The following is a 57,671-nucleotide window of genomic DNA, read 5'->3' as shown; positions in this document are numbered from 1 at the left end:
GCTCAATAAAGTAAAATCTATATCAACTAAACTTTAAGCGTTAAAGCTGCCGATTTCAAATACTAATTTAGGATTTCTATATATTTTTACAATGCAGAGAAAGTTCTGTAACTAGAGTCTATATAGAGGCTTTTAAATCACACACCAAACCGTGCCTTTGGGTCAAGTAAGTGTGGCGGAAATTTTGAGTACTTACCCCTTCAATACACAGAGACATTTTCTGATAATGGTAATATAACTTAACTAAAGATGCCAAATTTGAGGTTGAGATATTAATTTATCAACTTCAATCGGGAGCAACAACTTTGCTATCGTTATGGTGGTTGATCGACCAACGGTGATCAATAGTTACAGAGGAAAACTCGCAAATTTCTTCTAGTCGCTTTTGCTGCACAGCAGCTTTGCGGAGAGTAATAATTAGCTGATTCACCTGATGCCTTAAATCTGGATTATCATTGACTGCTAACATAGTTTGTCTTTCTAAAAGTTGAAGTATAAGTTCGTAGTGAATAGGTGAAGGTAGAGGAATTTGCTCCATGAAGTTAAATTTTGATTTCATATTTGGGATTTTGTATTAATGAGAGTTTGTCTCTTATTAATGAATTGTTACATAATAAATAACTAGTTGCTTATGGCTTTGATTTGATTAGCAATGAAGATTTGGCAAAGATATTGATGATACTTGATGGCAAAGTGCTGCGTGTCTACGCATAGTGTGCCCAATTGCCCAACTATTGTGTGCAGTTAGTTGCCCTGCGCCCCTTATTAGCGCAGGAGAGGTGTAACTTTTCAGAAATTCCTCGGTAATATACGGGCGATCGCAGCGCCGGGATCTGGTTGTTTTACCAAAGATTCTCCAATGAGTACAGCAGATGCACCTGCTGTAAGCACCAAACTCAAATCTTCTGGGTTGTGTAGTCCTGATTCGCTGACAACAAGGATGTTTTTCTCTTGCAATTGGCTACCTCTTGCAGCCAAAAGTTGGCAAGTGGTTTGCAGGTCAACAGAGAAATCTTCCAAATTGCGATTATTGATTCCTATCAAGGAAACCCCATCTAAGGCTAACACACGGTCAAGTTCTGCCAAACTATGGACTTCAATCAAGGCTGCCATTTTTAGATTGTTAGCAATTTTGAGGAAGTATTTCAAATCTTGATCGCTGAGAATAGCTGCAATCAACAAAATGGCATCTGCACCCTGAACTCGCGCCAAGTATATCTGGTAAGCGTAAACGATAAATTCTTTGCACAGTATGGGCAAATCTACGGCTGCCCGAACCTTTGCTAAGTTATCAAAACTACCTTGAAAGAACTTGACATCCGTTAGCACAGAAAGACAACTAGCACCACCTTGCTGATAAGATTGGGCGATCGCAACTGGGTCAAAATCTTCTCGTAAAACGCCTTTGCTAGGTGAAGCTTTTTTGACTTCGGCAATCAATGCTGGATTAGTCTTACCTTGGCGCAAGGCGGCGACAAAATCACGGGTTGGCGGCGCGGTAAGTACCTGTTTAAGCAATTGCTGCAAAGGAACTTTTTCCCGCATTTGGTCATATTCTACTTCTTTCTGCCAGACAATTTCCTCCAAAATGTGGTTTGGCGCTGCATCAGGTACGACAGCCTGATAACGCAATATAGATACATCAATAGCTGGGTTAGGTGAACGGCGGCGAATTTGCATAATTTGTCATTAGTCATTGGTCAGTGGTCATTTGTCAATGGTCATTTGTCCTTGTTTATTAGCAAAGGACAAATGACAGAGGACAAATGACTAAATGGCTCGTTTATAAGCTTCGTCCAGGACTTCTGAGAGTGTCGGGTGGGCGTGAACTAGATGTGCGAGGCTTTGGACAGATTGACGGTTTGCGATCGCAGCGGATGCTTCGTGAATTAAGTCTGAGGCGTGCAGTCCGAAAATGTGGACTCCTAAGACTTCTCCTGTATCTTTGCGATATATCACCTTGGCAATACCGTCGGCTTCATTTTCTGCCAACGCTTTGGAATTCCCTTTGAAGTAACTCCGACTTGTAGCAATTTCAAACCCTTCGGTTTGTCCCAACTCCTTAGCTGCGGTTTCTGTTAAGCCCACATAGCTGACTTCTGGGTGGGTAAATGCTGCTGCGGGGATGCTGCGATAGTCTACTATTCTTTCCCTCCCAACTATATTTTCTACTGCGATGATGCCTTGAGCAGAAGCCGCGTGTGCTAACATCATCTTCCCATTCGCGTCGCCAATTGCCCACAGATGCGGCACTACTTCACCAGATGACAGAACAGCCATGCGATCGTCAACTGGGATAAAGTTCCGCCGATCAACTTCTACACCCACAGACTCTAAACCTAGATTTTTGGTCGCTGGGATGCGTCCCGTAGCCACCAAGCAAGCATCTACTTCGATGACATCTACATCTTCTTTGGTTTTGAAATCTGCTAATTCAATCACCACAGGTGAACCAGGAGTGACTTTTTTGGCGTATATCCCCACTTTCGTTTCAATATCGCGAGGACTAATCAGCACCCGTTCAGCAAGTTTGGCAATATCGCGGTCAAATCCTGGCATTAACTGATCTAGGGCTTCAATCAAGGTGATTTCACAACCCAAAGCTGAGTAAATATCAGAAAATTCTAAGCCGATGTAACCACTACCAATAATCGCCACCCAATCTGGTAACGACTCTAACTTGACACCTTGATCGCTGGTAAAGACAGTTTTGCCGTCTACTTCAATTCCTGGAGGCACAAAAGGAATTGAACCGGGGGAAAGAATGATGTCTTTGGCTGTGATGGTTTTTTCACCACCGTCTCCGGTAACAGAGACTTTTTGCGCCCCAGCAATTTTTCCCCAACCCCTGATGATATCGACTCCTAGACGTTTGAGGCTGTTGGTTAAGTCGCCTTGAATTTTCGAGACGAGATTACCAGCATGGTTAGCGATCGCTTGGCGATCAAATTCCACGCTTCCAACTTGAATTCCCAACGACTTGAGGTGGTGGGCATCACGTAACTCCCGCACACGTCCAGATGCCGCCAGCAACGCTTTAGAAGGAATACAGCCCCGATTAACACAGGTTCCTCCCATATCAGCAGCTTCAATAATCGCTGTTTTCAGACCGCAACTTACGGCGTGTAAGGCTGCGCCATGTCCGCCTACACCAGCGCCGATAATTACTAAATCGTAATCAAATTCTTGACTCACGTTAGTTTCCCCGTGTGCTTCGCCTATTTATTCTCAACTTGACCGACAATCAGCGCAACCCCTTTAACAGTTATCAGTTATCAAGGAAGGCAGGAGGCAGAGGGCAGAAACTCTTTATATCTGATTTTGAGTCCTGCATTTTGTACCTTACTTATTTGCAAACTGCTGTATCAGTGAACACTAGGAACTGGTAACTGATTTAGATCCCTACCATACGCCCGATAACTATTTACTGATTTAACGTTCGGGTTTTGCTGACTTAGATTATGATTCAATCACTTCTGGCGAAAAGATGGATGTTTTCAGTAATTATAGTCAAATCTAGATACTTATTTTTTTAGACTTTAGAGTGGGGACTGGGGACTGGGGACTGGGGAGTGGGGACTAGGGACTAGGAAATAATATTAAAAATACTATTTTCCAATTCCCAATTCCCAATTCCCAATTCCCAGTACCCAGTACCCAGTACCCAGTACCCAGTACCCAGTACCTAATCCCCAATCCCCAATTCCCAATCCCCAATGCCCAATCCTTTTTCTTTACAGCACGTTAGCTGAACACCTAAGCTGGATTTAGGATTGATCCAAAGGATTTACGCAGGCGATCGCTCGATGTCTATTCCCCAAATTAGTGAATTTACTATCCGCCGTCATGCCAACGCCAAATCTTTCCAGCGGGGCGAGGCATACTATGAGGCTGGTGCTGTCAGTACTGTTATCCAACGTGGTCATCTGCTTCAGGCAGATGTTGCAGGCACTCAAGCTAGACCTTATCATGTCAACCTGAATTTCGATAGCAGTGGGTTAACTTCAGTAAACTGTACCTGTGCTTACAACTTTGACGGGTGGTGCAAACACATTGTAGCGACGATGCTTGTCTGTGCGCGTAACTCAGAAAGTATTGAGCAGCGCCCCACCCTAGAACAATTACTAAATCGCCTGGATTATATCCAAACTCAAAGGCTGTTGCAAGAGTTGGTAGCTGAATACCCACCAATGATTGAGGCGATTGATCGCCATGTCAGTTGGATGATGAATCCTACTGACAAGCTAACAACTATAAAATCCCTGCGCCGCAGTACTATTGATCCGATTCCGTTTCGGCGGCAAGTACGGCAGATTCTCAAGAATACCGTGCGCTACTTTGAGGAGGGGTACGAAGAAGACCCAATTGCTGAGGAATTGCTGAGTGTAGTGCAAACTGCCGTAAATTTTAGCGAACGGGGAGAGGGTGAAAATGCGATCGCTATTTTGGAAGCGATTACCTCTACCTGTGTGGAAAATTGGGATGATGTTGCAGAATACGGTGCTGAAAACGATGAACTTGTGGAGGAATTGAATCATGCTTGGTGTGAAGCAATTCTCAGCACCGAACTCACTCCAGAAGAAAAAGTTGATATTCAAATAAATTTAGAAGCTTGGCAAGATGACTGGAATGTTGATTTTGGTCTAGTTATGGAAGCTTTACGCCAAGGTTGGGATTATCCGCCATTGCTACAAGTTCTTCAAGGTAATATTACTGAAAGGGGAGCTTGGGAAGAAGATGTGCCAGACTACGCTGATGATTTGGCACTAATTCGCCTGAAAATTCTTGAACGTCAGGAACGTTCTCAAGAATACCTGTATTTAGCAGAAGCAGAAGGGCAAACCCAGCAATATCTGACAATGCTAGGGCGTTTGGGTAGGGTGGAAGAAGCAATTGATGCTGCTCAAACCCAGATGATTTCAATGGAAGCAGCTTTTGCCCTAGCGAAAACACTCAGTGTTCAGGGGGCATTACAGCAAGCACTAGATATAGCTCAGAGTGGATTAAATTTACCAGGTAATTCTCAGTACGAATTGGGGATTTGGACAAGTGATTTAGCTCTGGAGTTGGGTAATAGTGAAGCTGCTTTATTAGCAATCAAGGCGGCTTTTCAAGTGAAGCCCTCTTTTGTTGACTACCAAAAGATGGCAGAATTGGCTGGGGAAAACTGGGAAAGTGTCAAAACAGACTTGCTGAGAATTATCCGTACTGATAGTAGTTGGGGAACAGAATCGGCCAAGGTGGATATATTCTTATATGAAGGGCTAATTGATGATGCCATTGCGATCGCTAGTGAACTCAGTTCTTATGATTCAGAGTTGATTCACCGAGTTATGGATGCTGCTATCTCTCACAATCCTAGTTGGGTGATTGCTAATGCTCGTCGCCGTGCCGAAAAGATTATGGATGCAGGTAAAGCCGAATACTACTATTACGCGGTTGAATGGTTGAAAAAAGCACGTAATGCCTACTTAAAATCTGGGAAGAAAGCTGACTGGTTAAGCTATCGGGACAATTTGATGCAAACCCACGCTCGTAAACGTAAATTGATGGGAATGTTTAAGCAGAGGGATATGGAGTAACCTGAGTTTTTTCATACACAAAGCCCTGATTGCTCTAAATACTTAAGGTCTATTTCTCCCGCAGCAATAGATAATTTCAACATATCTGCTTGCTGATGCAGATTGAACATTATCAATACTTTTAAGTCTGCAATAACCAGATAATTTCGCTTTTAAATTGAGATTTACCCAAGATATCAACTTTAGCGACAGAAGATGAAGTAAGATTCACATCTGAGGCAGTCCCAGTATAATCCCATAGTTTCTGACAAAAAATAGTCCAGTGCGATGATTGATAAATATCCTCAGAATCTTATAGTGTCATGCTTACCGCTGAGTATGCTGGTATTTCTCAGCAGCATATCTTCTAGTCCACTGCAAGCTCAGGCTGTTGATACTACACAATTACCAACTAGTAATTTCATCCTGTCACAACAATTCCCACCACCACAGGATGTCCAACCACCCGCACCTTTGCCAACTCCCTCACCTGAACTGCCACAGCCACTTCCCCCACCAGCAGAATTATTTCCGCCCTCTGCCCCAACTCCCACACCTGAAGAACCAATCCCCGGCAACTTTCCTCAAACTATTGTTGTGGAACGGTTTGAAGTTGTTGGTAGTACAGTCTTCAGTCCTGAAGAGTTAGCCAAAGCCACTGCTGAATTTACCAAACGACCGATATCGCTGACTGAAGTTTATCAAGCACGTTCTAAAATTACTGAGTTATACGTCAACAATGGTTACATTACTTCTGGTGCCTATATCCCACCGCAAACAATCCAATCCGGTGTTGTCAAAATTCAGGTGGTCGAAGGTAAATTAGAAGACATCCAGATAACTGGAACTCGACGCTTGAATCAGAATTATGTCCGCAGCCGACTAGCAATAGCGACATCACCGCCTCTAAATCGCCAGCGTCTACTAGAGGCACTGCAACTTTTGCAACTTAATCCTTTGATTCAAAATGTGACTGCGGAACTCTCCGCAGGATCACGGACTGGTGCAAGTCTCTTAGAAGTTAAAGTAACCGAGGCAAAAACCTTTAGTAGCCAAATAGTTCTTGATAATGGGCGATCGCCTAGTGTTGGCAGTTTCCGCCGCCGATTACAATTAAATGAAGCCAACTTATTGGGGCTGGGAGACTCTCTGGGTGTAGCTTACACTAATACCGATGGTAGCAACTCCTTTGATGCCAGCTATACATTACCACTCAATCCCCGCAATGGAACCCTCACATTTAACTATGGCATCACATCCAGTAATGTTATTGAACCTCCTTTCAACGTTTTAGATATCCAATCGGATTCTCGCTATTACGAATTGACATTCCGCCAGCCCATAGTTCAAACTCCTACACAAGAATTCGCCCTTGGGTTGACAGCCTCGCGACGGGAAAGTGAAGCTTCTTATATTGAAGTAGAGCGACTACCTTTCCCCGGTTTAGGTGCTGATGAACAAGGACGTACCAGGGTATCTGCGTTGCGATTTTTTCAAGAATGGACGAGTCGTAATAGCCGTGAAGTCATCGCCCTCCGTTCTCAATTCAGTTTGGGCATAGATGTATTGAATCCCACAATTAATCAAAATCCTCCCGATAGCCGTTTTTTTGCTTGGCAAGGACAAGCGCAGTGGGCACGCCTTTTAGCTCCTGAAACCTTATTTTTACTTCGTTTAAATACGCAACTCGCATCCAGAACACTTTTGCCTTTAGAGCAATTTGGCTTAGGTGGGCAGGATAGCATTCGCGGCTACCGTCAAGATTACTTACTGACGGATAATGGTACTTTTCTTTCTGCTGAAGTTCAAGTACCGATTCTGCGCTTACCTCAAATAGATAGCACCTTACAGGTTGTCCCCTTTGTGGATTTTGGTGTTGGCTGGAATAGTTCTGGTAGAGAGAATCCCGATACTAATACTTTAGCTGCTGTTGGTCTGGGGTTGCGTTGGTCACAGGGCGATCGCTTCACCCTTCGTCTTGACTGGGGAATTCCTTTAGTATCTGTTAACTCAAATGAGAGAACATTACAAGAAAACGGTCTCTATTTTAGTTTACTCTATAATCCTTTTTAAAATTTAGAGGCTTATTCTCCTTCCTTTCTCTACAAAAGTCTGTACCAAGCAACGGGGATTCCCGCCATTAAAGCAACTCGCGTGCGATTCAGACGATGCTTGGTGGGGTGGATGTATTGATAGGTCGACTCCACAAAAAATTAGGCTCATTAAATTCACGGGTGTCGAGAATAATAACTCGCGAGTGTATTGAGTTTTCGCACTACGAACAAAAATAGGTAATTCAGTATCTAGGGACATAGTGTTTTCTCTAAAAGTCCACAAACCATCACCGCAACTGGACTTTCTGTTATAAACCGTTCAAACACCTGCCCCAGGAACATCTCGATTCTCAACCCAGCAGATTTTCACCTCTTTTGAGCAAACTACGAATCAAGCTATTACACAACATCTTGAAAGGTCTAATTCTAAGGGTAATAGACTTGTGAACAAAAAAATTGGGTATTTTTACTGAAGATATCTACGTATTGTCACTGTATTCTTGTCAAAGAAAGAACCGAACTATCACATTATTAAGAAAATATAAAGGTATGGATTAATACGTAGAATTTAGACTAAAACATCCATTAACTTAAGATTCAAGAGATTTAAAGAAAAGATATGTCAGATAAAGTTGCTAAAGAGTTGGCAGATTTTCTGCTGCAAATAGAACAGCGATCACAGTTTCATGCAGGTTATCCATATAATTTAAGTTGTGACTACAGTGCGATCGCAAAATTTTTTAATTTTCTGTTGAATAATGCTGGAGATCCATATATTGAGCCAGATTTTGGTCTTCATTCTCGTAAGTTTGAGCAAGAAGTATTATCTTTTTTTGCTCAACTCTATAAGATTCCAGAAAATCAGTTTTGGGGTTATATTACTGCTGGCGGGACTGAAGGTAATTTATATGGAATGTTTTTAGCAAGAGAAATCTACCCTAATGGGATTCTTTACTCCTCAGAAGACTCTCATTACTCCATACCCAAAGCAGCCAAATTATTTCGCATTCAACATAATGTTGTTAATTCACAAATTAATGGAGAGATGAATTATGAACATTTTGAAAAACTAATTAGTGAGAATCGTAGTTATCCAGCGATCATCAATTTAAATATTGGCACTACTGTCAAAGGTGCGATTGATAACTTAGACAAAGTTATAGAAATTTTAGAACGCAATCAGATTAAAGATTACTACATTCATTGTGATGCCGCTCTTTCAGGATTAATATTACCGTTTCTAAATGGCGCTCCGCAAGTTAACTTTCAAAAACCCATAGATAGTGTAGCCATTTCTGCTAAATTCATTGGTTCTCCCTTACCTTGCGGTGTAGTTTTAACTAAAAAGAAATGGGTAGAAAAAGTTGAAACAGCAATTGAATATATTGGTTCAACAGATACAACAATTCTAGGGTCTAGAAACGGTCATACCCCTCTGATTCTCTGGTATGCAACGAAAACAAGAGGTTATGATGGATTAGCTAGAGAAGCAAAGACCTGTATTGATAATGCCCAATATCTTTTCCAACAACTTCAAATCAGAGAATATCCATGTATGCTCAATAATTTTTCCAATACTGTAGTCTTTCAAAAACCTTCTCAAAGGTTAATTAAAAAATGGCAGTTAGCGATTTTTGAAAATTGGGTACACATTGTAGTCATGCAGAATATCGATAAAAAGAAAATTGATACTTTTGTGAGCGAACTTTTATTAGAAGAAGGGTTAGTTAATAACGCAGAGAATTTCCAGCGACAGTCAGTATTACACTAATATAGATTCTCAAGTAAAATTGATCGCCCAATTTTACAAAGTGTTTCTCTAAGCAGATTTTGATCCCAAGATTTTATCTTTTTAAAAAGTTTTTGGAGCATAAGTTAGCAGCAAGTAGTCTTTCTACTTCTGCACGTTCCATCGGTGGTAAGAAAAAATACCCTTGTCCATAATCACATTGTAAAGCCTTCAATTGTGCCAATTGTTCTACAGTTTCTATCCCTTCTGCTGTTACAGACATATTTAAATTATGGGCTAATGTCACAATCGCTCGAATAATTTCTAAATTTTCTCCTCGACTACCTATACTGGTGACAAAAGAGCGGTCAATCTTAATGGTTTTGATTGGTAGGCGGTGCAGATAACTCAAGGATGAATAGCCAGTACCAAAGTCATCCATGTGCGTCTCGACATTCAGCGCTGTTAGCTGGGAAAGCACAGTGGTAGCTAATTCAAAATTATCCATCAACAAAGTTTCAGTAATCTCCAATTTCAAACAGCATGGCTCCAGTCCAGTTTGCTGCAAAATATGTTTAACCTGTTTAAATACATCGGGTTGCGTGATTTGTTTACCAGAAAAATTGACGCTAATTGTCAAAGATAGTGAAGTAGGAAATTGTTGATGCCATCTGTGCATTTGGTGACAGGCTTCATAAAGCACCCATTCCCCGATGCTAACAATCATTCCCGTTTCCTCAGCCAGGGGAATAAAATCTTGCGGGGAAATAAGTCCTCGTTCTGGATGATACCAACGTATCAGTGCCTCAAATCCAATAACTTTGCCAGTCGTCAGTGAAACAATTGGCTGGTAGTCAAGACGAAAATCTTCTTGCTTGAGCAGCGCATGACGTAAAGCAGTTTCTAACTCCAAGAGCAAAGCTGCACCCTCGTGCATCTTTGGGTCAAAAACCTCATAACGCGCTTTACCAAGTGCTTTGGCGCAATACATTGCTACATCGGCATCGCGTAGAATCTGTGCTGCTTGCTCATAATCTCTTTTACTTAAAGCGATGCCAATACTAACATTAGTAAACACCCGATGCTCGTTTAATTGAAATGGCGAAGCTAGCACCTTTTTAATTCGCTCGGCTACATGTATAGCGGTACTGATATCTTCAATTTCCTCAAGTAATATTGTGAACTCGTCTCCACCAAAACGGGCAACTATATCTCCGACTCGCAGAACTGACTTTAGCCGGTGAGAAATTGCAATCAAAAGTTGATTTCCTTGTAGATGTCCAAGGCTGTCATTAACAACTTTAAAGCGGTCTAGGTCTAAGAAGAGGACAGCAAATAAATAATTATTTTGCTGTTTACTATGTTCTATTGCCTGCTGCACCCGCTCCATAAATAATCTTTGGTTAGGCAATCCAGTTAGTCCGTCATGAAGACTATTGTATAGTAATTGCTCTTGTGCTTCTTGACGCTTGATAATGTCTTGTTGAAGTTGTTGATTAACTCTAATAAGTTCAATGGTGCGCTCTAGCACCAACTGCTCAAGCTGATAACGGTACTGGACTAATTCTTCCTCTGCTAGCTTCCGCTTAGTGATGTCACGGACAATAACAACATACTCTCGTAGCTGGGAATTAAATGGCTGTGAAATAGTCGATTCAACAATTCGTAAACCTTGGTTGATTTTTAAGGTTTGCTCACTTCTAATAGACCATTGCTCCGGCTTGCCGCGATAGCATATTAGGAGTTGATTCAATTTTTGCCCAAGCAACTGCTGAACACTTGTTTGAAATAATTCTTCAGCAGCGGTATTTGTCTGAGAAATTGTACCGTTTTCATCTAAGACTAAAACAGTATCTGGAACGGTATCGAGAGTAGTGATAAATAAGTTTCTTGCTTGTTTGCGTGCCTCATCAATAGCAATAATTTGTGGTAAAGTTGTCCAGCAAGCGATCGCTACCCCTGTAAAAGATAGTGTCACTAACAGAATAGCTAGTAAAGAGTTTTGAGGATTAGTAGAAAGTCTATCTAATAAATCGCGGATAACCCAACTGATTGTGGCAGTAATACAAATTAATGATACTAAAACAATCACCTGTAGTACCACAAAGTCTGAGTTGTTTTTAATAGCTCTAGTGTCGTAACGCTGTGTCCACCATTTAGGGTGTAATGGTGCAAATCTTAAGCGACGTAGGGCTACATCTCCGATCATCAGAATAATGGGTAATAATAATCCTACTAAAAAATCTCTCCAATTCCAAGCTAAACCTCCCACTATGAGAACTACTGCTTCTACTAAGAAAAAACTAAGTGACAACCAAGGCCATAACACGTGTGGTTGTCCCCGACACAGCCATAATCCCAGATGTAGTCCCATAATGGACATGAGATAACAAGTACCTGCTACTGTGACAAGTTGAGATATATTTCCCAAATTGAGACAAAGCAAACTGAGTAAAAAGGTAACTAAAATAGCAGGGCCAAGGACACCTTGACGGGAAACTAATGCAAATATGGGAGAAATCTGTCTGTCTAAGGCAAGCTGGTATAACATTCGAGGAGAGTTGGAAACCGCTGTAGCAGAACTTAGAAGGCAAGATATAGTAATTAGAAGTGTTACTAGAAAGGAGGCGGACTCACCCCAAAAAGGTTTAGAAGCCTCTACCAGATTTAAGAACGCATCATCACCTATTGTTGGATTTGGAGCCGAACACATTAATACCCAAGAACCACCTAGAAATACTGGAGGAATTAACCAAGCTGCTACGGTTAAGAAACTTAAAGTTTTATATGGTTGGCGGCTATCAGCAACAAAAGAAGAAGTGGTTTCACAAGCAAAAATTGAATAGCTACCTAGAAAAAACCACTTTGCCCATTCTTCAAAGCTCAGGCTATGTGTGCTAATTGGGAGAAATTTAAAACTAGAAGTTGAGAAAGCTAACCATAGTACGCCTTGAATACAAAATAATAACAGTAATAAAATTGCTGGGAATACAAAAAATAAATGCAGGAGTGCTAAAGCACGCGTGCCACTGAAAGCCAAAATAAAAGGAATCGCTGTAAATAAAACTTTTAAGAAATTTTCTGGAAATGAAATACCTAATGGTTCAAAATTGACTTTAATGAGGTTGGTGAGAATAATTGCGTATAGTGCTGGTGCTGCTGCCCAGCTAAAAAAATATCCCAATGCTACGTAACGGCCTAAAGCAGGAAAGTTCTCTAATAGCCTTGTGGTATAGTTTGGTGTTCCTCCGGCGACATCTGACCAATGTCTACCTAGACTTTGTACCTGCAAGTTAAGCAAAAAGGAAACGATCGTGCCAAAAAACCAAACTAAGATAGCTTTAGGCCCTAACGCTGCATGAATAATGGGCGCAGTACCAATCCATCCAACATGACCCGTTAACCCAAAGCCCCAGGTTTCGAGATAACTCAGAGTCCGTGGTAGGCGCATTAGCAAGTGCTGATTTTTCTCTGCCCGTGCAGAATCGTTACTAACCATTTTTTCTTAGTGAGATTTACTGACCTTTTCACTCAATAACTGAATCTCACTGCTTATAGCTTCCGTATAACTGCTGAACTTTAGGAAAAAACAACTTAGTTATTACTGAATTTGGGATTTTAAATTTGAGATTTGAGATTGACCCCATGCCTGAAGTTTTTTTCTTGAATAAAGAATTTGAGATTTGAGATTTTTCCCATGTAGCTTGCTTTTCACGAAGCCAGTATAAATTCTCTTTATTCATACCTTGATTAAAATCGAAAGGTTCAGATTTCCGACCTATTTAATAAGTCGGAAATCGTGTTGTTCATGAATGATTAAGTAGGGCTATAGTTTTTGCAACAACTCCTGAGTTAACTGAAAGAAAGCTTTTGAACCTGCTGATTGGGGAGCATTTAAAACGGCGGGCATAAAACTATCAACAGCCTTAGCAACATTGACATCAACTGGAATTTGTACTTTACAAATTTTTTCTACACCAAAATCTTCAACAACACGGTGCATAACTTGTTTATAGTATCTGCCAGTGAGAAGATTAGCGCTGGACATACTAAATACAATTCCCAACATTTTTATATCTATCTTGGTTTCATGTCCGTGACTGTCTTTTAATTGGGCAATCCGTCTTTCTAGCAGTTGAATACCTACTACAGATAATGGTTCTGGTTTAGCAGGAAGTATGTAGAAATCGCTAGCAGCTAAAGCGCTACGAGTCAATAGATTATAGCCCGGTGCACAATCGAGAAGAATAAAATCATATTCTTGACGGACTGGTTTTAAGATGTTGTTAATCAAGACCCTTTCAAACCGATTCCAAATCGTTTCAAAGTCCTGTTCACCCAAAGCAGTTGCTTGTTTATGGAGCATTTCTGAAACAACAAATTCATCATACAAATCGATATCTCCCGGTAATAAATCTAGTCCTGGAAGATTACAAACCTGGGATTGAACGATATCTTGAATTGTGAGTTTTGCTTGTGGATCTGGATTGATAACTTGGTCTATCAGATACCTAAATGTCTTGCTTTGTTTACGACGCTTGGCAAAATCTAAAGGCGACATCAAGCTGAGTGTGGCGCTAATTTGGCTGTCTAAATCAAGGACAAGCACCCGTTTGCCATGATTTTTAGCTAAACAAGTAGCTAAATTGACGGTGAGAGTGGTTTTACCAACGCCACCTTTCATATTTGCAGTAGCAATTACATATCCCATTGATTGAGTCCTCTATTGACGCATTCCCATCTATTGGTCTGTCGCGGATTGTCCGTAGTTTGCGCTTTAGCGCAAACTATGAACCTATCAAATAAAACTTGACAGACTACTAGGTAGCGTACACCCCTCTTGATATCTTAAATCTTCCATTAAATTTAATATTTTCGGAAATTCAAAAGAGTGATTTCAGGGATATTTACTCGATTGAGGCAGCAACATGTAGTTGGATCTTTAGCTGAAATCGGTCTACCAGGCTCCTGTGCCCCATAATGCAAATGTTTGGCTTAATGGTGTAATAGCGATCGCTCTCATCAAAGCAATTATAGAGGTATTGACAAATACAGTAGCCCTAAATCAATTGTGAGAAAATAATCAGGTTGTGAATATCACTAAGTATTGGGTGCAAAATGTGGATGCATTCGCTAACTGAATTAAACGAAGCCGCTCGATAATTTCGTGAAATCAAAGGCGCATTTACACACAAACTTATAAGGTAATTAAAATGACTTACGATTCAGAAGATGTAGAACAAATCCTTCAAAAAGCACTCACTCGTAAACAGGAAGGTGAATTTTCACGAGAACAGCTTTTAGAAATGGCATCTGAGTTAGGTATTTCTTCTGATATTTTGGAAACGACTGAACAAAAGTGGTTGGCTCAACAAGAAGAGGAACGTTCACGACATACATTTAATACTTTCCGACGCAGAGCCTTTTGGACACACTTTGTTTCCTTCTTAGCAGTGAATTTATTCCTCATTCTTTTGAATTTAATTACTAGTCCTAGTTATTTTTGGGCTATTTTCCCAGCATTAGGATGGGGTTTAGGACTATTTTTTCATTGCTGGAGTGTTTATCAGAGTAAATCAGAGGATTACGAGATAGCCTTTCAGAAATGGCGGGCACAGATTTAACTTCTCCCTACTTTGAAAAATAGAAACACTAAGAGGTGAAGCAGGCAGGGGGAAAGAGAATCAGGGTAAGCAGGGGAATTTATACATTTTTTTGTGAAGCTGCATATAATTCACCCCCTGGCTATCGCCGTTCCCCCGATGCCTTGGCTACGGTGTACACACTAGTAGAAAAAATATCAATTTCTCATTGTTCTCTCGTTTATCTCGCTCCTATGCAGAGCAATAGGAATGCCTGATTAGGGGCTGCTGCCTCTAGTCAGATATTGAGTCAGAGACTCAATGAATGCATTCCCAGTCGGAGACTGGGAACGAGGAAATGCTTATCAAGCTAGGTTTTTAGGACTTGTGTGTACATCGTAGCCAATACATACGGGGAGGGTTAGGGTGGGGTAAAACCTTGGTTAATCAGCTATTTCAGACTTGTGTGTACACAGCAGGTCTCTTCTACTAAGGACGAAACTGTACCCGCCGTTCGCCGTAACGTAATAGCCTTTCTATCGTTACAAGCCGATTTTCCCAAGCTTTGACTTGATAGGAATTCGACTTAAGTTCTTGGCTCATCAATACCCGAAATTGAGACTGGAAGCGAGTTAGAGAGGCTCTAGCTACTAATAACTTACTAGGAGAAGGGGAAGCGGCAAGCTGATTTAAAGCACTGCGTAAAACTTCTGCCTGGTTGTTAAAATCTGATATTTTCTGAGCCGGCCTTTGTACTTGGTCATTTTGGAAAATAAATTTCCATTCTCGTTGCAGCGCGGTGTAACGGATGGAAGCAGTTTGAAAAGGTTGGCGGTGAGGAATCGGTTCACTTTTTGTGGATTGAACCCTACCTTGGGTACTACTAAAAACTTTTTGTAGATCGTTGTTAAAATTCTCTGCGGCAAAAAGTGCATAACCACTAACTGGCAAATCCCTTACCAATTGGAGTTGATCGAATGCCCCGATTGTTGGCAAAGAAAGTAAGCGAATTCCCGGCACTAACAAGGTAGCTCCCAATTGTTTAGATGCAATCCAGGGTTGGGCCAGTCGTTGGAAGCGAGAAGTATCCAGAGCATAAGTCATGGGAACAATTAAATCTACATCCCCACGCCTTGCCCAAGTTTCCCAGTTTTGTTGAATTTTCTGAATCCGTTCTGCTTCCTGCAAAGGAAATACTGCAACTGACAAAATCAAATTCGGTTGCTTTTGCCTTAACTGTTGTGATGCTTGGGCGACAAAACTATCAACTTGCTCGGTGCGAAATTTCGTCCACTTTTGCCACAAGTCTGCTTGGCTAGGGGAAATATTCACTGGATCTACACCAGTAAGTTGCTGAAATTGCGCTCTTGCAGCTTTGCCATAGCCATAGATTCGACCTGCTGATGGGTCTTGGAAAGGATAGCGAATGTAGTCTAGCTGTAGACCATCCACTTTATATTTAGTGACAATTTCCTCATACAGTTTGAGCAAGTATTGCCGCACTTCGGGGTTGGCTGGATCGAAAAATGGCTTGCTCTGACCAACGGGAATCATGTTGCCAAGGTTATCGTAGTTTGCCCAATCGGGATGAGCCGCCAGTACTGGCCCTGGATAATTAGGATTAATGTTGAGAATTTCATTGTGACGTTGGTTCCCAGCAGCAAAAGTCCAAACCCAAGCGTGTAATTCCATGTCTCGCTCATGGGCTAATTTCACCCCCTCTTCCAATGGGTCCCACCCACGAATTAATGGGTTTTGCTCTTTTGCGACTTTGCTCGGATAAATGGTATAGCCAGCGTTAACAGTTTCAAAGAAGACGGTATTAATCCCAGCTTGGGCGAGGCGATCAAAAATCTGTGCCAGTCCCGCCTTGCTACCAGCACGAACAATTGTGCCCCGATCTAACCAAACTGCGCGAATTTCTGGTTGAGCTAGTTTCCGATCAACAGGAAACTGCTGCCACAAGCTCGTTTTAGCGACTAGCCACTGCTGACGAGCTAGAGCGTAGTTTTTTTGAGCAATCAATTGGGGTAAGTTTTTGGCAATTAGCCGTGCTTGTGCCAAGGCTTGCTCTTTACTCGTGCCTAGCGATCGCAGTTGGGTTGAGGCTAATTGCAACGCCTGCTCTTTGACACTTGAAGACTGCTTTTCCTCAGATATCGTTTCGCCAACATTGGCCGCATCGGCTAACACTGCTAAATGGGCACTTTCCACCCTACCAATGAGATTTTCTAGCTCTTGCTGGAGAGCGATCGCTTGGTTGTTGTCAATCGGCTCATTAGAGTTGGGTGCTACATCCAGACGCACCGCTTCTTCCAATTGATCAATAGCCTCCTGAGAAGTTGGGGTTTTGACCATTGGAATCGTTCTAGGGATGGGAGCGGTGGCAGTTTTAGGAGGAGGGGATGAGGGAGATAAATTGCTCCTCTGCCCCCCTGCCCCTCTGCCCCCCTGCTCTCTCGGTGCAGTCGCTACCGTTGTAGAGCAGTTTTGGGAACCTCCTGCTATTTTTTTCATGCGATTTGATGGTGCTGGCGCTGTCAGATAGTGATTGACAGCAGCTTTTAACCAGGCATTATCTAACTCGGCGGCTGAAGCTGTATCTGTTCCCCAACGCCAGCCCAAAAAGGTGGAACGCTCAGTTGTCACGACTGCGGCCGGATTATCTTTGGAATTCCAAACAGCGGGAGATTGAGTGCCCATATCGTTAGGAATCACAACACCGCCGCGCACTTTGCCAAAGAGTTCAGTTTGATTTGCCCATTCTGGGATCTTGGTTTTTGTGGGTTTAATCTGTTCTGTTTCACTGAGGCTGAATCCCCAATAACCTCCCAAGAGCGATCGCAATAACTGTCGTACTCCTGGCGATGACAGACTACCTACGGGGCCACTGGCAATTAGGCGTCCTCCCTTACTCATCCATTCTTCTAGAGCGATCGCTTGGGTTGGTGTTAATGTCTCAACGTTTGGCAAAAACAATACCCGGCGATCGCCCCAATCTGCCATACTCTTGACATCATTTAGGGGAATTACACAATATTTCACCCCTATTGCCTCTAAGCGATCGCTGATCCCTGTCCATTGATTTGCATTTTCTTGGCCATACACTACGCTTAATACGGGTTCTTCGATTGCTGCCGTTACTGGCAAAATACTCAAAAAATTTAAAATTACAATTTCACAACTTAAAATAAATAATCTTCTAGATTCTTTAATTTTTAAACTTATATCTTTTTGGTTTTCTTGATGCCTCACCAGTCACTCCTCATTTTATTATTAATTAATTGAGTTATTAGTCAGAATTCATTAGTACATAATCTAGGACTCTGGCTTGATTCCTGGTAAGTTTACTGATACTATAGCCTGAATTCCGTAAACCTACTATTGGTCTGCCTTTTCCCAAATCAAATAGGATTCCTATAGAAGTACTTAGTGAGTTACTTTCATCAATCTAGCCTATCAAAACCAATAAAAAATGCCAAGATTGATACTCAAATTGTCACAGGCGATTCTACATAAATTGTTGGCTCTTGCAGCGTAAATTTAATTCCATTAGTAACTAGCTTTTTAGAAATTTTTTCATTTGCTAATTCCAACAAGCGTTTGCGTAATTGCAAAGAGTTCTCACTGGAACCCAAAATAAAAAATGTCACTCTTGTTCTAGTTATCTGTTTTTCTGCATTGTTGTGGGTTAAAAAAGTAATACTGGTGCTGCCTGGATCGATACCAAATAGCGAATTAGTACTTTCGACAATTACCTGTTGAACCAGAGCTTGTTCTGGGTCTTGCAGCAAGTCTAAAAAATCGAGGTAGAGCAGCACCATAACTTTCTTGCCTCGTGTAATATTTTCAATTTCTAAGTTTGCCAATATTGAATTGGGAATAATAAACAACGTACTTTTAGCAGCAGCACGAATTTTGGTTGAACGGATGCCAATTGACTCAACTCGCCCAAATAAACCTTCAGGAATTTGTTGAGATTTCTGTAAACGAATATATTCTCCAGGGACAAAGGGGCGATCTAAATACAACACAATTGTTCCCAACAACTGCTCTAGGGTTTTTTGAGCCGCAAAAGCTACAGCTAATCCACCAATTCCTAATCCAGTTAATAATCCAACTAAATTAAATTGTTGACTTTGAGCAAATGCCAGAACAGCAATAAATCCGATAATTACATTTGCAAAAGTTTCAAATACTAAAAGTAATTCATCTACTTCTCGGCCAAATTTACGTAATATTTCAATTCCATATACTCGAATAAACTGTCGGAATAAACGAGAACATAGCCAAGCAATACTGACAATAACAGCTAAATCCACGAGGGGAGAAATAAATCTGTAGATAGATTCATATTCCACAATCCACACTAAAGATAATGAAATGAGAATTAAACTACCGGTGATTCTAAATAAGTTTCTAATTGGGTCAATTAAATTGTTATAAATACTGGCTACTTGCTGCGGTGCAAAACGTCGAATAATAATTCGTAAGAATGTAGGAGTATATCGTCCTATCAGTAAAGACAGCAAAATAAAAACTAGAAAGACTCCGAGCCTAGATAGGGCTGATATTGTGCTATCACGTTGAAGAAATTCTAGAATAATCCGTGAAATATTCGTCATTATCTCTAAATTGTAATGGGCGAGTCCACATAGATTGTTGGTTCTTCTATATCAAAAGCAATACCATATTCTTTTAAGTACTGAGTCATGCTTTCAGTTGCCATATTTAACAATTGACGACGTAATTCCATCGAGACATCTCCAGAGCCTAAGATAAAGAAAGTAACTTGTGCTTGAGTTTTGTCTAGGTCTATGGAATTATTGATGCTCTTAAAAGTCACTTCTGTATTCCGCGAATCAATCCCAAAAATACCATTTGTACTGTCTAGAATAACTTGGCGAATTAAGGCTCGATCTTCACTACTGAGCGTTCGGTAGAAGGTCAAATACAGAATAGACATGACTTTCTTTGCACCAGTAAAATTTTCAATATTTACTTGAGTCAGGGAACTGTTGGGAACGATCATCACAGTTCCCTTACCGGATGTTCTAATTCGGGTGGATCTTAATCCTATAGATTCAACTCGTCCAAAAGTCCCATCGGGAAGACCAATATAATCATCAATCACGAAAGGGCGATCAAGATAAAGAACAATGCCACCCAAAACTTGTTCTAGGGTTTTTTGAGCAGCAAAGGCTACTGCTAAACCACCGATTCCTAAACTAGCTAACAAGCCTAAAAGATTAATTTGATGTGTTTGAGCATAGGTAAGAATCGCTAAAAAGATAATGATGAGATTCGCAACCCATTTGAAGAGAATGAGTAGCTCACTGCTGATTTTTTGTCCAGTCTTGAAAGCAGCATTTAATAAATAGAAATCAAAGAACTTTTGAAATAATTTAGAGGCTAACCAACTGACTGCGATCGCCAGAGTTAAACTCACAATAATTTCTAATGAGTTCGTCCACTGATTTCTAGGTAAAAAGGATGTAACAACCTCAAAAATACCAATTACAGCTACCACAATTAATAAGTCTTCATTTGGCTTAATTAACTTTTGGTAAATATCAGTAATTTGGAGAAAACCCAAACGTTTCCAGAGTAAATTTGTCAATGAAATCATGAAACGACCAACTATGAAAATAAAAAGTCCGGCTATCAGCCCTAGTAAGCCAATTTGTATTTCTCTATTTGTGAAAATTTCTGACGAAAAAATATCCATTTCGGAAATTAATGTACAAGTTGCTATCAAAAGCATCCCAAATTGGTAAATCTACTTTCAATCTCTCTACGACACTCTGTCACCAGTTGCTAAGTTCAAACACATTCAGAAAACACGATCAATCATCAGAATTCTTGACCGCCGACCGTTGAAAATCAACAGTAAACAAGCTACACGATTAAATATGCAATCTTTCATGCGTAACAGCTTACAAGCTTGGTAACAAAAATAATGCACTGACTCTTGAAGTTGAAAACTCATCTTTTTCTGACAGAGATTCTATGCAAGCTTTAAGAGTAGGAGTACAGAACTGGACTCCTCTGCACCAGACAAAAAATATTGATGGTGGAGATTTATTCGTGTTTTTCCAAAATTGGGATGCTCCCTTGCTATCTGGCTGAACTCCTAGTATGAGTCTTGTCTAGCTGCCTTTTTCTGAGATATACGCCCTATTCCTTGACAGATTAGGTGACAAAATGATATGTTCATCCATGTCTTAAAGACAAACTTATCATTTAGGTAGTCCAAACTACTAAAATTTTCTTTGGAGTGAATCTTTTAGCAGTTATTCTAATCATTTGAATTCTGAGATAAAGCTATCCAAAAGTAGATGCTGGATAGATATGCTACTGCTATGATGCAGATATTTCGGATAAAGTTAAAATCAGTCATGAGATTTAATTGAACGCAATAGTGAGCAAGAAGCTTACAAACTGAGATTTGTAAACTTTGTATGTTGCATCCAAATGTATGGATGCCAAAAATTTTTAGCCCAAAGACTTGGACTAGGTAAAGTTAATTTGGTCGGTGAATCGATGAAACTTCGTATCTAGGCTATTCCCTAAATATGACTAACCTTAGAAGCTATCTATCTAAAAATTGACCACACAAACACGTGCAGTTTGTGGATTGCCCTCAATTCTATTGGGGCAGGTGGCTAAAAATGGTAAGGATTTAAATTTACCTTGTTTTTGATCAGCTTTTTACCAGAGCTATTTTTATGTTGCTAACCCTAAACCGCTGTACATACCAGCAGCAATGCCCAGTTAGCTAGCCTTAGTTAGCTGATTAGCCTAATTGCCTGCACGCTATCGCTAAAATTTACCTGCTGGTTTTCAGTCTACACCATAAGGGATCAAAAAACTAGGTTAAAAATGCGTTCTCCAAAGCACTAAGCAAGAAGCTCTTGCAGAACGTAGTTAAATTGTCTAGACTAAAGAGTTAACAAAATCCAGTTTAAAGAATACAGGTATTGATTAAATCTTCAACTCCTGCTACTGGTAAGATTTTTGTATCTAATTTGCGGGCTAATTCTTCAATACTCATATCATCTAAAAATACCAATTCACCATGTTTGAGCATTACATTTGGCAGTAAAATTCCTTCTCCCAAATCTTGCCCTTGTAAGTTCAACAGCAAATCATGACCGGTTAGTAAACCTGTAACAGTGATATTTTGTCCCCAATAATCACTGCATAAAGCACGCATATTTACTTCTAAACCTTCAACAGAATTTAAACGTTTCAAGATAGGTTTAAATGCGTTTTCTACTGCGTTACCTACTACCCAAGTTAATTTTCTCTGAGGATAAACTTTTGGCGGTAGTAATTCTGTTGCGGCGGCTGCAAATTGTTTAATAAACAATTGAATAGAACCAACACCATTATCAATTTGGGGATATTCTTCATACTCAGATTCGCTTGGCAATTCCTCACCTGCAATTAAAAACCATTCATCGGCTAACCAAGCAATGCTGGAACCAAATTTTTGGCGAAATTGCTGCGTGAGTATTTTGACTTGAGAAATCACTTCTTTGGCTTTTTCTCTAGTTACGGGTGTGAGTTCGTCTGCTTGGGGACGGAACCGTGTCAACCCGACTGGCACAACTGCTACTGATGCCACCGCAGGCACTTCACCAGTATGAAAGGACGCTAAATCTTTGAGAGTTTGCTCCAGATGTTTACCATCATTAATACCAGGACAAACAACTACTTGAGCATGGATTTGTAGCCGCCTTTTTTTAAACCACTTGAGTTGCTCTAAGATTTGTCCCGCACGCTGATTTTTCAGCAGTCTAATTCTAACTTCAGGTTCAGTGGCATGAACAGAAACATACAACGGAGACAAGCGCATTTGTTCAATCCGCTGCCATTCTCTTTCTGGCAAATTGGTGAGGGTGAGATAAGAGCCGTACAAAAAGCTTAGGCGGTAATCGTCGTCTTTAAAGTATAAGCTGGTGCGCTTACCTGGTGGTTGTTGGTCGATAAAGCAAAATGGACAGCGGTTATTGCATTGAATTAAGCCATCAAATAGGGCTGTTTCAAATTCTAGCCCTAAGTCTTGGTCGTAATCTTTTTCGATTTCCAGACTATGAGTTTTACCAGCAGCGTCTAAAACTTCTAGTTCCAAGATTTCATCTGCACACAAAAACTGATAATCAATTAAATCGCGGGGACGTGTACCATTGATAGCAACGATCGCATCCCCGGCTTCAAAGCCAATCTCTGCGGCTATTGAGTCTGGAAGAACCTTGGTAATTCGGGCAGGATTAATTGTATTCATGGGGCATAGGACATTGGGCAAAACAGTTCCGAGTTCCGAGTTCTGAGTAAAAAAGTGAGATTCCCCACTCAGCACTCTTGAGGGGCATGGGGCATTGGTCATTTAGTTTGGACAAATGACAAATGACAAATGACAAATGACAAATGACTAATAACTATTATCCTTTCCAACCTGCTGCGATCGCAGCTAAAATAGCGCTACCGAATGCTAATCTATACCAAACAAAAATCAACGTGTTTTTGGTTTGTAAGTATTTGATCAAAAATGCAATTGATAGGTAGGAAAAAATAAAGGTTGAAATAATCCCTACAATTAACAGTCCAACAATGTTATCTGGTAACTGTTGGGCTTGAAATAAATTGAATATTTTTAGGCTTTTATACAGGGTAGCAATGGTAAGCGTTGGAAACCCTAACAAAAATGAAAATTTCGCCGCTGTATCGCGTTCTAATCCTAAAAATAAGGCAGTTGTCAAAGTTGAACCAGAACGAGAAACACCCGGAATCAAAGCAAGTGTTTGTCCCAATCCAACTAAAATACCATCCCGAATCTGCAATGAATCGAAACCTCGCTTGCGAGTGCCAATTTTTTCTGCTAACCCTAGAAAAATCGCCATAATAATTGACATAATGGCAATTATTAATGCACTCTCCGGTAGAATATCTTTTAAAATAAAGCCGGTAATTAAAGCAGGTATTGTTCCTACTGCAATACCAACAAGAATTTTCCATTCCTCACGTTGCCAGTCTTTCTCTTTTAATGCTTTGATTCCACCTTTGACAATACTAGAAATCAGTGACCAAAAATACCAAACAATTGCTATAACACTGCCAAATTGAATTGCATCAACAAAATCTTTAGAACCTAGTTCTTTCCAACCAAATACCTTTGTCACAATCAGAAGATGTGCAGTGCTGCTGATGGGCAAAAACTCTGTAATACCTTGAACAATACCCAAAATAAAAGCTTGGATAAACTCCATATGCAATTAATACCTTTTTTCTGTTATAGACATAATTGTTTAGATGATGTTCTTTTATATACTCTCTCTTGCACCTAATCTTGTAGAAAATTCAATTTGACTGAATCAATAACATCATCGAAGACGCTGACTATGTTCTTACACCCACCTCAATAAGTCAACGCAATTTTGGTAATTCATCAAACTTTAATATTTAGCGGACTGATACCAGTTCACTTTTTAACTAGCATTCAGCACTGGCTCAAAGCCCCACTATCGCTAACAGCACTCCTGAAGAGGAGTTATGTATATAGTGCAAATTTAATGGATTCGTCTGGCGCAGGACGTTTTGTTTCGTTTACGCCAGCGTTCCCCGAAATTTCAGTATAATTACAATGCCCCAGGGGGGGATTTTAAAGTGTGATATCTTAAATAAGATAAAGTTTAGTAACAAATATTAAAAACATTGATTAATAATACACTGTCCTCCTACACCGCTTCTACCCCTTCTATTGATACCGAGTTGAATTTAGCTGACACTGGGCAGAATGGCATCAGGCAATTGGAATCTACACTTTCCTTGTCTCCTTCTCTCCCCTTATCTATTTCTGAGCGACAAACTTGGCTAGTGTTTGCGGCGGCAGTGTTTTTAGTATCAGTGCCAGTATTTATAGAAGCGCCAATAGTGCGATCGCTACCAAATCTGAGTTTAGCGCTTACAGCATTTTGGGTGTGGCTAAGTTTTAGCTTAATGTCACGTCCTGCAACCTACGTCTGGGGAGATTTACTCTTAGGATTTAGCGGGAGTTGGTTAGCAGGAGCGATTTACTGGGGCTGGTTACGTTGGGAACCTTTATGGCATCTGCCAGTGGAATCTATAGGTTTACCGTTTGCTTGCTGGTGTCTAATGAAGAATTGGGGCAAGGTGGGTAGCTGGTTTTATTTAGGTTCTTTACTCGGTACAGCTTTAACAGATGTATATTTTTATCTAGTAGATTTGATGCCCTATTGGCGGCAAATTATGAGAGTAGATGCAGATGGCGCACCGCAAATCTTACAAAATGCCCTCATGCAAGTACAAACACCCTGGGGACAAAGTTGGGCAATAATTCTTGCCTTAGTGCTACTAACAGTCGGGATTTTAGCTTTAGGTCGAAATCAAAGACACTGGTATGCCTTTGGTGGCGCAGTTTTAAGCACAATTTTGGTAGACAGCCTATTTTTGTTAGCTGCGATCGCAGCGTGAAGAAGGCTGGAGGTTGTAATCATCGTCTAGCCTTCTCTTACCGAAACTTTTTCCAGCCCAACTAGTCTGTCAAATTCATTTTGACGGACTACTACGGCACATCAAGAATGAGGCTGTAGATAATTAATTGGTTAAGAAATATTACATAACAGTTCATCACCATCAAGCCTTCTTACTAGGGTTTTCGGTATTAGATATCTGACGGTTTTGTGTCTGCTTGGCAGGTAGAATCAGCCACCCCGAAAAGATTTCGTCTAGCGGGGAATGCTACCAGGATCATGGATAGAAGACTATTGCAGCTATGCGGGCACTCTTCCTCGATGAAAATTTTTGGCAAAATTACAGTCAAACCCAGTAACGGTAAATATTGTGGATATTAATACGCTGTATATTAGTTTCTGATGACTGCTGTGTTAATTAAGCTATCAGCTTTTGTCCTTTGTCCTTTATCCTTTGTTCTTAGCGCTCTCACATAGACGCATTAGCGACTTCCCGCAGAGTATGACTAATGACTAACGACTAATGACTAATGACTAATGACCACTGTTAGCTTAAAACTTTTATTGCTGTTTGATGGAAAGAGGTAGAAAATCGTGAAAGGATTGGCGCGTTTATTAACAGTGTTTAGTTTGTTACTTGGTTGCTGGGGATGGTTGGGAACAACTCAGATAGCCCAAGCTGCTAGTTTCAACAGTTTTGCTTTTCCACAAGTCCCAGTTCTGGCAATTGAGCGGCAGAATCGGGCAGATAAGAAGCTAGGAACGGAATTTGGTAAAAAAATTGATTTGAATAATACCAACGTCCGAGCTTTTCAACAGTTTCCAGGACTTTATCCCACCCTGGCTAAGAAAATCATCATAAATGCTCCCTACAAAAATGTAGAGGATGTATTGGATCTTCCAGGATTGAGCGATCGCCAAAAACAAACCCTGCAAGCTAACCTCGATAATTTCACCGTGACAGAACTAGAGCCTGCCTTCAATGAGGGAGACGATCGCTTTAACAACGGTATCTACAGATAACTGTATATGCAGTTAATGTAGCAAATAGCAGCCCACTTCTGATTCTAGGGAGTGGGACATGATAGGAGTTAGGAGTTATGAGTTAAAAATTCAAAACTCCTAACTCCTAACTTCTAAATACTCACTTCCCCCTACCCCATTACCTTGTCTCAGATAGATATTCCTAGCCAATTTGATGTCTTAGTAGTCGGTGCTGGTGCCGCCGGACTATATACAGCGCTGTGTCTACCAGAATCCTTGCGAGTCGGCTTGATTACCAAAGAAACTGTTGCTTTGTCCGCCAGTGATTGGGCACAAGGTGGCATTGCCGCAGCGGTAGCCCCAGAAGATTCTCCGACGCTGCACATTGAAGATACGATCCAGGCGGGTGCGGGTTTATGCGATCGCACCGCTGTAGAATTTCTCGCCCAACATGCCCCTAGCTGTATTCAATCCCTAGTTAACTTGGGGGTAGCTTTTGACCGTCAAGGTCAAGCCTTGGCTTTAACTTTAGAAGCCGCCCATTCTCGCCGCCGTGTACTCCACGCTGCGGACACCACAGGGAGGGAAGTTACCACCACCCTCACCACCCAAGTATTACGTCGCCAGAATATTCAAGTCATTCAGCAAGCTTTGGCTTTGAGTTTGTGGATTGAACCTGAAACTGGTCACTGTCAGGGAATTAGCCTGTTTTATCAAGGTAAAATCACATGGGTAAGAGCTGGTGCTGTGGTACTGGCAACTGGTGGTGGCGGTCAGGTATTTGCCCAAACTACTAACCCGGCTGTGAGTACAGGTGATGGGGTAGCGATCGCATATCGGGCTGGGGCTATCCTCCGCGATTTAGAATTTGTCCAATTTCATCCCACTGCCCTCACTAAACCTGGTGCTGATCGTTTCCTAATTAGTGAAGCGGTACGCGGCGAAGGGGCACATCTCATCGATAATGAAGGGCGGCGTTTTGCCTTTGACTACCACCCTGCGGGTGAACTCGCACCTAGAGATGTGGTCAGTAGAGCAATTTTTAGCCATTTACAACGCACCGCCCTTGATTTGGCGACTGCCCATGTATGGTTGGATATGCGCCCGATCCCCGCCGACAAGATTCGTCACCGCTTTCCCAACATCATCAAAGTTTGTCAGCATTGGGGCGTTGATGTCTTCCATGAACCAATTCCAGTAGCGCCAGCGGCCCATTACTGGATGGGTGGAATTGTCGCGGATCTGATGAATCGCACAAATATCCCTGGTTTGTACGCAGTGGGTGAAACCGCTAGTACGGGGGTGCATGGGGCAAATCGCCTTGCTAGTAATTCTCTGTTGGAATGTATTGTATTTGGGGCACAGATGGGCCAAATTGAGTTGGAAAATATTGAGCTGGCGGCAGAAACACCAGTGCTACCATTACGGAAATTTAGTCCTGATGCCAGCGAGTGGCAGATCCAGCGAGCACAGCTAGAAGCACTCAGAGAGAAGTTACCACGTCTAGTGTGGGAAAGTGCTGGTATTTGTCGGGAACAATCAAAGTTGGAAAGTGCGATCGCTACTATTGAATCTTGGCAGCAAGATTTTGCTACTTTGCCTTTAAGTCAATTCTTGCTTGCTTTACATCCAGCAGAACCAGCTAGTTTTGACCTACCAGATGTTGAGCGGCAATTGGGACTTTGGGCAGAAACCCGCAATTTATTAGATGTAGCTGATTTAATTCTCAAAAGTGCTGCTTTTAGAACCGAAAGCCGAGGCGGGCACTACCGTTCAGATTATCCGCAACCAGACCCAAATTGGCAAGTTCACACACTTGTACAAACACATCATTGGTGGAAATCTCCACTATTGTCTTGATTTAAGTTCGCGGAATGTGGTTTCTAATAAAGGCTTGTAATCTCTTCTATTGTGGTCGCTGCTGCGCGTAGATAGCTTTAAGACAATATACGCTTATGCTCGTTCAAACGCTATACAAATCGCTAAATTTCCAAAAGTAATACCAGTTTGAAAAAAGAATGCCACAAATAGACCATTTGTAGAGACGCGATTCATCGCGTCTTTACCCAAGGATGTGTTCCAATCATTAATTGAATTAGTATAAGAAGACTATATAAACACTATCGACAGAAACCTGAGCCACTCTGATGCCAAGGGCGATGGGGTAGCTCCAACTAAAGGATATGATGCTCAAGACAATAGTTGCCTCATCACACTGGTTCACCAAAATCCAAAATCCGAAATTGCCCTCAGCGAGTGCCGCTACCATGCTGACTGTCGGGGCCACCATAATTTGGTGGAATATACGTGTCTTTTGAATTTTGAGAATTGACTTTGCGGGCGATTAAAGTCTTGTTACTAGTAGCGCCAAAAGTATTAGCACTTGCAGTACTGAATATACCTGTGCAAGCGGCAATTTTCGGTATTAGTATGTAAGCACTTATACAGAAAATTATAAACTTTGTGATTCGGAAGTTAGTTTTCATAGCTGTCAGTAAATTTACTAGTTTTTCATTTCAAACGTGCTTTTATGTTTTTCGTATATTTACTGATGTTTTTGAAAAAAATATTTTAACTTTATTAAATTATTGCTGTTGGTGTACAAGTAATTATGGTATTTGCTTATAGATTAACCTTAATTAGCTGGTATTAAATAGTCTTTATACTTAAGTAGTATTCTTAATAAGCTGTTTTTACATCAGTCTAAAGTTAGATATGTTGATGAATGACTGTGAGCATTTTGCTCAATTCACTATTTATTAATAATATCTTAATTTCCTTAAGTATAAACACTATGTTTGCTAAATGAATGGTTTAGATAAATATTAAATAATACTTATTTTATTGTATAGTTATGATTTTCTTAGAGTAAAGAACTGTAAAGATAAAATAACGTAATACTTATATTGTAAGGATTTTGCAACCCATGAAATTATGAAATGCCGCTATAAACCGAAGCAGTACAAGTAATATTTAATTATGTAAAAAATATTACACTAAAGATTTATTTTTTGATTACCTCTGATGACTAATTCCTTTCTCATCGATGTTCTTGGGTTTAGTCTTCAGGCAAAAAAGCCTTACTGGGTCTATATCTTGCCTAAACAACCATATATCCCATACTTTTTCAAGATAGTGCTTTGGACGTATCTCTAATACACATTCCTAATTGGAAGGTAAAAATTATAACTAAATTGAAAATAAATTGGAGACTTGACTCTTGACTAATTAAGCAAACTCGTAGCGATTTTTACCCAGACGCTTGGCACGGTACATTGCTGCATCTGCCTGTTTCATCAAAGTTTCACTGTCTTGACTGTTGTACGGGTAAACACTAATGCCAATACTGGCAGAGACTCGGATTGTATAGCCGTCCAAGACAATTGGCTTGGTAATACTGCTTAAAATTTTCTCAGCGACTTTAGCAGCTATTTGAACATTAGGAATTGCCCGTAAAATCACAGTAAATTCATCGCCACCCAAACGAGAAACCGTATCACTAGAACGTAAAGAGTTGCTGAGTCTTCCAGCGATAGTCATTAGCAAGCGATCGCCCGTCTCGTGCCCCAGAGTATCATTGACTTGCTTAAAGCCATCTAGATCAATAAACAGCAGTCCCAGCAATAAGTTGTTGTGTTGCGCCCAGTGTAATGACTCGTAAAGTTGTTCAGCAAAAAATTTGCGATTGGATAAACCAGTCAGGGGGTCGTGATACGCTAAATAACGTAAGTGGTCTTCTTTGAGTTTTAGTTCACTGTTAGAACGAAATAGTTCAGCAGCAGTACGCTTCAGCTGCTCCTCCATCAGCTTGCGCTGAGTAATATCTCGGATAACCCCAACTAAAAAGAAATTGCCAGCTGAGTCTTTGTGGAGCGATCGCTTAGTGGCAATTTGATGAGTCTGTCCATCTGCATTTGTAAATTCTTCTTCATGTTCCTGGGGTTGCTGAGTCCGAAAAACCAGATCATCCTGTTGTCGAAACACATCAGCTTCGTGTTTAGAGAAAAAGTCATAGTCTGACTTTTCAATTAATAACTTTTTCGGATAACCGATAAATCGACAATATGCCTCATTTAAAACAATCCACTGGTGTTGTTCATTTTTCACAAAAATTGGATCAGGAATCGTGTTGATGACGTGATGCAAAAATTCCTTAGAACGTTTCCACTCTTCCTGCATGTGGGCAATATGACCGATCATCCAAATAGCTGAACTACCAAAGCAAAACAGTGAGGGAATGAGTGGTATCCACCAACCATGCAAGAAAGCAACGTATGCACTTAGGGTAAATACAAAGCAAGAAACTAGGATACTAAGCAGGCTACTAGTTGCATTTTGCATCCGCCATGTCGTCACGGCTCCCAGATAAGACCAGACAAAAATCCACAAGTATTCCACCCAGTCAGTCCAGACTTTGAGTAATGGTCTTCCATCAACAGCAGCAGAGATTAACTCACTAATAAAATAAGCTTGCAGTTGAATACCAGGTACAGGCTTTGCCGTACCCATTAGGCTGCTGGAGTAAGGAATGAATACAAAATCCTGGAGACTGGGTGCTGTGGAGCCAATAAGTATAATCCGATCTTTGATTAAGTTTTCTTGGACTTTATCTGCCAGTACATCTCTCATCGATACCTGGCGAAAACTACAAAACTCTCCAGATGATCTTTGACATTTGGGTTTGGGAAAATTGGTCAAAATTTGGTAGCCTCTAGCATTAGCTCCCATATAAGCACCATCATTACCCTCAAAACGAGTAAATGCTGCCTTACCCAATTGCAAATACTCAGGATTACTTTTTGCTTTGCTAGGAGTAATATCTTCTGACTCTAAATATAATAAAGCCAGCTTCAGGGCAAAACTTTCGTGTACTTGATTATTGATATGCCAATATAACAAGCTGCGACGTATTTTACCATCAGGGTCATACAGTACGTTGTTAAAACCCACTTGGTCGCGACTCAGCCCCGGTGGAGGTAAAACTCCAATGTTTTTATTTTTATCATTTGCCAGTAATTCAATTCCAACTAAGTTCGGCATTGACTTATAAGCATTACGCAGTTCCTGGTTACCAGGCTCCACTGGCAAATTTCTGTAGATATCTAAGCCAATAGCACGGGGTTTGTGGACATTTAATTTTTGCAACAACAGGGCAATCTTTTCATCTGGAATCGGCCACATACGTACTTCGTCTAAATAGGCCTCATCAATCACTACAATCGTAATACGTTCTTCTGGCGGTTCATTTGGACGTAAGTGAAAAAATTGATCCAAAGCTGCTAACTCCAAAGATTGCAATAATCCGATGGAGCGCAAAAGTAGGACGCAGACTGCAACGCTGGCCGCAGTAATCAATTCTCTGTGTCCTCGACTAAGCGATTGTTTCAGTTCAAAGATTAACTTTACAAAACGCTTGCCTAGCTGCTGATTCATTCCCATTACCTAGTAGGCAGAAATATTCTCTATCTCCTATAGCTATTAACTATCGGACTAACATAGCTCAAAGGGGAGCTAAATAGAGTTTCTAAGAGTTTTTTCAACTCAGCAAGGTTATTCTAAGACATCATAGTATTTGTGATGTAATACCATACATTGAGGCCAATTATCTGACCAAACGGCAACCGGGACTTTTATGGCGATCAGCACAGATTAATAAATGCCGAAAACCTTGTCTGGTTAAGCTTACTCAATTAAAATTGCACATTTGTGATCAATTAGGTATTTTACTGAGAATTATGGTAATTCCCAACAGACACACCTTTGGGTTCGGCGCTGACATGATTACATCCCAAGGTGGCTCCCAAGTGCTGTAAAAAGAAATTAAAGTATACATTATCTTAAAGTAAATATACTTGATTAATTTCCTTTAGCGTCAGGTGTTTGCAAATAAAAGCCGTAGGAAAATTGATAATTGGGTATTAGACAAGACTTATTGAACTATTACCAAAAATAAAAAAGCCAACTGGAAACAGACTTTGCTGTATTCATCCAGTTGACTATTAGATGTAAACTACACCGTACAGCTAGGTTGGTGTAGGCTCCCTAATGGATTGGAAACCGCAGATGAAGTCTCTTCAAGTCAATTATTTAAAATACTTGAAGTTACGAGGCCCTGTGTAGGCAGAAACTTTCGCTAGTTCCTCTAAGTTTTGAACTCCGCTATAGCTTTTACCATTGATAATCCAAGTGGGAAAGCCTTCAATTTTTGCGGCTTGACAAAGTTCTGGTTGAGCTTTGAGTCCATCGGCAGCGCACTCTACCTTGATATCATTGTTGACTATTTCCTCAGCTTCTTTACCAAAAAGCAGCTTTTGTTCATGACAGTGAGGACACCAGTAAGCACTGTATTGCTTCGCACCTACTTTCGCTAGATGGCGTGCTAAGGCTATTTCTGCTTCACCAGAAGTAGTGGTAATTTCCCAACCAAATGCTGGGTTAGGTTTGACATTGGGAGTAAAGGCAATTTTTACAGGTTGTCCAGGAGTTCCAGGTGTAACCTGTGATTGATTCACACCAGCATAGACGCCTAAAGTACCAATCAGTGTCACCATCCCGACAATCAGAGCGGTAAATAAGATTTGTCCAATATCCTCCCAAGTGCGACCGATAATCGTCAGTACCAAAAGACTGAGGGAGAACAAAGCTGAACCAATACAGTAAGGACAAATAGCTTTGATTTGAGATGCCAACACGTACATTAAGTAGCCGCTAAAGACAGACATCGCGATCGCACCCACCAGCAGCAACCACCATGTCCAATTTTCCAATTGTTTGCGGCTATTGTTTTCCCCTGATTTAAATACCAAGGGAGCTAAAGCCAATACCACCATACTGATGTATGCCAAAAATCCAAACAAAGCTAACGGCTGACCAAAAACCGTTGCCCAAGGACTGGAAAGCACATCATTACAGCCCTTAGCACCAGCTTCGGCCACACAAGCGGCACTGCCTCCTGTTAACTTTTCTATGGTGAGATAACCTGTTATCAGGGCACCACATCCAGCGATCGCGGCAATCAATGGACGTGACCATTTATGAATCCAAGGAGTAGAACGACGGCGAATCATAAATATTAGGGAATGGGGAATGGGGAATGGGGAATGGGGGATGGGGAATGGGGAATGGGGAATGGGGAATGGGGAATGGGGAGAGACAAAGGAGGAATGACTTTTTAAATAATTCCCTTTGTTCTTTATGTCCTCCTAGCTCCTAATCCCTAGTCCCCAGTACCCAGTCCCTAGTCCCCATGCCCCAGTTAAGAATGCAACTTCACTTGTTCTGCTGATTTGCTTTCACCTTTGGAGTTCCAATTGCGACGGGCAGCTTCCACAAATTGACCGACGCGAATAGGGTCAATTGGTTGCTCTATACGTCCGTGACGTTTCAGCGAACTGGAAACTATTACGCCATCTGCTGCCTGCATCAATGTATCAATATTTTCCCAATTGGCCCCGCTACCGATGAACACTGGTGTGCCGTTTGCTGCGCCACAAGCTAGTTCCAAATCTTCTAAGTTAGGAGGACTACCAGTAGCCCAACCAGATAAAATCACTGCGTCTGCTAAACCCCTTTCAATGGTGTCTTTCACGGCGACTGTGAGATTTGGAGAACTCAAAGGACGGGCGTGTTTCACCAACACATCGGCCAGGATTTTAACATCAGAACCTAACTCCCGTCGATAACGGAGTAGTTGATGGGCTTCTCCCTCAATTAATCCTTGGTCGGTTGCCATCACCCCTGTGAGGACATTGACGCGGATAAATTGCGCTTGCACACAGCTAGCGATCGCCATTGCACTTTTGCCATCATTTCGCAAAACATTTAAGCCTATAGGCAAAGTCACTAAATTCTGTATCCGCTGCACCACAATGGTCATGGCACTCACAACCACTGGATCGACTTGGTTTTTGGTAAACGGCGCGTCGAAAAAATTCTCGACAATCAGCCCGTCAACCCCTCCACTTGCTAGGGCTGCGGCTTCTTGTTCGGCACGATCAATCACCGCTTTTAGGCTACCTCCCCAACGGGGTGAGGTAGGCAGTGGTAGCAGGTGAACCACGCCAATAATTGGTGAACGAGTTTTAAATATCTGATATAAGTCCACGTCTTTAATCCGCCTCGCGGAGTCCAGAGTCCAGAATTTTTTGACTATTGAACGCCAGTTCAACGCCACTCCCCTGAACAGAGAAAATCTCTATAGGGAGGTGGCTCTTCAACGGGGAAAACCCCGCACGTGACTGGCTCCTCTTGACCCTTGACTCTTGACTTTTCATTAACTAGTCAAATGTGTTTTATGATAGTCGGTTTACTGCCTCCTTCCTAAGATGGAAATTGGCGTGAAACCTCCCATAAGATATGTTAAGATAAAACCTGGCTACAAGAGGAGTTTGCCACTCACTAGACGCAAGGCAGCTTTCCGTGGTTTAGGCGTCTTGTCCGCGCATTGTCGTAGGACTTGCCAATCGCCAGGGTAGCATTACTGCTTTATAGGCGTAGTCGCTTTCGTCGATTTCCCTGAGGGTAGCGACTTCTCACAACAAGCCCTTTGGGCGGCTTCCCGATGGGTAGGTTAACAACGCACACGCTGTGGTAATGTAAAATACCAATAGGCGAATTGTTAAAAAAGATTACAAGTGTCAAATGTACCCAAAGACACTTCAATTTACCCTGGGGAACAGATTGATAAAAATATCATAACATGGCCTCTATTTTTATTTATTGATAGGGTCATAAGTCCACGGACAATTACTGACAGTGGAAATCTACTGCATACTGTTATCTGAAGGATAGTGATAGAAAAAAGCGAAATTAGCGCTGCGATGTTTGACTACAAGAAGAAAAAAATGAAGATATTTTCAAAATATGGGTGATAAGCCAACAATTGCCATTTCTCACCTGGGCTGCGAGAAAAATCGAATTGATACGGAACACATGCTGGGAATGCTCGTAGAAGCAGGCTACGGTGTAGATACAAATGAAGAGTTAGCCGATTACGTTATTGTTAATACCTGTAGTTTTATTGAAGCAGCCCGGCAAGAATCTGTCAGAACTTTGGTAGAACTGGCAGAGGCAAATAAAAAGATCGTAATCACTGGCTGTATGGCGCAACACTTCCAAGAACAACTTTTGGAGGAGTTACCCGAAGCAGTAGCTGTAGTGGGTACAGGCGATTATCACAAAATTGTAAATGTAATTGAGCGTGTTGAACTTGGCGAGCGGGTCAAACAGGTTAGTATCGAACCAACCTACATTGCCGACGAGACTACACCGCGCTATCGTACTACAACCGAGGGCGTAGCTTATCTACGGGTTGCAGAAGGATGTGATTATCGTTGTGCATTTTGTATAATTCCTCATCTTCGAGGGAACCAGCGATCGCGTACTATTGAATCTATCGTCGCCGAAGCGGAGCAGTTAGTTAGTCAAGGGGTAAAGGAAATTATTCTAATTTCCCAAATCACCACTAATTACGGTTTGGATATTTACGGTCAGCCAAAATTAGCGGAATTACTTCGCGCTTTGGGGAAAGTAGATATACCGTGGATCAGAATGCACTATGCTTATCCCACGGGACTAACCCCAGATGTGATCGCGGCGATCCAAGAAACACCGAACGTCTTGCCTTACCTGGATTTGCCCTTGCAGCATTCCCATCCAGATATTCTCCGCGCCATGAATCGTCCTTGGCAAGGACGCGTAAATGATGGGATTATAGATCGCATTAGAACGGCGCTACCAACAGCCGTAATGCGGACAACATTTATTGTTGGTTTCCCAGGAGAAACAAGCGAGCATTTTGAGCATCTACTAGAGTTCGTTCAGCGGCATGAATTTGATCATGTTGGTGTCTTCACCTTTTCCTCTGAGGAAGGAACCCCAGCTTACAAACTACCAAATCACTTGCCCCAAGAAGTGATGGACGATCGCCGATACCAACTGATGGAACTCCAGCAACCGATTTCTCAAAAGAAAAATCAACAGGAAGTAGGCAAAATCGTCGATGTCCTGATTGAGCAAGAAAACCCTGAAAGTGGTGAATTAATCGGTCGTTCAGGTAGATTTTCCCCAGAGGTTGATGGTCTGGTGTATGTCAAAGGCCAGGCAAAATTAGGAACCATCGTGCCAATAGCGATTCACCACGCTGATACATACGACCTCTATGGTCAGGTAGTCAATAATTAAATTGTCCTTTGTCTTTTGTCCTTTGTCTTTTGTTAAATGACCCTTATATATTCATCCTTATCCTAAGGTCAATACTGCATTAATGGCAGTTTTCATGAGGGTTTACCTAAAACGCTGGCGGACTTGTTGACATAGCCTCTCTAAGAGTTGAGGCTCCGCTATCGCCCTTGGCTTACCAATAGCCAATAACTAATGACTAATGACTAATGACTAAATGACTAATGACTAAATGACTAATCCAAAAATCCTTACAAAAAATTTAGGAGAATTAATGACTCTTTCATTTCAAGAATTAGGCATTTCCCAAGAACGTGTCGAACAACTAGAAAAAATCGGTTTTACCGAACCTACTAACATTCAAGTACAAGCAATTCCCCAATTGCTGAGTGGTCGTGATGTGGTAGGTCAATCTCAAACAGGAACAGGCAAAACGGCAGCATTTTCACTGCCAATATTAGAGCGGTTAGATATTAATCAAAGAGCCGTACAAGCCATAGTTTTAACACCAACTCGTGAATTAGCAATGCAAGTTCACGATGCGATCGCCCAATTCATCGGTAATGAAGGATTGCGGGTGTTAGCAATCTACGGTGGTCAATCAATTGACCGCCAAATGTTACAACTCAAACGTGGCGTTCACATGGTCGTGGGTACTCCAGGACGGGTGATCGATTTGCTAGATCGCGGCTGTTTAAAGCTCGATCAAGTGAAGTGGTTTGTGTTAGATGAAGCTGATGAAATGTTGAGCATGGGCTTTATCGACGATGTGATCAAAATCCTCTCGCAAGCGCCCGTAGATCGCCAAACAGCTTTATTCTCGGCAACAATGCCACCCTCGATTCGGATGTTGGTGAACAAGTTCTTGCGATCGCCTGCAACTGTCACCGTTGAACAGCCAAAAGCCGCTCCCAACAAGATTAATCAAGTAGCTTACTTGATCCCCCGCCACTGGACAAAAGCCAAAGCTTTACAGCCAATTCTGGAAATGGAAGATCCAGAAACAGCTTTAATCTTTGTTCGCACCAGACGCACAGCCGCAGAACTCACCAGTCAGTTACAAGGTGCTGGTCATAGTGTCGATGAATACCACGGTGACTTGTCCCAACAAGCGCGGGAACGGTTATTAATTAGATTCCGTAACCGTCAAGTTCGCTGGGTGGTAGCAACTGATATTGCAGCAAGAGGGTTAGATGTCGATCAACTCTCCCATGTAATCAACTTCGACTTACCCGACAGCGTAGAAACCTACGTCCACCGCATTGGTCGTACTGGTCGTGCTGGTAAAGAAGGAACAGCAATTTCTTTAGTACAACCATTTGAGCGCCGCAAACAGCAAACATTTGAACGTCATAACCGCCAAAGTTGGCAAGTGCTGACAATTCCCACACGCGCCCAGATTGAAGCAAAACACATTCTGAAATTGCAAGAACTAGTGCGAGAAGCTTTGACAGGTGAGCGTTTGGCTTCGTTCTTGCCAATTGTCAGCGAACTGATTGAAGAATACGATGCTCAAGCGATCGCCGCCGCAGCATTGCAAATCGCTTACGATCAAACTCGTCCTGCTTGGTTGAGTTCAGACGTGGAAATTCCTCAAGAAGAATCTTCTGCTCCCAAACCAAGACTTGGTAAGCGTCGTGAATCTTCCAGCGATCGCCCCCGTGCTGCGTGGAAATCAGATAGCAGCAATGGAGATGAAGAAAGACATTCTTCACCCAAGCCCAAACTGCGGACAAGTGGAAGTGGTCGTGAATCTTCTGCATCCCCTAGTAAAAAGCTAGGTTAACCTACAGCTAGGGAATCAGCTTCTTAGTCAACAGTTAATCAATTTTGGATTTTAGATTTTTTCTTCAATCCAAAATCCAAAATTCCAAATCTAAAAATTGGCAGAGTTGAGAGTTAAGAGTCAGGAGTTAAGATTTTGACTTTATGCTCTTGACTTTTTGGCTTTTTTAGTCTTTGAAGACGCGATAAATCGCGTCTCTACATGAGGGTTTTGTTGCTCACTCTGAACTGTATTGTTTTTTAGACAAATCAAAAATACTACAGCCAAAGACGACTAAGTTGTTCTAACTCTCCAATTTCATCGTCGTTCAATCTCCAGCCCAAAGCACCAGCATTTTGCCGCACGTGTTCAGCTGTCTTCACCCCAGCAATAGGAATAACATTTCCCTGAGCAATTAACCAGTTGAGAGCAACTTGAGCTGGAGTGCGATCGTATTTTTCCCCGAAATTGCGTAGCAAAGATATGACTGGGGCAATTTTTTGTAGACCTTCTTTCTTAAATCGTGGGTCTATTTTCCTCGCACCAGTTGGGATTTCAGTACTATCAATGCTGTACTTTCCAGTGAGTAATCCCTGTGCTAAAGGACTATAAGCCAAGATAATCACACCCAACTCACGCGCAGTTGTGATAATACCTTGGCTTTCAACTTGGCGACTGAGTAAAGAATAACGCACTTGATTCACAGCCAAAGGCACTCCACGGGCCGCCAATATTTGATGTGCGTCTCGCATTTGCTCTGCTGAGTAATTACTCACACCGACTGCGGCAATTCTGCCCCGCTTCACTTCATCTGCTAAGGCATTCATCAAAGTTTCTTGACTTAAAAAGAAGGCAAAAGGCCAATGTACTTGATACAGGGCGATTCGCTCTAATTGCAAGCGTTTGAGGCTGGCTGTTAAAGCATCAGAGACGGATTGGGCTGTAAATCGCCACGGTAGGGGGCCAAATTTCGTGGCAATTTGTACAGATTGTTGTGTCTGTTGCAGAAATTCTCCCAAAAATTTCTCTGATAATCCCATTCCGTAGACTTCGGCTGTATCAAAGAAGGTAATACCAGCTTCTAAGGCTGCTGTAAAGGCTTCTTGTAACTGTTCTGGGCCGTAGCGATCGCCATAATTCCAAAATAGTTTATCACCCCAAGCCCAAGTGCCTATGCACAAGGGTGTAACAACTGGGCCATTTTGCCCCAATGTGATGTTTTCCACGGTTGCAAAATTTAGTTTATTTACATTTCTTTACTTTTATAGTGTATCGTTACAGCGCGATCGTCACCACTTGGACGCAACTCTTGTTGTGCGTAGGCGTAGCCCGTCGTAGACATCGCGCCTTGCAGTAAAAATTTAAAATCTAAATCAAACTCGCATAAACAAGATCCCCGACTTCTCGAAGAAGTCGGGGATCTGCGATCTGCAATTCTCACAAATCAAATAGGATTGCTATAGTTGAGTGTATTTACTTGTATTTATGAATTAGATGATTTATCCTGCTTGGCTTTTTTGATTAATTCCATGTAGACATTAATCTCACTAATTTCGATATCATGCTCAACTCTGGTTACTTTCCATTTCTCCTTTTTTAGGTAAACTTCTTCTCCTACTCTGGGAGTAAATTGGAGATCATAGAACTTTTTTAGAAAATCTTTTTGATTTTCTTCCCATAATATTACTTTGACTGGTTCTTTACTCATTGCTTATGCCTTTTTGATTACTAGATGAAGGTAAGTAGTTTGATGACATACATACGGCAAGTTTATCTTACTAATTCAATGGAATAGCGTAGTTAAAACCACATTTTCACATTGAATTTTTTATGTAGCTTGATTCCGTCCGATAAAGTTACAGTACAATACCAGAACTTCAGTAAATATTACTATTAGGTTTACTATAAAATTTTTTGTCAGTCAGGCAGTATTTGCTGCTATTTTGAATACAAGTCTATCAACAGTTCAAAAGTTATAAATCAATCGGTCATAATCGTTTCAGTGGCAATGCTCTTAAGCTGTTGTACCTAGTTAAGAAACGGGGATTGAATGGCGTGATTGATTAACGTAAGGGGTCAACTGTTACAATGATTGTGTTTTAACTAATGCTGAAGTGTGATCATGCTGTCAAATAGTTATAGCCTCGTTTTGTAGAATAGCTGAGATTAACAGATTAGCTATCTGAAAATTTGTGCATTAAAATGAAAATTCAAGCCTTGCAAGCCTTTTGAAGGCATCTTGTAGGTTTTTATATACATGGATGTACAGTGTCATCTATGATTAAAAAAGTTGATCACCATAAAATCTGGAGACCTCTGCATGACAACAAATAGTCATTTGATTCCAGGCGAAACATTTTCTTTATCAGATAAGTCGGATAATCTTCAAATCTCTCTTCCAGATGATAAGATTAATGAAAAATATAATAAGGGAGAGATAAGAATTGTAACGGAACAAGCTCGTTACCCACTTGATAGTATTGAAACTATGCTTGACAGTCAAAAGTATATTCTAAATCCTGAATACCAGCGCAGAAAGAGGTGGGACAATACTCGAAAATCTCGTTTGATAGAATCATTCATAATGAATGTGCCGATTCCGCCTATCTTTCTGTATGAAGTCGATTACTCTATTTATGAAGTAATGGATGGGCTACAAAGGCTAACAGCTATTTATGATTTTTACAAAGGAAAATTTGATTTAGAAGGGTTAGAATATTGGCAGGAACTTAATGGGCGAAATTATAAGAACTTACCGCAACAAATTAAAAGAGGAATAGATCGGCGTTATTTATCATCTATTGTATTGTTGCAGGAGACAGCAAAAAGCGCAGAAGAAGCTGATTCTCTCAAGCAAATAGTTTTTGAAAGATTGAATAGTGGCGGAGAAAAACTAACTCCACAGGAAACAAGAAATGCCTTACTAAATGGCAAGTTTAACCAATTGTGTATAAAACTTGCTCAAAACGACTCTTTCCGTAAGATGTGGAAGTTACCTTTAGAATCCGAAGGAGAAAAAGAATTACTTAAAAGTGAACCTTATCGCAAAATGGAAGATGTTGAATTGGTTTTACGATTTTTTGCTTATCGACATATAACTAACTTCAAATCCACAGTGGATAAATTTTTAGATGACTATTTAAAGCAAGCAAATAGTTATCAAGATCAAACAATAAAAAATCTTGAAGCCCTTTTTAATGAAACTATTAATTTGATTTATTCAATATTTGGAAATTCAGCTTTTATACCACCAAAACAAAAGCGTGACAATAAAGTTCCATTAAAAACTATTTACGATCCATTGATGCAGGTGTTTGCAAATAATATTTCGCACAAGGAAAGTTTCCTCAAACATAGTCAATCAATAAAAAGTGCTTTATATTCCAATAAAGAATTGCTATACGTTAAGGAAGAGAACAATAGATTCCTTTTTGATGGTAGAGACAATAACAAAAAAGATGTAGAATCACGCATAAAATATTTTCATAACTTTCTACAAGATTATATATCATAAGCTTTAGTAGAAATTATGCATACAACATCATTGGAGAGCTTCAAAAAAGAAATCAATCAAGTACGAGAATATTTTAAACATATTCAGTATGTGAATAATTTGGTAGATTATACTGGATTGCAGACTAATAATGAACAAATTGAATCGTCGCTAAGTACGTTGACAGAGCATCATAGAAGTTTTGGAACTGATAAAAAAATATTTGAGTACAAAGCATCTATTATTTCACTTTATGGGTTGCTAGAAAAATATGTAGAAATTTGGATTAAGGAATATCTTGATTCCCTTTCTAGTTTAGTAAGCGAGTATAAAGAAATAGATGAAAAAATCAGAAATAATCATTTTGAACTTTCTTTAAAACTAATAAATACTATTGTAAGTAGAGAAAGTGCCAAATATCAGCATCTTACAAAAGAAGAAGTTTTAGAAAAGCTAAATAAATGTATTGTAAACCCTATAAGTTACAAATTTAATACAGAAGCTTTTGTTCTGTCATCAGGTAATTTGAAGCACAAACAAATTGTAAAGCTATTTGAGCTTATAAATGTTAGTTTGAATGATGCATTAAAAAAAAATCAAACATTAATTCAATATATTAAAAATGAGAAACAAATTAAAAATATACCCAATTTAGATACAGATACTCTATACAATACAATAAATGATTTAGTTGAAAGAAGAAATCAGATTGCTCACGGTTCAGAAGTATTAGATATTTTAAGCATATCTGGATTAGAGCCTTATATACAATTTTTAGAAAAATATTGCCAAGCTCTTTTGGAAATATTAGTTGAGGAATTTATTAAAAAAGAATCAATATCTACATTTAAAAAAATAGAAAAAGTAATTAAAATCTTTAGTAATAAAGTATTGGCATTTGAAATCGAAAATTATACGATAAAAGTTGAAGATATGCTTATAATTGAAACAGCAGAAGGTAACTTTTACAAAAAACCTATTTTGACAATTCAATTAAATAACGATTCATATACAGAACTTAGAATTACAGAAAAAGCAAATATTTCTATCAGTGTTGACACTAAAATCAAAGAAAATCAAACATTTTACATAGTAAAGCAATAATTCCAGCTATTAATATTTTATAATCTTCGGCAAGAAGTGTGTAGTAGTGAAGCAGCATAACAATTTTTCGGGTGAGTGAGTGTAGAAATGCTATGCAAACTTTAGAGACTGGAGTACCCTGCTAGCAAGTCCCAACTCTGATGAAGTCATGAGCTTCTTAATATGTCAGATTTCGGCGCGATCGCTCTGGAAACCAGAAAAGAACAATTGAGGATTCTTATCAAGCTCTCCTCATTTTGCCAAAATATGACAACAGACATGAAATATCAATTCTATGTATTTTGCTGTGCGGCAAGCTGGACAGCCTCTATATCAACATTGAGATGTTGAGCAATCTGCTCCATACTCATCCCTGTTTTTAGTAACAGAGGCACAGTAAGTTTCAATATTTCAGTTTTCCGTTCTTCTCGACCCTCGGCTTTCGCTTCCTGATAAACTCTTGTTTGCTCCAAAGTCAATCCCAGCATAGCTTCCACTTCCTCATTCTATGTACCTGACTGTGCGGCAATCTGGACAGCTTCTATATCAACATTGAGGTGTTGAGCAATCTGCTCCATACTCATCCCTGTTTTTAGTAACAGAGGGACGGTAAGTTTCAACATTTCAGCTTCCCGTTCTTCTCGACCTTCCTCTCGACCCTCTTCTCGACCTTCTTCTCGACCCTCGGCTTTCGCTTCTTGATAAACCCTTGTTTGCTCTAAAGTGAGTCCTAGCATAGCTTCAACTTCCTCTCTACTCAAGGTCGAAAACTTATAAACGGCGATTGTGGTGATGATGTCTAGTATTTCGTTTTTCGGCAGTGTGTCCGTTTCCTCTAATTTTACCCGCTCAATCAATTGCTTCGCTTGCTCGGCCATCACTTCATCTGATGCTAGAGTCAACTGCATCAAGTTGATGCCTATTGGCTGCTGATTAGTCGCGCCTAACTCCTCTAAATAGATTCGCTGCACTTGGTCGCTGTTGAGAAATATTCGATGAGTTCTTTGATCGCTTGGTTCCAATGAGCGTGATGAAAAAATTACTACACAGAACCAGTCATCGTACTGAGAACGATTTCGGTTCAGGTACATCAGCGACTCGGTAAAGAACCGATGATAGAGGGCTTCATCTCTTTGGAATTGAACTTCGGCAAAAAAGATCACCTTGGATGTTGCATTCTCTGGAGGTAAAAATACACCATCGATGCGAAAAGCGGTTTCTTTGACTTCAAGTGATTCAAATCGATAGTTTTGCCCTTGCAGAGGAGGATTATCAACCAGTTCAAAGAGTAACCCTGGAAAGCGCTTAAAAATTTGATAGTAAATGGAGTCTCGTTTCACTACTTCATCCTAAAATTCTCTCGTTATGCATAGGCGTAGCCCGTCGTAGACATCGCAGATTACAACCAAGCTCTAAAGATTAATCCTAACTTGGCTGAAGTTTATGCTAATCGAGGTGTATGATTATTTGCCAAATAACTGCGAACGATCGCCTCTGGCGGCGCAACGCCATCGCAACTTCAACTTTTCCTTCGCTGATTTCGAGCGGGTAGGGTTTATCTTTATTTAAAGAGAGAGATTAAATCTTATAAACTATACGAAAAAGTAGCTATGGCAAGCGGTGAAGTATTTGATACCAAAACAAAATCCCTATCTGTGCCAAGGGTAAACCTGCTGACCATGTTCCGGCTGGGTTTATTTCAGATGGGGTTGAGCATGATGTCTATCTTGACTCTGGGGGTACTCAACAGAGTCATGATTCAAGAAATAGCAATTCCGGCGACGCTGGTATCAGTAGTTTTAGCACTGCCTTTATTTGTTGCTCCTTCACGTATCTGGTTTGGCCAGATTTCCGATGCCAAGCCGTTATGGGGATACCACCGCACAGCCTATGTTTGGGTGGGCGCGGCAATATTTGCGATCGCAGCATTTTTAGCTGTACAAGTAATGTGGCAGATGAATCTTGCTGGAAATAGTGCAGGTAATTGGGTATGGACAACCCAAACAATCGGCTGGACAGCACTTTTGGCTTTGGTATTTGCTGTATACGGTCTAGGAATTTGTGCCAGCGGTACTGCCTTTGCTGCTTTGTTGGTGGATATATCTGAAGAAGATAACCGTTCCAAAGTAGTCGGTGTGGTTTGGTCGATGCTAATGGTGGGGATTATTGTTGGCGCGATTATTAGTGCCAGCTTGCTCAAGCAGTTAACGCCAGAAGCAACTGTAGAAACTTTGCAACCAGCGATCAATCGGTTATTTACTATCGTCCCTGCAATTGTATTTGGTTTAGCGATCGCAGCAACATTTGGCGTAGAAAAAAAATACTCCCAATACTCAACCCGTTCCACACTGGTGAACCGGGAAGATAGCATTACTCTGGGCAATGCTTGGAAAATCTTGACAGCTAGCCCACAAACAGGTATATTTTTCACCTTTTTATTGGTGATGACTATCAGTTTGTTTATGCAAGACCCGATTTTGGAACCCTATGCGGGTCAAGTGTTTAAAATGCCCCTAGCGGAAAGCACCAAATTAAACATTTTTTATGGAACGGGTCTACTGATTGCCTACGGTGTTACGGGCTTTTTTATAGTCCCGCGTTTGGGTAAGCGCAGAACTGCACGTCTAGGCTGTATGTTGGTAGCATTCTGTGCAATATTGCTAGGTATATCAGGATTCACAGCTAATGCAGCAGTTCTCAAACTAGGTTTGGTCTTATTCGGTTTAGCCACAGGTTTCTTAACAACGGCTGCAATTAGCTTGATGTTGGATCTTACCGCAGCGGAAGCCGCAGGTACATTCATTGGGGCATGGGGATTAGCACAGTCCCTTTCTAGAGGTGTGGCGGTAGTAATCGGAGGTACAGTTTTAGATATTGGACGCCAGCTGTTACCTAGCCCAGAGTTAGCTTATGGACTGGTATTTGCTCTAGAAGCCGTGGGAATGGTGGCATCAATTTGGTTTCTGAATCGGGTGAACGTCACAGAATTTCAAACAAGTGCCAAACAAGCGATCGCATCTGTTTTAGAAAGCGATTTAGATTAAACTGTATAGGACATGGGGCATTGGGCATGAAACAAATGACAAATGACTAAATAACCAATGAATGATTTTTGGACAACAATTCTGGATTTTGCCCAAACTACCACTACCAGGGTGGGCAAGCAGCTAATGCAAGATTTTGGGAAAGTACAGGCTGACCAAAAAGCTGATGGTAGTTTGGTGACGCAAGCAGATAAATGGGCAGATCAGGAAATTCGAGATGCGATCGCTTCTAATTTCTCTGGTTACGGCATTTTGAGCGAAGAGAGTGATCAGTCATTTCCCGGTACTGAGTGGTGCTGGGTAATTGATCCTCTCGACGGTACAACCAACTTCACACGCGGTATTCCTCTCTGGACAATATCTCTGGGTTTACTGTATCGAGGCACACCCATTTTTGGGTATGTTTACGCACCAACCTTGAATCAAGCTTTTCATGGTTTCTGGGCAGGTTCATCTGGTTTGGCAACACCAATAGGAGCATTTCTCAACCACCATCCCATCCACACAAGTGTTGATAGTCCCAGCAATAATCACTTTTTTAACCTTTGTTCTCGTAGTACCGCAGCTATCAAAAACGGCTTTCCTTGTAAAATTCGGATGTTGGGTGTAGCTAGCTATAATTTTTTGACAGTTGCTACTGGGGCTACTCTCGGTGGGATTGAGGCGACACCAAAAGTTTGGGATATAGCGGGGGCTTGGGTAATTGTCCAAGCGGCTGGTGGGGTATGGTCATCACTTAATTCAGAGCCGTTTCCGTTGTCAGCAGGAGAAGATTATAGCGATCGCTCTTTTCCCACCCTTGTTGTCAGTCGTCCCGAATTAGTTCCGGTATTTCAACCTTTTCTCGAAGGCGTAAAAATTTAATTTGCCGCTTACACACCTGGAAACAGTGATTTTGTCAACCAGCATAGTGGATGGCGGCATATCAATATAAAACTTAACAAAACCCTAGTCAAACAAAGAATTGAGTATAAATGAAGCTGGTAATAATCCTGATTTAAGTGCAAAACCAGTGTAGTTACTAATTTAAGTAGTGTTGTGGCTTTTATAACACTGGTTAATTTAGTATAAAAAATTTTATGTTGTCTAATCTAGATTTAATTCGAGAGTTTGTACAAAACTCTATCCAGAAAAAAGAAGTTTTGTTGTCAAATCCTGCTTTGACAGCGCAAACAGTTTATAAGACTAACCAACTGACAGCAAAAGCCGAAGGTGTTATTGCTACCGTACAGCTATCTAACACCCTATCTGAATTCTCAATTTCTCCAAAATCAACCCAGTGGGAATTGATAAATCAGGCATTAGCAGAATATAGTTATCTCCTCAAAGGAGAAGTAGATAGTCGGGGTTTTTATCAGTATCAATACTGCGAAGTTCCCAAAGGCTATGAGATGCACTGTACTAAATGTGTCCTTCTATGGCGAGCTTGGTGGAAATATCGCAAGTATACTTCAAGACTAGGGATTCCGTTGGAACTTCTGATTAGAACACGAGATTCATGGTATCCAATCCGAGATTTAATTATTAGCGACGGACTTCTTTATATCAAAACCTTGGGAAGTGAGATCACACTTGACTCAGAAGACTTGGTTACTTGGTTAAGCAAAATTGATGTAACCAAAATTAAAGAAATACCTTCTACAGAGACATAAGCGTGGGTAGGATACGGATATACGCCCCTTCATTATGTTGCAAAGATTTTTGAAAATGGTATGACAACATATTTAGGCAAAGGACGTGAAAAAGAATGAAAGGACTCTGGCTCGAAAACAACCAGTTACAATTACGCACAGACATTTCCATTCCTGAACCACCACCAGGAGAAGCTTTAGTACGCGTCTTGCGTGCGGGTATCTGTAACACTGACCTGGAATTACTCAGAGGCTACTATCCCTACACTGGTATTTTAGGTCATGAATTTGTGGGTGTCGTTGAACAAGGGCCAGAACACTTAGTTAACAAACGCGTAGTTGGAGAAATCAACGCTGTGTGTGGGCATTGTCGCTTTTGTTGCAGCGGACAATCAACTCACTGCGAAAATCGTACAGTTTTGGGTATTGTCAACCGGAATGGAGCCTTTGGTGAATATCTCTGTTTGCCAATAGAGAATCTGCATCCTGTACCTGATAATGTGCCAACAGAAGTAGCAACATTTACCGAACCTATAGCAGCAGCTTTGGAAATTCAGCAGCAAGTGCCATTACATCCAAATAATCGGGTGCTAGTGGTTGGAGATGGCAAACTAGGGCAGTTGGTAGCTCAGACATTAGCCTTAACCGGCTGTGAACTCTTAGCTGTGGGGCGTCATCAAGACAAACTGGCTAACTTAGAGGCACGGGGGATTAAAACTGGTTTAGCTAATGCTGTGAAAGATGGATATTTCGATATCTCAGTAGAATGTACTGGTAATCCAGAAGGATTTGCAATCGCCCGCCGCGCCCTACGTCCCCGTGGTACGCTTGTACTGAAAAGTACTTATTCTGGCAAACTCAGTCTAGATGCTTCTTCTTTAGTAGTAGATGAAATCACCCTCATCGGTTCTCGTTGTGGCCCCTTTGCCCCAGCCCTTCAGCTACTAGCTACAGGACAAGTTAATGTGCAACCTCTAATTCATGCCACCTACCCCCTCATTGAAGGGCTTGCAGCTTTTGAACACGCTCAGAGTCGGGGTGTTTTGAAAATATTGTTAGATATTAGTCATTAGTCATTTGTCATTAGTCATTAGTCATTTGTCATTTGTCATTTGTCATTGGGCATTGGGCATTGGGCATTGGGCATTAGTTATTAATTCTTCTCCCCATGCTCCCTCTGCTCCCCCTGCTCCCTAATAGAGATAAGGATTAGTCTTCGGTTGATAGTCAGAACAATCGATCGCTTCTTCTGTATTGGCAATAGATGGGCGTACAGTACATTTAAGACGGTAATTGTCGGTAAAAAATTGGCAACCAGTACAAGGGATTTGATGCATTTGCTTGGCTGTAGTCAAACCATCTCGTGCTGCTGCACAAAGACTCCAAACAACGAGAATAATTACAGTCCAAGCTACAACAAAGCAAATCGGGACTAACAAAGGTTGAATCCCATAGATGAGGAAAGATATCAGTTTAAACACGATATGTCCTGATACAAATTAGGAGTTAGAAGTATATTACCTCCTAACTCCTAATTCCTAACTTCTCACTATAGAAGTATAATTTAAACGCCAGCATGACCCAGCGCTAAACCAGTGACGAGCATTCCTAGAACAAGGAAAGGTTGGGCGCTGGCTTGGTACTTAACATCATTCTTAACGGGGTCGCGCAAGAAATACATATCCTGCAAGGTGATTTGCGGGATGATTAACAGTACTAGTATTGCTGCATACAAATTCTCATGGATGCTGACGAGATAAGCTGCAATCAATCCTTGAAAGACATCAATTGTCACTACACAAATCCAAGAGGCGGCGGTGATGCCAAACATTACGGGTAGTGAATTTAATCCTAGCTGGCGATCGCCTTCTACACTCTTAAAATCATTCACAATAGCAATGCCCAATCCAGCCAAGCTGTAGAACATTGTCAAAATCACAATTGTGGAATTGAGATCGCCAAACAAAGCGTGTCCTGTAGACCAAGGTAGGGTGATATAGCTTGCACCCAAGGCGTAGCTACCTAGCCAGCCGTTTTGTTTGAGTTTCAGGGGAGGTGCAGAATAAATGTAGGCAATGAAAGAACCGATGATTGCGATCGCTGTAATTGTCGGGAATTCATGACCAGACCACACATCCAGCACAAATGCCAAACCAATACCAGCAATCAGTAATACCCAAATCTGAATAATTACCTGGGGTAGGGGAATTGCTCCAGAGGGAATCGGGCGATAGGGTTCATTTATGGCATCGATTTCGCGATCGTAGTAGTCATTGAGGATTTGGGTGTAACCTGTCATCAATGGCCCAGCCAGTAACATACAGGTTGCTACCTTCAAGACATTTTCCAGCGTCCAGGTATAGTTACCAGAAGAAGCCGCACCACAGACTACGCCCCAAATTAGGGGAATCCAGGTAATCGGCTTCATGAGCTGCAAACGGATTTTCCAAATTGAGGTTTCCCCTGGCGCTGCACCTTTCATCCCTAGCAGCTGTCTAGTTTTCGCACTGCGATCGCTAGATGCTATTGCTTGCTCACTGGGATTATTTGCTAATGCCTCAGATGGGTTGGGGTCTGGGGTAATGGGAGTTGATTCTGACATAATTTTTACTAATTAATTGGGCATCGGGAATTGGGCATTTTGGGCATTGGGAATTGGGCATCGGGAATTGGGCATTGGTGATTAAGTTTCTTCCCTATTCCCCAGTCCCTATTCCCCAGTTCCCAGTCCCCAGTCCCCAGTCCCCATTCCCATAACTTAAAACGAAATTATCAAATAATTATTCTGAAACTTTGCTCCAGCAACGGGTCTGCCACTCAGAGCCGGGGGTAAAGGGATATTGCGCCGCTGATCTCCTGCTTCCACAGTGACTTCTGGCCCATATTGAGTAAGCTTGACCTGCTTTTTGTCAAATCCTGGCAAGAATAAGCGTACCTGACGATTGTGGATGTCTATTTCAATTGGTTTAGGAGCCTGTAGCGCTTGTGCTTCAAAGTTGGGTAGGGCGTCTATCAATGGTTGCCAGTCACCTGTTGGCGAGTCGGGAACGACGCTCACAGGTAGAGGTATAAATTCCTCTGACAGGTTGACATTCGTTTCAGTAGACACAAGCAGAACACCACCGACAGTTAAACCGATTTGTTGAGCACTACCCCACAAATAACGAGCATTTGCTACCTCAAGGGGATCTCCTGTAGTTACTAAGAAAGCAGCGAGACGCTTAGGATCGGCAAGAGCGGCTCTCCCCTTTTCTAAGAAATTATTGACTTGGTTAGTGGGACCTGCAAAGTTATCTGCTGTCCAGTTGATATTGAAAAAACTGCTAATCAGCGGTTGAATCAAGGGCGATTCAGTAATCGTCTTCCCCAAATCGGAGTTGACAAACAATTGCCGAAATCGCCGGACATACCAACTGAGAGATTCTGGCAAACCCAACATTCGCAACGTTAAAGAGTCACCCGTGCCATCGTAGACGATCGCATCATATTTGCCACTGGCATCATATTCGCGGATAGCATTCAGGGCTAGGGCGTTGTCCATCCCTGGTAACACTACCAGTTCTTGACCAAAAACCTCTTTGAAGATGGGGGTGCGGAGGTATTGTGCCTCCAGTTTTTTCACTTCATCCCAGTTACGCTCAAGCAGTACAGATGCTTGAAACTGTACCGCCTGTAACTTGGGAGCGATCTCTTGAGGATCAGCAGCAATGGGAGTACCCAAAAGGATTGATAATGTTGGTTCTGCTTGTCCTGCTAAGAGTACGCGCTTGCCTTGACTTGCCAATAATTTGGCGGCGGCGATCGCAATTTTGGTACGAGCGGTGCCGCCTTTGCCCAAAAATGTCAATATTAGAGCCATTAGTTGATTCCTATTTTCACCGCCGATCTTTTCAACTCCAACTTAGCACTCAACAAAGACTCTCAACCTGTGCTTAAAATTTCAGATACCAAGAAAAACTTGGATCTGAGTTCTTTACTACTACACAGGTTTGATTTCATCTTCAAAAAACCAAGTGGAATAATTATCGTCAAACAGCAGCACTACACCGATACCACCACCATCGGTGACTTTGTAGCCTTGGATAATACCCACTTGTCCGAGTTTTTTTACAACTGGGGGAGAAACGCGATCGCGCAAACGATAGACTTTAACCTTTTGTCCGATTTCCATGCCTGATTACAATTCAGATAAACCAAGTCTCAGTGTAGCGGAAACCGTGACTCTGCTCTCACAAATTCAGTGGAGATGAGGGAGATGAAGAAGAAAATTCCCAATTCTTGACTTCTAACTCCTGACCTAACAGCTTAAAATTAAATCAACAACCAAGCTGGTCGATACCCATGTTTGTCACAGTGCAACAGGCATTGAAAGCGCAATTGTCCTTAAAACAAGAACAGATGCGATCGCAAGGGTTGGCGGAACATTTGCGATCGTTAGGAGTTAATCCAGATAGCTTGAGTTAAGCAACGAAGGTAGTAGTCATGTATCAAACAGATCCACCGCGTCCGCCACAGGAAACCATGCCTACGATGTATGATTTACCCAGTGAATTCGTTGGGGAATCAGGTTTGCCAGATGAATTTCACCGTATTCAGGCGGATTTGCTCAGTGAAACTTGTCAGCCTTTGACTTATCCATCTGAGGAAATTTTACTTGCTAGTGACTTAAATCTTTACTACGATCCCCGCCATACTTTGTGGTACAAGCGTCCTGACTGGTATATGGTTTTAGGATTACCTAGTGCCAGCCAACAGCAAGACCTACGCTTAAGTTATGTCATTTGGCAAGAGGGAGTTATTCCGTTTTTAGTAGTTGAATTACTCTCACCTGGTACAGAACAAGAAGACTTAGGAAAAACACTGCGGGAAGTAAACCGACCTCCAACCAAGTGGGAAGTATACGAACGTATTTTGAGGGTTCCTTACTACATTGTCTACGATCGCTATGAAAATCATTTGCGTGCCTTTAAACTCACAGGCACTCGCTATGAAGCAATATCTTTACCAGATAACCGCTTATGGTTGGAAGAGTTAGAACTCGGATTAGGTCTTTGGCAAGGTTCTTATCAACAGACAACGGGTTTGTGGTTGCGTTGGTATAATTCAGCAGGTTGGGTGTCTACGCGAAAAGAACAAGCTGAACAAGAACGTCAACTGGCTGAACAAGAACGCCAACGGGCTGACCTAGAACATCAACGAGCAGAGCGATTGGCAGAGTATTTGCGATCGCAAGGAATTGATCCAAACAATCTACCCTAGTAAAAGGTAGCCATGACTACAACTATCAAAATAGTCAATCCCAACATCGAATATCCCAGTTCTGATGGTGAACCATTGGCAGAATCATACTTACATCTCTACGCAATTCTCACTACCCTAGAAGTAATTAAACAATACCTAGCAGGCAGACAAGCCACAGTTTTAGCAGACCAATTTCTCTACTATGCTCAAGGTTTTCCCAAATTAAGAGTTGCACCAGATGTGATGGTAATTTTTGATGTGCCGCCTGGGGGTCGGGATAGTTATAAAGTTTGGGAGGAAGGTCAAGTTCCCCAGGTGGTATTTGAAATGACTTCTCAAGGAACTCAAAAACAAGACCAAGAGCAAAAGAAAAATCTCTATGAACAATTAGGGATTTTAGAATATTGGTTATTTGATCCGAAGGGGGAATGGATTGAAGAAAAGTTAAGGGGATATAGGTTAGATGGTGAGACTTACCAGTTAATTACGGATGGTATATCTCAACCTCTAGGATTAAGAGTGGCGGTGGAGGGGGAAGTCTTGGGATTTTATCGTCTAGATACGGGGGACAAATTACTAACACCGACGGAGTTAGCTGAACAATTACAACAAGAACGCCAACGGGGCCAACAAGAACGCCAACGGGCTGATAGACTTGCAGAGTATTTGCGATCGCAGGGAGTTGATCCAGATACTTTAAGTTAAGCAAAAACTTGCCACTTGAAAAAAGCACCGTTGCCGATAAGATTTATATGTGTAGTAAAAATACAGTTGGCAACAGCTTGATTTATTATATGATCACCAAATTTGGATAAGATTTTATAGTAACAATTTATTCTCCAAAGCAGACAAGCATACTTTTATTGCTCTAAAGCTTTATGGAGAAGTATTAGGTGTGTAGGTAGTGAACGAGGAAGCAATAATTGTTACAAGTAATGCGAGTTTTTGTACGTAAAGCAGTAAGGCTGAGGTGCATACTGCCTGTAGATGAACGGTTATGGGCAAAATTTGACTTGCTGAGAACTTTGGTTAGGCGAGATTTAGAAGCGCGGTATAAAGGTTCTATTTTAGGTAATTTGTGGCCTTTGCTAAATCAGTTATCACAACTACTGATTTACACTTATGTATTTTCGGTTGTGCTGAAGGTAAAGTTACCTCTCAAAGGTTTACCGGAAAGTAACTTAACCTTTGGTTTGTGGGTATTTGCGGGTTTGCTTCCCTGGATTGCTTTTACAGGGGGTTTGATAGTGTCTGCTAATTCAGTAGTAGCACAGCCGAATTTAGTCAAAAAGGTTGTATTTCCGCTAAGTTTGTTACCGCTGGTGCCAATTTTATCTGCGTTCATTGAGAGTTCCTTCGGTTTAATAGCGTTGATTTTTTTTGTGGCAGCAATTTCTCATACTTTACATGCTACCTTGGCGCTATTACCCTTGGTTTGGCTAACGCAGTTATTACTAACGGCAGGATTGGGTTATTTAGTGGCAGGACTAACTGTGTTTTTGCGAGATATCCCGCAGACTTTAGGGGTGATTTTAAATATTTGGTTTTACGCAACACCGCTTGTCTATCCAGCATCAGCAATTCCAGAGCAATGGCGGAGTTTGGTATTTTGGTTAAATCCCATGACTGCGATCGCTGAGATTTATCGTGACATAGTTTTAGTTGGGGAAGTACAACACTGGGGAGAATGGGGTGTATCGTCTGCGATCGCAGTTATTATATTTTGTACTGGGTTTGTGGTGTATAAGCGGTTGCGTCCGGCTTTTGCTGATGTATTGTAAATATGATCTCTTCATCTCCCTTTAGTAATTGTGTGAGAGTTGTGAAAATTAACAGTAAAAGTATGGGAGAAGAAATTGCTATTTCCTTAAAAAACGTTTCTAAATGTTACAAACGTTATCATCATCCTGTAGAAAGGTTGAGGGAAATTCTACTACCTGCTAAAACCTATGGACAAGAATTTTGGGCTTTACAGAATATTAACTTAGAAATTCCTAAGGGACAAACGTCAGGAATCGTAGGGCGTAATGGTTCTGGAAAAAGTACCCTATTGCAAATTATTGCTGGCACTATGATGCCAACTACAGGAGAAGTAAAAGTCCAAGGAAGAATATCGGCTTTATTAGAATTGGGTAGTGGCTTTAATCCTGAGTTTACTGGCAGGCAAAACGTATTTTTTAATGGTAGATTACTAGGCTTAAGTAAACAAGAAATTGAAGATAAGTTTGATGAGATTGTTGACTTTGCGGATATAGGTGATTTTATTGATGAACCTGTAAAAACCTATTCTAGTGGTATGTTTGTCCGCTTGGCTTTTGCAGTAGCAGTAAATGTTGAACCCGAAATTTTGATAGTGGATGAAGCTTTATCAGTAGGAGATGGAGTTTTTGTCCATCGCTGCATGGCAAAAATTAAAGATTTTCAAGATGCAGGAGGAACAATTTTGTTTGTTTCTCATGATTTAGGTTCAGTCTCTCGCCTTTGTTCTGAAGTTATATGGATTAATGATGGTCAAATAGTAGAGCAAGGTAAACCAATTGATATTAGTAAATCATACCAAGCATGGATGTATGACAAAATTAATGAGAAACTAAAAAAAGAGTCTGATTTAGTAACTCATGTTCAAACTGACAAAGAAACAGTCGTAAATAGTGAGGTAATTATAGAGATAAATTCAGATAAACAGTCAGGTAGTGACAATAAAATAAATCCATTTACTGGTAATGAATATTTAGCATTTAATAATACTAAAAGATTCGGCACGGGACGCTGTGAAATTATTAGCTTAGAAAGCTTAAATGAACAAGGGCAAAAAATAGGTTTCGTCATGCCTGATGAATGGTTGATACTTCAAACAAAGATCATTAGTTATGATGATGTGGATAATCCGATTTTAGGTATCACAATGTTTGACAGACTAAGAGTAGCTATAACAGGATGGAACACAACGCAGTACAAATATCAACTACCTAAATTTAGAAAAAATCAATTGATTTCTGTTACTTTCAAAATCAAGTGGCCGCATATTAAAAGTGATAGTTACTCTCTAGAGCCAGCGGTAGCTGATGGTAGTCAAGATAGCCACGAAATGATGGATTGGTTGCAGGCTTCTATGGCTATACAATCAGGAGTAACAGACTTAACTTTTGGGTTTATCAGGTTTAGCGAGGTTAATATTAACCATAAATTAGAAACAGTTACAACCAACCAAATATGAAATTAGGCATCATCAGGAAAAATGATTTGTTATTGTTGCGGCTCTGATAATTTTAGTATTAATGATGTTCTTTGGCAGGAATTAATTAATGAATGGGGTCTGTCAAATTATGAAGTTGAATATATTAATAAACAACAAGGCTTACATTGTACAGAATGTCTTTCTAACTTACGGTCAATGACATTAGCTGTATCAATCATGAAATGTTTTGGATATGTCGGTTTATTTCAAGATTTTGTTAAAGAAGACCGAATCCAAAATCTGCAAATACTAGAAATCAACGAAGCCGGGAGTTTAACAAAGTTTTTAGCTCAAATACCAAATCATAGTTTAAAGATATATCCAGAATTAGATATGATGAACATTAAATTACCAGAAATGTCTTTTGACTTAATTGTGCATTCAGATGTTTTAGAACATATCAAGTATCCAATTCGAGGTTTATCAGAGTGTTATAGGCTTTTGAAACCTGGTGGATACTGTGCTTTTACTATTCCGATGATTGTTGATAGACTAACCGCATCTAGAGAAGGTATGCCACCTAGTTATCATGGTTCAGGTGAAAATCTGTCTGACTTTATCGTCTACACGGAGTATGGATGTGATGCATGGAAACAGGTAATACAGGCTGGATTTCAAGAATGTAGACTGTTTTCTATTGATTATCCTTCAGCACAAGCATTGGTAGCGGTGAAGTAAGATTAAAAAATTAAAATTATATTGAGAAATATGGAATTTACAGGCGAAAGATACGTTCCTGCTATTGATGGACAAATAAAGTATGAGCATCTACATAGGTATGCCTTATGTCTTGATTTTGTAATTGGTAAATCTGTATTGGATATTGCTTCGGGTGAGGGCTACGGTTCTGCATTACTAGCAAGAGTAGCAGAATCTGTGATTGGGGTTGATATTAGTTCTGAAGCTGTAGAATATTCATCCCAAGAGTATCGTAACTACGACAATCTCAAGTTTATGTTGGGTTCATGCGATGCTATACCATTACCAGATAATTGCGTTGATGTAGTAACATCTTTTGAAACTATCGAGCATCATGATCAGCATGAAGAAATGATGCTAGAGATTAAACGAGTTCTGAAACCAGAAGGAATATTAATTATTTCTTCTCCAAATCGCTTGACTTATTCAGATGAACCAAATTATTCAAATCCATTTCATGTTAAAGAGCTTTACTACAACGAGCTAGTGAACTTGCTTGGTAGTCATTTTAAATATACTAATATCTATGGTCACAGACTGGCGACTGGCTCGTTTGTCTTTCCGTTAGAAGATACCCAAGAAAAAAACTTAAAGGCATATAAGGGAAACCTCGATAATTTAAATCAACAAGTTTGTAGTTTAAAATCACCGATATATTTTGTCGCTATATGTTCTGATGAATTAAGCAGAATACAAACGCCTATAGACTCTATATATATTGATGAATCAGATGATTTATTCCAAGCGCATTCCCAAGCTCAACTACAACAAACACAGACAGAATTAGAGCGATCGCAGTCTCAATTACAACAAACACAGACAGAATTAGAGCAATCCCAGTCTCAACTACAACAAACACAGACAGAGTTAGAGCGATCGCAGTCTCAACTAC

46 protein-coding genes are annotated in these 57,671 nt (G+C 40.9%); 24 read left to right on the top strand and 22 right to left on the bottom strand.

Going from position 1 to position 57,671, the window contains the following annotated elements:
* Positions 1-286: 286 nt before the first annotated feature.
* The 3 genes from ABF638_RS09155 to lpdA form a co-directional block, all read right to left on the bottom strand.
* Positions 287-538, bottom strand: a complete 252-nt coding sequence (locus ABF638_RS09155) for a DUF5340 domain-containing protein (RefSeq protein ID WP_069072137.1) — start codon at positions 536-538, stop codon at positions 287-289.
* Positions 539-789: 251 nt separating this feature from the next.
* Positions 790-1,680, bottom strand: coding sequence for an indole-3-glycerol phosphate synthase TrpC (gene trpC / locus ABF638_RS09150; RefSeq protein WP_435022150.1), 891 nt, complete (start codon positions 1,678-1,680; stop codon positions 790-792).
* Between the two features lie 90 nt (positions 1,681-1,770).
* Positions 1,771-3,195 carry a dihydrolipoyl dehydrogenase gene (lpdA, locus tag ABF638_RS09145; RefSeq protein ID WP_435022148.1) on the bottom strand — a complete coding sequence of 475 codons (1,425 nt, stop codon included), beginning with the start codon at positions 3,193-3,195 and terminating at the stop codon, positions 1,771-1,773.
* Between the two features lie 611 nt (positions 3,196-3,806).
* On the opposite strand from lpdA, the gene ABF638_RS09140 reads away from it, so the two are divergent.
* From ABF638_RS09140 to ABF638_RS09130, 3 genes are all read left to right on the top strand, one after another.
* Positions 3,807-5,582, top strand: a complete 1,776-nt coding sequence (locus ABF638_RS09140) for an SWIM zinc finger family protein (RefSeq protein ID WP_435022170.1) — start codon at positions 3,807-3,809, stop codon at positions 5,580-5,582.
* A 267-nt stretch (positions 5,583-5,849) separates the two neighbouring features.
* Positions 5,850-7,634 (top strand): ShlB/FhaC/HecB family hemolysin secretion/activation protein, encoded by a 1,785-nt coding sequence (locus tag ABF638_RS09135; protein ID WP_435022146.1) that lies wholly within the window; start codon positions 5,850-5,852, stop codon positions 7,632-7,634.
* Positions 7,635-8,234: 600 nt separating this feature from the next.
* Entirely contained in the window at positions 8,235-9,386 is a 1,152-nt protein-coding gene (locus tag ABF638_RS09130) for a histidine decarboxylase (protein ID WP_435022144.1), read from the top strand.
* 73 nt (positions 9,387-9,459) lie between these two features.
* Here the strand turns inward: ABF638_RS09130 and ABF638_RS09125 are convergent, their stop codons facing one another.
* A complete protein-coding gene (locus ABF638_RS09125; protein ID WP_435022142.1) occupies positions 9,460-12,843 on the bottom strand; it encodes an EAL domain-containing protein in 3,384 nt (1,127 codons plus the stop codon).
* Between the two features lie 327 nt (positions 12,844-13,170).
* On the bottom strand, positions 13,171-14,055 hold the full coding sequence (locus ABF638_RS09120) for a ParA family protein (protein ID WP_069073597.1): 885 nt from the start codon (positions 14,053-14,055) through the stop codon (positions 13,171-13,173).
* A 502-nt stretch (positions 14,056-14,557) separates the two neighbouring features.
* On the opposite strand from ABF638_RS09120, the gene ABF638_RS09115 reads away from it, so the two are divergent.
* Positions 14,558-14,968 (top strand): 2TM domain-containing protein, encoded by a 411-nt coding sequence (locus ABF638_RS09115; RefSeq protein WP_435022140.1) that lies wholly within the window; start codon positions 14,558-14,560, stop codon positions 14,966-14,968.
* 447 nt (positions 14,969-15,415) lie between these two features.
* Here the strand turns inward: ABF638_RS09115 and ABF638_RS09110 are convergent, their stop codons facing one another.
* From ABF638_RS09110 to ABF638_RS09090, 5 genes are all read right to left on the bottom strand, one after another.
* Positions 15,416-18,184, bottom strand: a complete 2,769-nt coding sequence (locus ABF638_RS09110; RefSeq protein WP_435022168.1) for a family 10 glycosylhydrolase — start codon at positions 18,182-18,184, stop codon at positions 15,416-15,418.
* A 233-nt stretch (positions 18,185-18,417) separates the two neighbouring features.
* Positions 18,418-19,551 carry a mechanosensitive ion channel family protein gene (locus tag ABF638_RS09105; protein ID WP_435022138.1) on the bottom strand — a complete coding sequence of 378 codons (1,134 nt, stop codon included), beginning with the start codon at positions 19,549-19,551 and terminating at the stop codon, positions 18,418-18,420.
* Positions 19,552-19,556: 5 nt separating this feature from the next.
* On the bottom strand, positions 19,557-20,654 hold the full coding sequence (locus ABF638_RS09100; RefSeq protein ID WP_435022136.1) for a mechanosensitive ion channel family protein: 1,098 nt from the start codon (positions 20,652-20,654) through the stop codon (positions 19,557-19,559).
* Between the two features lie 1,236 nt (positions 20,655-21,890).
* Entirely contained in the window at positions 21,891-23,216 is a 1,326-nt protein-coding gene (locus ABF638_RS09095; protein ID WP_435022134.1) for a TIGR03279 family radical SAM protein, read from the bottom strand.
* A gap of 157 nt (positions 23,217-23,373) precedes the next feature.
* Positions 23,374-24,198 (bottom strand): undecaprenyl-diphosphate phosphatase, encoded by an 825-nt coding sequence (locus ABF638_RS09090; RefSeq protein WP_435022132.1) that lies wholly within the window; start codon positions 24,196-24,198, stop codon positions 23,374-23,376.
* Between the two features lie 445 nt (positions 24,199-24,643).
* Here ABF638_RS09090 and ABF638_RS09085 point away from each other — a divergent pair, with 445 nt between their 5' ends.
* The 3 genes from ABF638_RS09085 (at position 24,644) to nadB (ending at position 28,266) form a co-directional block, all read left to right on the top strand.
* Positions 24,644-25,423, top strand: a complete 780-nt coding sequence (locus tag ABF638_RS09085) for a DUF3120 domain-containing protein (RefSeq protein ID WP_181928456.1) — start codon at positions 24,644-24,646, stop codon at positions 25,421-25,423.
* Positions 25,424-26,016: 593 nt separating this feature from the next.
* Positions 26,017-26,445, top strand: coding sequence for a photosystem II complex extrinsic protein PsbU (psbU, locus tag ABF638_RS09080; RefSeq protein ID WP_069069002.1), 429 nt, complete (start codon positions 26,017-26,019; stop codon positions 26,443-26,445).
* 144 nt (positions 26,446-26,589) lie between these two features.
* Positions 26,590-28,266 (top strand): L-aspartate oxidase, encoded by a 1,677-nt coding sequence (nadB, locus tag ABF638_RS09075; protein WP_435022129.1) that lies wholly within the window; start codon positions 26,590-26,592, stop codon positions 28,264-28,266.
* A gap of 389 nt (positions 28,267-28,655) precedes the next feature.
* Here the strand turns inward: nadB and ABF638_RS09070 are convergent, their stop codons facing one another.
* The 4 genes from ABF638_RS09070 to btpA form a co-directional block, all read right to left on the bottom strand.
* Complete coding sequence (locus ABF638_RS09070) at positions 28,656-28,892, bottom strand: hypothetical protein (protein WP_435022127.1); 237 nt, start codon at positions 28,890-28,892, stop codon at positions 28,656-28,658.
* Between the two features lie 742 nt (positions 28,893-29,634).
* Complete coding sequence (locus ABF638_RS09065) at positions 29,635-31,839, bottom strand: CHASE2 domain-containing protein (protein WP_435022125.1); 2,205 nt, start codon at positions 31,837-31,839, stop codon at positions 29,635-29,637.
* A gap of 650 nt (positions 31,840-32,489) precedes the next feature.
* Entirely contained in the window at positions 32,490-33,473 is a 984-nt protein-coding gene (locus tag ABF638_RS09060) for a vitamin K epoxide reductase family protein (RefSeq protein WP_435022123.1), read from the bottom strand.
* 188 nt (positions 33,474-33,661) lie between these two features.
* Complete coding sequence (gene btpA, locus ABF638_RS09055; protein WP_435022166.1) at positions 33,662-34,510, bottom strand: photosystem I biogenesis protein BtpA; 849 nt, start codon at positions 34,508-34,510, stop codon at positions 33,662-33,664.
* Between the two features lie 758 nt (positions 34,511-35,268).
* Between btpA and rimO the strand changes: the two genes are divergently transcribed.
* Positions 35,269-36,588, top strand: coding sequence for a 30S ribosomal protein S12 methylthiotransferase RimO (gene rimO, locus ABF638_RS09050; RefSeq protein ID WP_435022121.1), 1,320 nt, complete (start codon positions 35,269-35,271; stop codon positions 36,586-36,588).
* Between the two features lie 271 nt (positions 36,589-36,859).
* Entirely contained in the window at positions 36,860-38,371 is a 1,512-nt protein-coding gene (locus ABF638_RS09045; protein ID WP_435022119.1) for a DEAD/DEAH box helicase, read from the top strand.
* A 257-nt stretch (positions 38,372-38,628) separates the two neighbouring features.
* On the opposite strand, the gene ABF638_RS09040 is transcribed toward ABF638_RS09045, so the two are convergent.
* Together ABF638_RS09040 and ABF638_RS09035 are read right to left on the bottom strand one after the other, a co-directional pair.
* Entirely contained in the window at positions 38,629-39,576 is a 948-nt protein-coding gene (locus tag ABF638_RS09040) for an aldo/keto reductase (protein ID WP_435022117.1), read from the bottom strand.
* Positions 39,577-39,833: 257 nt separating this feature from the next.
* The gene (locus tag ABF638_RS09035) at positions 39,834-40,058 is read right to left on the bottom strand and encodes a hypothetical protein (protein WP_109011393.1); all 225 of its coding nucleotides are present in this window, start codon (positions 40,056-40,058) and stop codon (positions 39,834-39,836) included.
* Between the two features lie 612 nt (positions 40,059-40,670).
* Here ABF638_RS09035 and ABF638_RS09030 point away from each other — a divergent pair.
* The gene (locus ABF638_RS09030) at positions 40,671-41,864 is read left to right on the top strand and encodes a DUF262 domain-containing protein (RefSeq protein WP_435022115.1); all 1,194 of its coding nucleotides are present in this window, start codon (positions 40,671-40,673) and stop codon (positions 41,862-41,864) included.
* A 15-nt stretch (positions 41,865-41,879) separates the two neighbouring features.
* Positions 41,880-42,947: an MAE_28990/MAE_18760 family HEPN-like nuclease gene (locus ABF638_RS09025; protein ID WP_435022113.1), complete on the top strand. Its 1,068-nt coding sequence runs from the start codon at positions 41,880-41,882 to the stop codon at positions 42,945-42,947.
* A 272-nt stretch (positions 42,948-43,219) separates the two neighbouring features.
* Here ABF638_RS09025 and ABF638_RS09020 read toward each other — a convergent pair whose 3' ends face one another.
* A complete protein-coding gene (locus tag ABF638_RS09020; RefSeq protein WP_435022111.1) occupies positions 43,220-43,414 on the bottom strand; it encodes a hypothetical protein in 195 nt (64 codons plus the stop codon).
* Between the two features lie 18 nt (positions 43,415-43,432).
* Positions 43,433-44,266: an Rpn family recombination-promoting nuclease/putative transposase gene (locus ABF638_RS09015; RefSeq protein ID WP_435022109.1), complete on the bottom strand. Its 834-nt coding sequence runs from the start codon at positions 44,264-44,266 to the stop codon at positions 43,433-43,435.
* A gap of 51 nt (positions 44,267-44,317) precedes the next feature.
* On the opposite strand from ABF638_RS09015, the gene ABF638_RS09010 reads away from it, so the two are divergent.
* The 6 genes from ABF638_RS09010 to ABF638_RS08985 all read left to right on the top strand — a co-directional run bounded on the left by ABF638_RS09010 (position 44,318) and on the right by ABF638_RS08985 (position 48,674).
* The gene (locus ABF638_RS09010; protein WP_420760936.1) at positions 44,318-44,389 is read left to right on the top strand and encodes a tetratricopeptide repeat protein; all 72 of its coding nucleotides are present in this window, start codon (positions 44,318-44,320) and stop codon (positions 44,387-44,389) included.
* The gene (locus ABF638_RS09005; RefSeq protein WP_435022107.1) at positions 44,370-44,495 is read left to right on the top strand and encodes a hypothetical protein; all 126 of its coding nucleotides are present in this window, start codon (positions 44,370-44,372) and stop codon (positions 44,493-44,495) included. Before ABF638_RS09010 ends, ABF638_RS09005 begins: the two co-directional genes overlap by 20 nt.
* 41 nt (positions 44,496-44,536) lie before the next feature.
* Positions 44,537-45,970, top strand: a complete 1,434-nt coding sequence (locus ABF638_RS09000) for a BCD family MFS transporter (protein WP_435022105.1) — start codon at positions 44,537-44,539, stop codon at positions 45,968-45,970.
* A gap of 57 nt (positions 45,971-46,027) precedes the next feature.
* On the top strand, positions 46,028-46,834 hold the full coding sequence (locus ABF638_RS08995; protein WP_435022103.1) for an inositol monophosphatase family protein: 807 nt from the start codon (positions 46,028-46,030) through the stop codon (positions 46,832-46,834).
* Between the two features lie 215 nt (positions 46,835-47,049).
* Positions 47,050-47,622, top strand: coding sequence for a hypothetical protein (locus ABF638_RS08990; RefSeq protein WP_435022101.1), 573 nt, complete (start codon positions 47,050-47,052; stop codon positions 47,620-47,622).
* 95 nt (positions 47,623-47,717) lie between these two features.
* Positions 47,718-48,674, top strand: a complete 957-nt coding sequence (locus ABF638_RS08985; RefSeq protein WP_435022099.1) for an MDR/zinc-dependent alcohol dehydrogenase-like family protein — start codon at positions 47,718-47,720, stop codon at positions 48,672-48,674.
* Positions 48,675-48,794: 120 nt separating this feature from the next.
* Here the strand turns inward: ABF638_RS08985 and ABF638_RS08980 are convergent, their stop codons facing one another.
* The 4 genes from ABF638_RS08980 to petP all read right to left on the bottom strand — a co-directional run bounded on the left by ABF638_RS08980 (position 48,795) and on the right by petP (position 51,772).
* Positions 48,795-49,082, bottom strand: a complete 288-nt coding sequence (locus ABF638_RS08980; protein ID WP_181928438.1) for a hypothetical protein — start codon at positions 49,080-49,082, stop codon at positions 48,795-48,797.
* 83 nt (positions 49,083-49,165) lie between these two features.
* Positions 49,166-50,203 carry a chlorophyll synthase ChlG gene (gene chlG / locus ABF638_RS08975; RefSeq protein WP_435022097.1) on the bottom strand — a complete coding sequence of 346 codons (1,038 nt, stop codon included), beginning with the start codon at positions 50,201-50,203 and terminating at the stop codon, positions 49,166-49,168.
* A 156-nt stretch (positions 50,204-50,359) separates the two neighbouring features.
* Complete coding sequence (locus ABF638_RS08970; protein ID WP_181928436.1) at positions 50,360-51,460, bottom strand: Get3/ArsA fold putative tail anchor-mediating ATPase NosAFP; 1,101 nt, start codon at positions 51,458-51,460, stop codon at positions 50,360-50,362.
* Positions 51,461-51,580: 120 nt separating this feature from the next.
* Positions 51,581-51,772 carry a cytochrome b6f subunit PetP gene (gene petP, locus ABF638_RS08965; RefSeq protein WP_334768076.1) on the bottom strand — a complete coding sequence of 64 codons (192 nt, stop codon included), beginning with the start codon at positions 51,770-51,772 and terminating at the stop codon, positions 51,581-51,583.
* Between the two features lie 170 nt (positions 51,773-51,942).
* On the opposite strand from petP, the gene ABF638_RS08960 reads away from it, so the two are divergent.
* From ABF638_RS08960 to ABF638_RS08930, 7 genes are all read left to right on the top strand, one after another.
* Complete coding sequence (locus tag ABF638_RS08960) at positions 51,943-52,065, top strand: hypothetical protein (RefSeq protein WP_435022094.1); 123 nt, start codon at positions 51,943-51,945, stop codon at positions 52,063-52,065.
* A gap of 18 nt (positions 52,066-52,083) precedes the next feature.
* Positions 52,084-52,860 carry a Uma2 family endonuclease gene (locus ABF638_RS08955; protein WP_435022092.1) on the top strand — a complete coding sequence of 259 codons (777 nt, stop codon included), beginning with the start codon at positions 52,084-52,086 and terminating at the stop codon, positions 52,858-52,860.
* 12 nt (positions 52,861-52,872) lie between these two features.
* Positions 52,873-53,547 carry a Uma2 family endonuclease gene (locus ABF638_RS08950; protein WP_435022090.1) on the top strand — a complete coding sequence of 225 codons (675 nt, stop codon included), beginning with the start codon at positions 52,873-52,875 and terminating at the stop codon, positions 53,545-53,547.
* Between the two features lie 230 nt (positions 53,548-53,777).
* A complete protein-coding gene (locus ABF638_RS08945; RefSeq protein WP_435022164.1) occupies positions 53,778-54,623 on the top strand; it encodes an ABC transporter permease in 846 nt (281 codons plus the stop codon).
* A gap of 62 nt (positions 54,624-54,685) precedes the next feature.
* Positions 54,686-56,059, top strand: a complete 1,374-nt coding sequence (locus tag ABF638_RS08940) for an ABC transporter ATP-binding protein (RefSeq protein WP_435022088.1) — start codon at positions 54,686-54,688, stop codon at positions 56,057-56,059.
* A gap of 198 nt (positions 56,060-56,257) precedes the next feature.
* Positions 56,258-56,758: a class I SAM-dependent methyltransferase gene (locus ABF638_RS08935; protein WP_435022086.1), complete on the top strand. Its 501-nt coding sequence runs from the start codon at positions 56,258-56,260 to the stop codon at positions 56,756-56,758.
* Between the two features lie 30 nt (positions 56,759-56,788).
* On the top strand, positions 56,789-57,671 hold an 883-nt coding region (locus ABF638_RS08930), incomplete at its 3' end, for a methyltransferase domain-containing protein (protein WP_435022084.1).

Origin of the sequence: Nostoc sp. CALU 1950 (genome assembly GCF_051172895.1) — a bacterium.
GTDB classification, from domain to species: Bacteria; Cyanobacteriota; Cyanobacteriia; order Cyanobacteriales; family Nostocaceae; genus Nostoc; species Nostoc edaphicum_A.
This window is presented reverse-complemented; position numbering and strand designations above follow the sequence as displayed.

Coding starts and splice junctions, on each gene's coding strand:
- ABF638_RS09155 (WP_069072137.1), bottom strand. CDS start 538: ATGGAGCAAATTCCTCTACCTTCACCTATTCACTACGAACTTATACTT.
- trpC (WP_435022150.1), bottom strand. CDS start 1,680: ATGCAAATTCGCCGCCGTTCACCTAACCCAGCTATTGATGTATCTATA.
- ABF638_RS09140 (WP_435022170.1), top strand. CDS start 3,807: ATGTCTATTCCCCAAATTAGTGAATTTACTATCCGCCGTCATGCCAAC.
- ABF638_RS09135 (WP_435022146.1), top strand. CDS start 5,850: ATGATTGATAAATATCCTCAGAATCTTATAGTGTCATGCTTACCGCTG.
- ABF638_RS09130 (WP_435022144.1), top strand. CDS start 8,235: ATGTCAGATAAAGTTGCTAAAGAGTTGGCAGATTTTCTGCTGCAAATA.
- ABF638_RS09125 (WP_435022142.1), bottom strand. CDS start 12,843: ATGGTTAGTAACGATTCTGCACGGGCAGAGAAAAATCAGCACTTGCTA.
- ABF638_RS09120 (WP_069073597.1), bottom strand. CDS start 14,055: ATGGGATATGTAATTGCTACTGCAAATATGAAAGGTGGCGTTGGTAAA.
- ABF638_RS09115 (WP_435022140.1), top strand. CDS start 14,558: ATGACTTACGATTCAGAAGATGTAGAACAAATCCTTCAAAAAGCACTC.
- ABF638_RS09105 (WP_435022138.1), bottom strand. CDS start 19,551: ATGACGAATATTTCACGGATTATTCTAGAATTTCTTCAACGTGATAGC.
- ABF638_RS09100 (WP_435022136.1), bottom strand. CDS start 20,654: ATGGATATTTTTTCGTCAGAAATTTTCACAAATAGAGAAATACAAATT.
- ABF638_RS09095 (WP_435022134.1), bottom strand. CDS start 23,216: ATGAATACAATTAATCCTGCCCGAATTACCAAGGTTCTTCCAGACTCA.
- ABF638_RS09090 (WP_435022132.1), bottom strand. CDS start 24,198: ATGGAGTTTATCCAAGCTTTTATTTTGGGTATTGTTCAAGGTATTACA.
- ABF638_RS09070 (WP_435022127.1), bottom strand. CDS start 28,892: ATGAAAACTAACTTCCGAATCACAAAGTTTATAATTTTCTGTATAAGT.
- ABF638_RS09065 (WP_435022125.1), bottom strand. CDS start 31,839: ATGAATCAGCAGCTAGGCAAGCGTTTTGTAAAGTTAATCTTTGAACTG.
- ABF638_RS09060 (WP_435022123.1), bottom strand. CDS start 33,473: ATGATTCGCCGTCGTTCTACTCCTTGGATTCATAAATGGTCACGTCCA.
- rimO (WP_435022121.1), top strand. CDS start 35,269: ATGGGTGATAAGCCAACAATTGCCATTTCTCACCTGGGCTGCGAGAAA.
- ABF638_RS09045 (WP_435022119.1), top strand. CDS start 36,860: ATGACTCTTTCATTTCAAGAATTAGGCATTTCCCAAGAACGTGTCGAA.
- ABF638_RS09035 (WP_109011393.1), bottom strand. CDS start 40,058: ATGAGTAAAGAACCAGTCAAAGTAATATTATGGGAAGAAAATCAAAAA.
- ABF638_RS09030 (WP_435022115.1), top strand. CDS start 40,671: ATGACAACAAATAGTCATTTGATTCCAGGCGAAACATTTTCTTTATCA.
- ABF638_RS09025 (WP_435022113.1), top strand. CDS start 41,880: ATGCATACAACATCATTGGAGAGCTTCAAAAAAGAAATCAATCAAGTA.
- ABF638_RS09020 (WP_435022111.1), bottom strand. CDS start 43,414: ATGCTGGGATTGACTTTGGAGCAAACAAGAGTTTATCAGGAAGCGAAA.
- ABF638_RS09005 (WP_435022107.1), top strand. CDS start 44,370: ATGCTAATCGAGGTGTATGATTATTTGCCAAATAACTGCGAACGATCG.
- ABF638_RS09000 (WP_435022105.1), top strand. CDS start 44,537: ATGGCAAGCGGTGAAGTATTTGATACCAAAACAAAATCCCTATCTGTG.
- ABF638_RS08995 (WP_435022103.1), top strand. CDS start 46,028: ATGAATGATTTTTGGACAACAATTCTGGATTTTGCCCAAACTACCACT.
- ABF638_RS08990 (WP_435022101.1), top strand. CDS start 47,050: ATGTTGTCTAATCTAGATTTAATTCGAGAGTTTGTACAAAACTCTATC.
- ABF638_RS08985 (WP_435022099.1), top strand. CDS start 47,718: ATGAAAGGACTCTGGCTCGAAAACAACCAGTTACAATTACGCACAGAC.
- chlG (WP_435022097.1), bottom strand. CDS start 50,203: ATGTCAGAATCAACTCCCATTACCCCAGACCCCAACCCATCTGAGGCA.
- ABF638_RS08970 (WP_181928436.1), bottom strand. CDS start 51,460: ATGGCTCTAATATTGACATTTTTGGGCAAAGGCGGCACCGCTCGTACC.
- petP (WP_334768076.1), bottom strand. CDS start 51,772: ATGGAAATCGGACAAAAGGTTAAAGTCTATCGTTTGCGCGATCGCGTT.
- ABF638_RS08960 (WP_435022094.1), top strand. CDS start 51,943: ATGTTTGTCACAGTGCAACAGGCATTGAAAGCGCAATTGTCCTTAAAA.
- ABF638_RS08955 (WP_435022092.1), top strand. CDS start 52,084: ATGTATCAAACAGATCCACCGCGTCCGCCACAGGAAACCATGCCTACG.
- ABF638_RS08950 (WP_435022090.1), top strand. CDS start 52,873: ATGACTACAACTATCAAAATAGTCAATCCCAACATCGAATATCCCAGT.
- ABF638_RS08945 (WP_435022164.1), top strand. CDS start 53,778: ATGCGAGTTTTTGTACGTAAAGCAGTAAGGCTGAGGTGCATACTGCCT.
- ABF638_RS08940 (WP_435022088.1), top strand. CDS start 54,686: ATGGGAGAAGAAATTGCTATTTCCTTAAAAAACGTTTCTAAATGTTAC.
- ABF638_RS08935 (WP_435022086.1), top strand. CDS start 56,258: ATGAAATGTTTTGGATATGTCGGTTTATTTCAAGATTTTGTTAAAGAA.